Here is a 56,933-nt window from a genome sequence, read left to right on the forward strand (position 1 = left end):
AACGTAAGGAATGGCATGAACCAGGTCACGCAGGGTGATGCCGGGTTGCATTTCGCCTTTGAAGCGAACCAGAACCGATTCCGGCATGTCCAGTGGCATTACGCCAGTGGCTGCGGCGAACGCTACCAGGCCAGAACCGGCCGGGAACGAAATGCCCATCGGGAAACGGGTGTGGGAGTCACCACCGGTACCGACGGTGTCCGGCAGCAGCATACGGTTCAGCCAGCTGTGGATGATGCCGTCGCCTGGACGCAGCGATACACCGCCACGGGTCATGATGAAGTCAGGCAGGGTGTGGTGGGTGGTCACGTCGATCGGCTTTGGATAGGCCGCGGTGTGGCAGAAGGACTGCATCACCAGATCAGCGGAGAAGCCCAGGCACGCCAGGTCTTTCAGTTCGTCACGGGTCATTGGACCGGTGGTGTCCTGAGAACCTACGGTGGTCATCTTCGGTTCGCAGTAAGTGCCCGGGCGAACGCCGGTCACGCCGCACGCCTTGCCGACCATTTTCTGCGCCAGGGTGAAACCCTTGGTGCTTTCAATCGGAGCTTCAGGCTTTTTGAACAGGTCGGATGGGCCCAGGCCCAGTTCGGCGCGAGCCTTTTCAGTCAGGCCGCGGCCGATGATCAACGGAATACGGCCGCCAGCACGCACTTCGTCCAGCAGAACCGGAGTCTTCATTTCGAAGGTGGTCAGGACTTCGTCGCTGTTGTGCTTGGTGACTTTACCGGCATGAGGGTACAGGTCGATCACGTCGCCCATGTTCATGTTGGTAACGTCGAACTCGATGGGCAGTGCGCCCGCATCTTCCATGGTGTTGTAGAAGATTGGAGCGATTTTGCTGCCGAAGCAGAAACCGCCGGCGCGCTTGTTCGGCACATAAGGAACGTCGTCGCCGAAGAACCACAGTACGGAGTTGGTGGCCGATTTACGCGACGAACCGGTACCGACTACGTCGCCGACGTAGGCGATAGGGAAGCCCTGACCGCGCATTTCTTCGATTTGCTTCATCGGGCCGATGGAGCCTTGTACGTCCGGCACGATACCGTCGCGGGCCATTTTCAGCATGGCCAGGGCGTGCAGCGGGATGTCAGGGCGCGACCAGGCGTCTGGAGCCGGCGACAGGTCGTCGGTGTTGGTTTCGCCGGTGACCTTGAACACGCGCAGGCTGATCTTGTCGGCCAGGGTAGGGCGGTTCTTGAACCACTCGCCGTCAGCCCAGGACTGAATCACGGCTTTGGCGTGTTCATTGCCGTTCTTGGCTTTTTCAGCGACGTCGTGGAATGCGTCAAACATCAGCAGGGTGTGCTTGAGTTGCGCAGCGGCAACCGGTGCCAGCTCTGCGTCGTCCAGCATCTCGACCAAGGTCACGATGTTGTAGCCGCCTTGCATGGTGCCCAGCAGTTCTACAGCGCGTTTTTTGTCGATCAGCGGGGAAGTGACTTCGCCTTTGGCGATGGCGGACAGGAAGCCGGCCTTCACGTAGGCTGCTTCGTCAACACCAGGCGGAACGCGGTTGGTGATCAGGTCAACGAGGAATGCTTCTTCGCCAGCAGGCGGGTTTTTCAGCAGTTCAACCAGGCCAGCGGTTTGTTCGGCGTTAAGCGGCTGGGGAACGATACCCAGGGCTGCGCGCTCTTCGATATGTTTGCGGTAGGCTTCAAGCACAGTTATTACCCTCATCATTGGTCCCAAATGGGTGTCCGGGACGCTCATCCAGAAATGCCGGGCACTCATGCGCTTCAGGGCTTTTTGGGCCGTTTAGCCAGAGTTGCAAGGATTTCCAACAGAAGCTGTTTTCAAAGTTTTACGCCTTCCGAACGGGGAGGGTGATGCAGGTTGATGCGGGATTTGCTATGCAACCCCCCCGCACCAACACCGTTCTTCGGGATCAACTGTGCTCGTGACGCTTTGAAAACAGCTTCCAACGGACATTGGCGCCTTAAAAGGCAGGCTGATTCTACGGTAAAAACTTGTTAAAGGTAAGTTAGGCCCTGAAGGTTGAGGGGTGATCTGCGTTAGACAAAGGGCTAACATGGGCGCTTGTTTTGCTTTGCAGTGCTCTATTTCGCCATGTCCAACCACACCATCAAGACCCCCTGCATCGGCCTGTGCTCAACGGTTTACGGCGACCTCGTGTGCCGTGGCTGCAAGCGTTTTCATCATGAGGTGATCAACTGGAATGGCTACAACGATGAGCAAAAGCGCGCCGTATGGCTGCGGCTTGAGCAGTTGTTGGTGCAGGTCATGGCGGGCAAGGTCGAGGTGTTTGACCCGGCGGCGCTGCGTAGCCAGTTGCTGACCCGCAAGATCCGCTTTGTGCCGAATCAGTCTGAATATTGCTGGGCGTACCAGTTGATTGCCCGGGGGGCGCGGGTGATTAACCAGTTGGACCTGTACGGCATGGTGTTGTTGCCGGAATTTCGCGATTGGAACCTGCCTGAATTACGCGATGCCATTGATCGGGAATTTTTCCTGCTGTCGGAAGCTCACTACGAGCGGTATATCGCGCCCCGATTCCTTCAGGACGCGTTTGGCCGCTCATAGTGCCCGCGGATGGGCCGTTACGCCAGGTGCGCTAGCTGGTTTTCCAGGTGTTCGTACCTGTCGGCAGGTTTGAGCACCAAAATGTCGGATTCCAGTTCGTCCAGTACGATTTCGGCCGTATTGCCAATCAAGGCCCCGGTGATGCCAGTTCTGGCCACCGTGCCCATCACGGTAACCACCGCATCCAGTTCGCGGGCGACGCGGGTAATGATCACGTCGGCCGGGCCTTCCTCAATGTGCAGGCGACTGTCTTCAATATCGAACTGCTTTTGGAAGTCTGCGCACAATTTGCGGTAGTCAGTGTCGACATCGGTGTTGAGCACATAGACCGCTTCAGAGGCGGCGAGCATGGGCGGTGGGTGAGCGCTGACCACGTGCAGGCTGGCCTTGGCCAGGCTGGCAATGCGAAAGCCCAGGTCGATGATGCTTTCATGCAGGACCCGGTGTTCGGGGTCTCTGTTGTCCACGTCCACGGCGGCAAGCACCACGCCGTCTGTCCAGGGTTTGGTGGTTTTGGCCACGAGCACCGGGCAAGGGCAATACCGCAACAGTTTCCAGTCTTCGGGTGTTAGCAGGGCTTTTTTTAGCGGGTTGTCCGGGAAGTGCTGTTTGATAACCAGCCCGCAGTCATGCGCCTGCTGCACGCCAATGATGGTCTGGTGCTCACTGTCATGCCAGGCTTGCTCGCTGCTGACGGTAAACGCTTCGCCCTTGAGGCTCAGTTCCAGGAGGCTCAGCAGTGCGCTGTGGTCATTTTTCTTGTCGCAGACCAGCAGGTGCAAGTGCGCCTTGGTCACGCTGGCGATCTGTTTGGCGCGTTTAAGGGCAAGGCTTTCATTGTGCTTGGGGTCGATGACTACCAGCAGGCAGCGGATGTCTTGCATGACCGAATACTCCATAGAAAGAGAGGGCTTGCGGTCACTATAGTGCTTCGCGGGTTGAGTGCGCGTTGATGCATATCAAACCGTAAGGCTGGCGCTGTTGCGTGCGGCCCGTATAATTGACCGCTTTTGCCACGTCTCTATTGCGCCTGTGAGCCTCATGTCAGCGACTCTTCCAAGCCCCGTCGATCCATTGCGCCGCCTCCACTGTGTGGGAGTGCACCCATGATGCTTCCTGAAATTCATGAGTTTCTGGGGTGTCGCACCCCGGACGGCTGGATCGCCGCCGCGCTGGCCGATCAGGAAACGCTACTGATCGATCACAAGAACTGCGAATTCAAGGCCGCCAGCACGGCGTTAAGCCTGATTGCGAAGTACCACGGTCATGTTGACCTGATCAACATGATGTCGCGCCTGGCGCGTGAAGAACTGGTGCATCACGAGCAGGTCATGCGCCTGATGAAGCGCCGCAAAGTTGAGCTGCGCCAGCTGTCTGCGGGGCGCTATGCCTCCGGGCTGCGCAAGGTAGTGCGCAATCACGAGCCGGTCAAGCTGGTGGACACGCTGGTGGTGGGTGCTTTTATTGAAGCGCGCAGTTGCGAGCGTTTCGAAGCACTGGTACCCCATTTGGACGAAGAACTCGGCAAGTTTTACTTTGGCCTGTTGAAAAGTGAGGCGCGTCATTTTCAGGGGTATCTGAAATTGGCCTACCAATACGGCGACGCCAAAGACATTGCTCAAGTGATCGAGCGCGTCAGGGCGGCCGAGCAAGACCTGATCGAGTCCCCGGATATTGAATTCCGCTTTCACAGTGGCGTGCCCGCCGCCGCCTGAGTTCGCTGCACCTTCTCGCCTGTCGCTGTCGAGACGCGCCCACGCGCCGTCTTGGCCGTGCTCGCAAAGCCAGATAGATAGCTTGCTAATGTTCGCCTTGACATTAACTGCCTAAGCAGTAATATCTTGAAACATTACTGTTTCGACAGCTTTCTGGTGGCACGATGAAGCACTTCCATCCCGATACCTTTCAAAATTGCACGCTGGGATTACTGATAGGGCGTACCGCCCTGCTCAAAGATCGCATCATTGACCGGCATATGGAGCCCTACGGCATCACGGCTGCGCAGTTCAAAGTGCTGATCATCATGGCCCAGTTTGGCGTCGATACACCGGCAGAGCTCTGTCGCCACCTGTCTTTGGACAGCGGTTCAATGACCCGCATGCTCGATCGGCTGGAGCAGAAAAACCTGTTGATCCGTCAGCGCTCAGAAGCCGACCGGCGCCAAGTGCGCCTGGTGTTGACCGATGACGGGCTGGCGCTGGTCGATCAGTTGCCGACGGTGGGGGCTGCGGCCATGAATGAGCTGGCCGCGGCGATTTCCCCGCAGGAGTTGCACAGCCTGGAACAGATCCTGAAAAAAATACTGCTCGCGGCCGGTGACCCCATCAGCCTCATGCGCTTGGGTGAAAAATGAGCAATAGCACGCGATGTACAGGTTTGAGCCTGGTGTTTGTGTCCCTGGTATTGGCGGGTTGTGCCAGCTATCACGGGTTACATACGGAGGGCGCGCGCCTTGAAGCGAAAAACCTCAAGGCTGCTCAGGTGCTCAACGGTATTGAGGTGACATCGGCGGCGTGGCCCGAAAAAAACTGGTGGACGCGCTTGGGGGATACCCAGCTCGACGGCCTGATTCGGGAAGCCTTGCGCGACAGCCCGGACATGCAAATCGCTGAGGCCCGGGCGCACCAGGCCGCCGCTGCGGCCGGCGCGGCCGATGCGGCGCGCCTGCCAACGCTGGATGCCCAGGCTGATGTCACGCGCTCGCGTTTGTCTCGCGCCCAGGACCCGACGGGAGCGGGCGGGCGTTACAGCACTGAGCGTAATGCCAACCTGACGTTCGGTTACACCTTTGACCTGTGGGGCGGCCAGCGTGACGCCTGGGAAGCCGCCTTGGGCGAGGCGCGTGCGGCAGAAGTCGACAGTCAGGCCGCGCGTTTGACCCTGGCCGCCGATGTGGCGCGGGCTTACAGCAACCTGGGCCACGCCTACCGTATTCGCGACCTGGCCAATGACGACTTGCAGCGCACCCGCACCCTGCTGTCGCTGGGCAAGCGCCGCCTGCAAGCCGGTATCGACAGTCGTTATCAATATCAGCAAACCGAAAGCCTTGAGGCCGGTTCGCAGGAACAGTTGATGGAGGCCGACAAACAACTGCAAAGCGCGCGCATCGCGTTGGCCGTGTTGTTGGGCAAAGGGCCGGACCGGGGGGCTGATATCGCCCGGCCCCACGTCCTGCTACCGAGTGCGGTGGCGTTACCGAGCATATTGCCGGCGCAACTGTTGGGGCGTCGCCCGGACCTGGTGGCGGCACGCTGGCGTGTTGAGGCGGCGAGCAAGCATATTGCAGCAGCCAAGACGCGCTTTTACCCCAACCTGAACCTGACGGCTGCGGCCGGTACGCAGTCATTGCTGGGGGATGCGCTGCTGGGGTCGGCCAGTCGCTTCTTTAATATCGCACCGGCCGTTTCGTTGCCGATTTTCGATGGTGGACGCCTGCGCGCCGGGCTCGATGCTGAGGATGCCAACTATGACCTGGCTGTCGCGCAGTACAACAAAACCCTGGTGGCAGCTTTGGGGGATGTCAGCGATACCTTGGGGCAATTGAGTGCGCTGGGCCGGCAAGTGGTTGCGCAGCAACGGGCCGCCGACATTGCCCAAGCTTCTTATAACAGCGGGTTGCAGCGTTACCAGTCGGGTATCGGCAACTACCTGGATGTACTCAGCATTGAGCAGCAACTGCTTCAGGCCCAGCGTCAATTGGCCGACCTGAATGCCCGGCAGATCGATCTTTCCATTCAACTGATGCAAGCCCTGGGCGGAGGTTTTGAGCCCGCCTCGGTAGTTGCGGCCGCTTCCTCCCCAGCCTTGCAGGCAGAATAAGTCAGGTACTCGTCATGGCGACTGAACAATCACCGAATCACGTGCAACAAAGCCAGGACACTGGTAATCAGCGTAAGCGCAAGCTCTGGCTGGGCGGTCTGGCGCTGCTGGTCATTCTCGTCGGGCTGGGCGTCTGGGGCTGGCACGAGCTGTACGGGCGCTGGAGTGAAAGCACCGACGATGCGTATGTCAATGGCAATGTGGTGGCAATCACCCCGCTGGTGACCGGGACCGTGGTGAGTATCGGTGCCGATGATGGTGATTTGGTACACGAAGGCCAAGTATTGCTCAATTTTGATCCGAGTGACTCGCGGGTGGGCTTGCAAAGTGCCGAGGCCAATCTGGCGCGCACGGTGCGCCAGGTACGCGGCCTGTTCAGCAATGTGAGTGGCACTCAGGCCCAAGTGGCTGCGCAAAAAATCGAGGTGCAAAAGGCTCAGGATAACTACAACCGTCGGAAAAACCTGGCGGCGGACGGGGCGATTTCCCAAGAGGAGCTGTCTCACGCGCGGGATGATTTGGCGGCCGCACAAAGCGCTTTACGCAACAACGAGCAGCAGTTGGACATCACTCGCGCGCTGGTGGATAACACCGCAGTGGCCAGCCACCCAGAGGTAATGGCCGCCGCCGCGCAACTGCGCCAGGCCTATCTGGAGCATGCGCGTACCACCTTGATCGCCCCTGTGACGGGCTATGTTGCCAAGCGTACCGTTCAATTGGGGCAGCGCGTTCAGCCGGGCACGGCCCTGATGGCGGTCATTCCCTTGGACCAGTTGTGGATCGACGCCAACTTCAAAGAAACCCAGTTGCACAACATGCGCATCGGCCAGCCGGTGGACATTGAGTCCGACATCTATGGCAGCAGCGTGAAGTACAGCGGCACGGTCGACAGCATCGGGGCGGGCACGGGCAGCGCTTTTGCCCTGTTACCCGCGCAAAACGCGACCGGTAACTGGATCAAGATCGTTCAGCGTGTGCCGGTGCGTATTCATATCAATGCTGATCAGTTGGCCGAGTACCCGCTGCGGGTGGGCTTGTCGACCACCGTTGACGTCAACCTGCGCGACCAAAGTGGCCCGGTGCTGGCGCAGCAGCCACCGCAAAAGGCCATGTTCACCACCAAGGTGTACGAGCAGCAATTGGCTGAGGCCGAAGCGCTGATTACACGCTTGATTGACAGCAACAGCGCCGTCACCGCTCAGCGTTGATTCGCCAATCCATGAACCCTGCGCTATTGGCAGGGTTTTACACCGGGTTTTACAGGATTTGCGATGAGTACAAACGCGTCTTTTACCCCGCCCAGCCTGGTGCTTGCTACCCTTGGTCTGTCGCTGGCGACTTTTATGCAGGTGCTCGATACCACCATCGCCAACGTGGCGTTGCCCACTATTTCGGGCAACCTGGGGGTGAGTTCAGAGCAGGGCACGTGGGTTATTACTTCTTTTGCGGTGAGTAATGCGATCGCCTTACCGCTGACGGGCTGGTTGAGCCGGCGCTTTGGCGAGGTGAAGCTGTTTCTCTGGGCCACGATACTGTTCGTGCTGGCTTCATTCTTGTGCGGCATCTCCACGTCCATGCCAGAGCTGGTGGGCTTTCGGGTGGTGCAGGGGTTGGTCGCCGGCCCGTTGTATCCCATGACCCAAACCCTGTTGATTGCGGTGTACCCGCCGGCTAAACGGGGGATGGCATTGGCATTGCTGGCGATGGTCACGGTGGTGGCACCGATTGCCGGGCCGATTCTGGGTGGTTGGATCACGGACAGTTACAGTTGGCCGTGGATCTTCTTTATTAACATCCCGATTGGCATTTTTGCGGTGATGGTGGTTCGCCAGCAACTGAAAGCGCGCCCAGTGGTGATCAGCCGCCAACCCATGGATTATGTCGGGCTGATTACGCTGATTATCGGGGTGGGCGCACTGCAGATTGTGCTCGACAAGGGCAATGACCTGGACTGGTTTGAATCCAGCTTTATTCTGCTGGGCACGGCGTTGTCAGTGGTGGCGTTGGCGGCCTTTGTCATTTGGGAGATGACGGACAAACACCCGATTGTCAATTTGCGCCTGTTTGCCTATCGCAATTTCCGCATCGGCACTATCGTGCTGGTGCTGGGGTATGCCGGGTTCTTCGGCATCAATTTGATCCTGCCGCAGTGGTTGCAAACCCAGATGGGTTATACCGCAAGCTGGGCTGGGTTGGCGGTGGCACCGATTGGCATTCTGCCGGTGGTCATGTCGCCCTTTGTGGGCAAGTACGCGCATAAATTCGATCTGCGCCTGTTGGCCGGCCTGGCGTTTTTGGCCATTGGCCTGAGCTGCTTTATGCGGGCCGACTTCACCAATCAGGTGGACTTCCAGCACGTTGCGTTGGTGCAGCTGTTTATGGGGATTGGCGTGGCGCTGTTTTTTATGCCAACGCTGAGCATTTTGATGTCGGATTTGCCTCCCCACCAGATTGCCGATGGCGCGGGGCTTGCGACATTTCTTCGGACGCTGGGAGGGAGCTTTGCCGCATCTCTGACCACTTGGATCTGGATTCGCCGTGCAGACCAGCACCATGCCTACATGAGTGAAAGTATCAGCACGTACGACCCGGTGACGCGCCATGCGCTGGAGAATCTGGGCGGTGCAAGCACTCAGTCCTACGCGCAACTGGACCAAGTGTTGACCAGCCAGGCCTATATGCTCTCGACCGTGGACTACTTCACGTTGATGGGTTGGATGTTCGTCGGCTTGATTCTGCTGGTATGGCTGGCCAAGCCGCCGTTTGCAGCCAAGGCTGGGCCGGCGGCCAGCGGGCATTAACAAATAACGGGAATAGGCGGGGGAGTATAGGGGGGCGTTACGCGGTGACGAAGTCAAACGGTGCCAGATGCATGCCTTGTTCGTCCACTTGCAAGGCCCAGCCCTGTTTGTCCCAGTCACCGAGTACGATGCGCTGGGCTGCGTGATCGCCAATGCGCAGTGTGTGAGTGGCCGGGCGGTGGGTGTGGCCGTGAATCAGGGTGCGCACACCAAAGTGCGCCATGACTCGGGGGATTTCCTCGGGGGTCACGTCAACAATATCGTTGGCTTTCATGCGGGTTTGAGCGCGGCTTTCACTGCGTAATTTGCGTGCCAGCTTATGGCGTGTACGCAAGGGCAGGTGTCGCAACACCCACAATGTCACAGGGTTGCGCAGGATGCGGCGCAAGCGCATGTAGGCTTCGTCGCGGGTGCACAAGCTGTCGCCGTGCATTAGCAGCACGGGCTCGCCATAAAAATCAACAACGCTTGGGTCTTTGAGCAGGGTGCAGCCGGCCGCCTTGCAAAAGGCCTGGCCCAGCAAAAAATCACGGTTACCGTGCATCAGGAACACCTGGGTGCCGGTTTCGCTCAATGCGCGCAGCGCTTGGCAAATCGAGCGCTGGTAGGGGGTCATTGCATCATCGCCAATCCAGGCTTCAAAAAAGTCCCCCAGAATGTAAAGCGCCTGAGCTGACCGTGCGCGGCCGCTCAGAAAATCCAGAAACGCCCGGGTAATGTCCGGGCGCTCCTCTTCCAGATGCAAATCTGAAATCAGCAGTATCACTCAATGATCTCGGCTTTCTCGATGATCACGTCTTCTGCGGGTACGTCCTGGTGACCGGCTTTGGAAGTGGTCGGTACGCCTTTGATCTTGTCGACAACGTCGGTGCCTTCGGTCACTTTGCCGAATACAGCGTAGCCCCAGCCCTGCACGTTTTTGCCGCTGTGGTTCAGGAAGCTGTTGTCAGCCACGTTGATGAAGAACTGTGCAGAAGCCGAATGCGGCTCCATGGTGCGAGCCATGGCAACGGTGTACTTGTCGTTCGACAGGCCGTTGTCAGCCTCGTTCTGGATGCTAGGGCGCTTGTCTTTCTTTTCTTTCATGCCAGGCTCAAAACCACCGCCCTGGACCATGAAGTTACCGATTACGCGGTGGAACACAGTGTTTTCGTAGTGGCCGGCTTTTACGTATTCGATGAAGTTGGCCACGGTGATCGGCGCTTTTTCAGCGTTGAGTTCGATCACGATATCGCCGTGGTTAGTGCTCAATTTGACTTTGGACATGGTTGCTATCGCTCTATCAGATGAATTCGTCGGGCTTTTGGGCTCGGCCAGCAGGCTTGAGGTCAAAGGCTGGCTTTGTACAAAACAGCCGCGCGGCGCAGTTTAGCGTGCCTGCACGGCATTTCGATGGTGTTTTTGCGATATGGGCATTAAAAGCGGGCATTTCAAGCGCTTTGATTGAGCGCCTGCTCTGTCAGGGACTTGACAGCATCGGCTATGATAGGCGCTTTGATTGAGTCGGCCGCCTCAGGCCGCGTCCCTGTTACGTCCAAGGATCCTATGAGCAAGCCCACTGTCGACACCACTCTGAATCCAAAAGCTGGCCCTGCTGTCCCGGCTAACTTCCTGCGTCCCATCGTTCAGGCGGACCTGGACTCGGGTAAGTGCAAGCAGATCGTGACCCGTTTCCCGCCGGAGCCCAACGGCTACCTGCATATCGGTCACGCCAAATCCATTTGCGTGAACTTTGGGCTGGCTCAGGAGTTTGGCGGCGTAACGCACTTGCGTTTCGATGACACCAACCCGGCCAAAGAAGACCAGGAATACATCGACGCCATCGAAAGCGACGTTAAATGGTTGGGCTTCGAGTGGGCGGGCGAAGTGCGTTATGCCTCGCAATATTTCGACCAGTTGCACGCGTGGGCGATTGACCTGATCAAAGCAGGCAAGGCTTATGTCTGTGACCTGACGCCCGAGCAAGCCAAGGAATACCGTGGCAGCCTGACCGAGCCTGGCCAGAACAGCCCTTTTCGCGAGCGCTCGGTAGAAGAAAACCTGGACTGGTTTGCCCGCATGCGTGCCGGTGAGTTCCCGGACGGGGCCCGCGTACTGCGTGCCAAAATTGATATGTCGTCGCCGAACATGAACCTGCGCGACCCGATCATGTACCGCATTCGCCATGCCCATCACCACCAGACCGGCGACAAATGGTGCATTTACCCGAACTATGACTTCACTCATGGTCAGTCGGATGCGATTGAAGGCATCACGCATTCGGTGTGCACGCTGGAATTCGAAAGCCATCGCCCTCTGTATGAATGGTTCCTCGACAACCTGGCAGTGCCAGCGCGTCCGCGTCAGTACGAGTTCAGTCGCCTGAACCTGAACTACACCATCACCAGCAAGCGCAAGCTCAAGCAGTTGGTCGATGAAAAGCACGTGAGCGGCTGGGATGACCCGCGCATGTCCACGTTGTCGGGTTTCCGCCGCCGTGGCTACACGCCGAAATCGATCCGTAACTTCTGCGACATGGTCGGCACCAACCGTTCTGACGGCGTGGTGGACTTCGGCATGCTGGAATTCAGCATCCGCGACGACCTCGATCACAGCGCGCCACGCGCCATGTGTGTGCTGCGTCCGTTGAAAGTTGTGATTACCAACTACCCAGAAGGCAAAGTCGAGAACCTTGAGCTGCCTTGCCACCCGAAAGAAGACATGGGTGTGCGCGTGCTGCCGTTTGCACGTGAGATCTACATCGACCGTGACGACTTCATGGAAGAGCCGCCAAAAGGCTACAAGCGCCTTGAGCCAGCGGGCGAAGTGCGTTTGCGTGGCAGCTATGTGATCCGGGCCGATGAAGCCATCAAAGATGCCGATGGCAACATCATCGAGCTGCGTTGCTCCTACGATCCTGAAACCTTGGGTAAAAACCCGGAAGGTCGCAAGGTCAAAGGCGTGGTGCATTGGGTGCCGGCTGCGGCCAGCGTCGAGTGCGAAGTGCGTTTGTATGACCGTCTGTTCCGCTCGCCAAACCCTGAAAAGGCCGAAGACGGTGCCGGCTTCCTCGAAAACATTAACCCGGACTCACTGCAGGTGTTGACCGGTTGTCGTGCTGAACCCTCGCTGGGCAACGCACAGCCGGAAGACCGTTTCCAGTTCGAGCGCGAAGGTTACTTCTGCGCCGATATCAAAGACTCGAAACCTGGCCAGCCGGTATTCAACCGTACTGTGACCCTGCGTGATTCCTGGGGTCAGTGATCAAGTTCTGAAGGAAGCCGTTGTGCTAACGATCTACAACACGCTCACCAAGAGCAAAGAAGTTTTTAAGCCGCTGGATGGTAACAACGTGCGCATGTACGTGTGCGGCATGACCGTGTACGACTATTGCCACCTGGGCCACGGCCGCAGCATGGTTGCTTTTGATTTGGTCACCCGCTGGTTGCGTTTTAGCGGGTATGACTTGACCTATGTGCGCAACATTACGGACATTGACGACAAGATCATCAACCGGGCCAACGAGAACGGCGAGTCGTTCGAAGCGTTGACCGAGCGCATGATTGCCGCGATGCACGAAGATGAAGCCCGGTTGAACATCAAAAAGCCGGATATGGAACCGCGTGCTACGGACCACATCCCTGGCATGCACGCCATGATCCAGACCTTGATCGACAAAGGCTACGCTTACGCCCCTGGAAATGGCGACGTGTATTACCGCGTGGCCAAGTTCATGGGTTACGGCAAATTGTCACGCAAGAAAATCGAAGACTTGCGCATCGGTGCGCGTATTGAAGTTGACGAAGCCAAGGATGATCCACTGGACTTCGTACTGTGGAAGGGTGTCAAGCCGGGCGAGCCTAGCTGGCCATCGCCTTGGGGCGACGGCCGCCCGGGTTGGCACATTGAGTGCTCGGTGATGTCGACCTGCTGCTTGGGGGAGACGTTCGACATTCATGGGGGCGGCAGCGACCTTGAATTCCCGCACCATGAAAACGAAATCGCCCAAAGCGAGGCGGCAACAGGTAAAACCTACGCCAATGCCTGGATGCACTGCGGGATGATTCGCATCAATGGCGAGAAGATGTCCAAGTCCTTGAACAACTTCTTCACCATTCGCGATGTTCTGGAGAAATATCACCCGGAAGTGGTGCGCTACCTGTTGGTGTCTAGCCACTACCGGAGCGCGATCAACTACTCCGAAGACAACCTCAAGGATGCCAAAGCAGCGCTTGAGCGGTTCTATCACGCACTCAAGGGGCTGCCAAAAGTAGCTCCTGCCGGTGGTGAGGCGTTTGTTGAGCGCTTTACGCAGGTGATGAACGATGACTTCGGTACGCCGGAGGCCTGTGCCGTCCTGTTTGAGATGGTGCGTGAAATCAACCGTCTGCGTGATACCGATCTGCAAGCGGCGGCCGGGTTGGCGGCGCGCTTGAAAGAGCTGGCCGATGTGCTCGGGGTTTTGCAGCTTGAGTCGGATGACTTCCTGCAAGCGGGTGCTGAAGGCAAAGTCGATGCTGCTCAGGTTGAAGCGTTGATTGCAGCCCGTCTGGCGGCCCGTGCGGGCAAAGACTGGGCTGAGTCGGACCGGATTCGCGACCAGATCACGGCGATGGGTGTTGTGCTCGAAGACGGTAAAGGTGGAACAACCTGGCGCCTTGCTGACTAACTCGGGTAGCGAAACTCCCTACAGGAGCGAGCTTGCTCGCGATCGTTGATCGTTGATCGCATACAGAGAAAATGGGCAATAAAAAACGGCACCCTCGGGTGCCGTTTTTTATTGCGAGACACTAAGACTCAGTCGTGCAGTGTCTCGGCAGCGTACAGCGTATTCTCCAGCAGGCAGGCGCGTGTCATCGGGCCGACGCCACCGGGTACCGGGGTGATCCAGCCGGCGCGGGGCAGGGCGGTTTCATAAACTACATCGCCGACCAGTTTGCCGTCATCCTGACGGTTGATGCCGACGTCTATGACGATGGCCCCCTCTTTGATCCATTCGCCTTTGACCAGGCCCGGCTTGCCCGCTGCGACCACCACCAGGTCGGCGCGGCCAACGTGCCCTGCCAAATCCTTGGTGAAGCGGTGGGTGACGGTCACGGTGCAGCCCGCGAGCAGCAGCTCCATGGCCATGGGGCGGCCTACGATATTCGAGGCTCCTACAATGACTGCGTCCATACCGTACAGGTCCTGGCCTGTGCTTTCGAGCAAGGTCATGATGCCTTTAGGGGTGCAGGGGCGTAACAGCGGGATACGCTGAGCCAGTCGGCCAACGTTATAGGGGTGGAAACCGTCGACATCTTTATCCGGGCGAATGCGTTCCAGAAGTTTGGAGGCGTCCAGGTGTTCAGGTAATGGCAGTTGCAGCAGAATACCGTCGATGTTCGCGTCTTCGTTCAGACGATCGATCAGGTCGGTCAGTGCTTGCTGGGTAGTGTCTGAAGGCAGGTCGTAGGCTTGTGACAGAAAGCCGACCTCTTCGCAGTCTTTACGCTTGTGCGAAACATAAACCTGGGAGGCAGGGTCGCTGCCAACCAGGATCACTGCCAGGCCTGGCGTGCGCAGACCTTGCTCGCGACGCTCGGCAACACGTTTGGCAATCTGCTGGCGCAGGCTGGCGGCGATCGCTTTGCCGTCGATTAGTTGTGCAGTCATTACGCGTGGTTAACCATCGAAAAGGGTGGAAATAGGACGTGCATTCTCGCATGCCGTGGCTTGAGGGCAAAGGCGCTTGGTCTGCTTATTGCCCTAAGCCCTTTATATTTCTAAACTTTTTTTAAAAAAGTGTTGACGACTTTGCGACTCACCTATAACATTCGTCGCACTTGTCGGGCACAGCCTAGCACTGGTGAAGAAGGTGGAGCGAAGTTGAGGTCTGGCTTGGTGATACTGAAAACAGTTAGTTTGTAATCTTAACGGAATGCAGATTAATAAGGCGCCCGTAGCTCAGCTGGATAGAGCATCCGCCTTCTAAGCGGATGGTCGCAGGTTCGAGTCCTGCCGGGTGCGCCATTAGGCAACTTTGGCACAAGTGAAGCGGTACAGGCAATATGGTGGGCGTAGCTCAGTTGGTAGAGCACGGGATTGTGACTCCCGTTGTCGAGGGTTCGATCCCCTTCGTCCACCCCATATTTAGAAAGACGCCAGATTAATAGTCTGGCGTCTTTGCTTAAAAAGTTTGAAATGCGGATGTGGTGGAATTGGTAGACACACTGGATTTAGGTTCCAGCGCCGAAAGGTGTGAGAGTTCGAGTCTCTCCGTCCGCACCAAATTTAGTGTTTTGAAGCTTAAAGAAAAGCGCAGCACCTGCAAAGGGCTGCGCTTTTTTCGTTCTGGCTTGCTGGGCCTCGACCTGGCCGTAGGGGTGGTATTGTGTTGCTGGATAATGCTGCGCAGCCATCTTCGCGTCTCGGCCGGGTGTGGTCGGGCGAGTGCTTGATATGGGCTTCTATATAAAAGGTTCCGGGTTTGGAGCTTTGTGTGAAAATCGGTTTGTTTCAGGGTGGCTAAGCAAAGGGTTGTTTACCCCTGACAATCTACCTGCTGTTTCTTTGCTCGATTCCGGTAGGGTGACTTCTTGAGTTCGACCCACTAGAATGCATGCCCTTGATTATGGGGTCGGAAACGGCCGGCTAACGTCTGTGCAACGAGGAATATCCATGCAAGTTTCTGTTGAAAATACTTCCGCTCTTGAGCGTCGCATGACCATTGGCGTGCCAGCTGAGCGTATTGAGGCTGAAGTCAACAAGCGTCTGCAACAGACTGCCCAAAAGGCCAAGATCCCGGGCTTTCGTCCAGGCAAGGTGCCAATGAGCGTGATTCGTCAGCGTTATGAAGCTGATGCACGCCAAGAAGCGCTGGGCAACGTGATCCAGGCTTCTTTCTATGAAGCTGTGGTTGAGCAGAAGCTGAACCCGGCTGGCCAGCCATCGGTAGAGCCTAAAGTCTTCGAAAAAGGCAAGGATCTCGAGTACGTTGCAACCTTCGAAGTGTTCCCTGAGTTCGAAGTGACAGGTCTGGATACCATCGCTGTCGAGCGCCTGAGCGCCGAAGTGGCTGATGCTGACCTGGACAAAATGCTGGACGTGCTGCGTAAGCAGAACACCCGCTTTGAAATCGTTGAGCGCGCAGCTCAAAACGAAGACCAACTGAACATCGACTTTGTTGGCAAGGTTGATGGTGAAGTGTTTGCGGGCGGCTCCGCCACCGCGACTCAGCTGGTTCTGGGCTCGGGTCGTATGATCCCTGGCTTTGAAGAAGGTCTGGTGGGTGCAAAGGCGGGCGAAGAGCGTGTTCTGACCCTGACTTTCCCTGAGGATTACCAGAACCTGGACCTGGCCGGTAAGACTGCCGAGTTCACCGTTACCGTGAACACGGTTTCCGAGCCTAAATTGCCAGAGCTGAACGAAGAGTTCTTCGCTCAATTCGGCATTAAAGAAGCCGGTCTTGACGGTTTCCGCGTCGAAGTTCGCAAGAACATGGAGCGCGAGCTGCGCCAGGCAATCAAATCCAAGGTCAAGAATCAGGTAATGGAAGGCCTGCTGGCTGCCAACCCGATTGAAGTGCCAAAAGCACTGCTGTCCAGCGAAGTAGATCGCCTGCGCGTTCAAGCGGTTCAACAGTTCGGCGGCAACATCAAGCCTGAGCAGTTGCCGGTTGAGCTGTTTGAAGAGCAAGCCAAGCGTCGTGTTGTGCTGGGCCTGATCGTTGCCGAGGTTGTGAAGCAGTTCGATTTGAAGCCTGACGAAGACCGCGTTCGTGAGATGATTCAAGAGATGGCTTCCGCTTATCAGGAGCCTGAGCAGGTTGTGGCTTGGTACTACAAAAACGACCAGCAATTGAACGAGGTTCGTTCGGTTGTGCTGGAAGAGCAAGTTGTGGATACTGTTCTGCAGAAGGCTAAGGTGACCGATAAAGCGGTCTCTTACGAAGAAGCAGTCAAGCCGGTAGAAGCGCCACAAGCCGACTGATTTCTGACTCGTTAGAAAACACAACCATAAGCCAGCCTCGAGCTGGCTTATGCGTATTTCAGAAAAGACTATTTGGGAGTGACTGCCGGACATGTCCCGCAATTCTTATATTCAGCAGAACTCTGACATTCAGGCCGCTGGCGGCCTGGTCCCGATGGTTGTTGAGCAGTCTGCTCGTGGTGAGCGCTCCTATGACATCTACTCGCGCTTGCTCAAGGAGCGAATCATCTTCCTGGTAGGCCCTGTCGAAGACTACATGGCCAATCTGGTTGCAGCGCAACTGCTTTTCCTTGAAGCCGAGAACCCGGACAAGGATATTCATCTCTATATCAACTCGCCTGGTGGTTCTGTAACGGCAGGCATGTCGATCTACGACACCATGCAGTTCATCAAGCCGGATGTATCGACCATCTGTATCGGTCAGGCCTGCAGCATGGGTGCTTTCCTCCTGGCGGGTGGTGCAAAAGGCAAGCGTCACTGCCTGCCAAACTCGCGCATGATGATTCACCAGCCGTTGGGTGGCTTCCAGGGGCAGGCGTCGGACATCGACATCCATGCCAAGGAAATTCTCAACATTCGTCATCGTTTGAACTCGCTGTTGGCACACCATACGGGTCAAACCCTCGAGACCATCGAGCGTGATACCGAGCGTGACAACTTCATGAGCGCTGAGCGTGCAGCCGAATACGGTTTGATCGACTCGGTGTTCAGCAAGCGTCAAATGCCCGCTTAAGCAGCCAAAATACAGGCGGTTGGATTAACCGACGACCTGCGGGCTTGAAAAAGCCCGCAGTTGCCTTCATCTTGTGTTGCAAGCCTATCGGATTTGGATCGATCGAATGACTGACACCCGCAACGGCGAGGACAACGGCAAATTGCTCTATTGCTCCTTCTGTGGCAAAAGCCAGCATGAAGTGCGCAAATTGATTGCCGGCCCCTCGGTCTTTATCTGCGACGAATGCGTCGACCTGTGCAATGACATCATCCGCGAGGAGGTGCAAGAAGCCCAGGCCGAGAGCAGCGCACATAAATTACCTTCGCCAAAAGAAATCAGCGGCATCCTTGATCAATACGTCATTGGTCAGGAACGTGCCAAAAAAGTGTTGGCTGTAGCGGTGTACAACCACTACAAGCGCCTTAACCAGCGCGACAAGAAAAATGATGATGTAGAGCTTGGAAAAAGCAACATTCTGCTGATCGGTCCGACCGGTTCGGGCAAGACCCTGCTGGCAGAAACACTGGCCCGTTTGCTGAATGTGCCCTTCACCATTGCCGACGCAACCACGCTGACAGAGGCGGGTTATGTGGGTGAGGATGTCGAAAACATCATTCAGAAGCTGCTCCAGAAGTGCGATTACGATGTTGAAAAAGCCCAGATGGGTATTGTCTACATCGATGAAATCGACAAGATTTCGCGCAAGTCTGATAACCCCTCGATCACCCGTGATGTTTCCGGTGAGGGCGTGCAGCAGGCCTTGCTCAAGTTGATTGAAGGGACTGTCGCTTCCGTACCGCCTCAAGGTGGTCGCAAGCATCCGCAGCAAGAGTTTTTGCAGGTCGACACCCGCAATATTCTCTTTATCTGTGGGGGGGCATTCTCGGGTCTTGAGAAGGTTGTCCAGGCTCGTTCGACGCGCGGTGGTATTGGTTTCAGCGCTGAAGTACGCAGCAAGGAAGAGGGTAAAAAGGTTGGCGAGTCCCTGCGTGAAGTCGAGCCTGATGATTTGGTCAAGTTCGGTCTGATCCCTGAGTTCGTCGGTCGTCTCCCTGTTCTGGCGACACTGGATGAGCTGGACGAAGCTGCGCTGATGCAAATTCTGACCGAGCCCAAGAATGCGCTGACCAAGCAGTACGGCAAGCTGTTCGAGATGGAAGGTGTGGATCTCGAGTTCCGTGCTGATGCCCTCAAGGCGGTAGCCAAGCGGGCGCTGGAGCGCAAGACGGGTGCCCGTGGCTTGCGTTCCATCCTTGAAGGCGTACTGCTCGACACCATGTACGAAATTCCCTCGCAGTCTGAGGTGAGTAAAGTGGTGATCGATGAAAGCGTTATAGAAGGTAAGTCCAAGCCGTTGTTGATTTATGAAAACAACGAAGCGACAGCCAAGGTTGCACCTGACGCGTAATGGTGTGGCAGTTTTCATATTGCTGCGTGTCAAACAAGGGGCCTTCGGGCCCCTTTGTTTTTCCTGTTGCTCAACGCTTGTTTTTTTTCAGGACAGCCCCCATCTTGGCTTCAAGCATACTTCCATCTGATTACGGCCTTATGGCCGCCGTAGAGGCGAAATCATGAAGACAACCATCGAATTGCCTCTCCTGCCATTGCGCGATGTTGTGGTTTATCCGCACATGGTGATTCCACTGTTCGTGGGTCGCGAGAAATCAATCGAGGCCCTTGAGGCTGCGATGACGGGCGACAAGCAAATTCTGCTGTTGGCTCAAAAAAATCCTGCCGATGATGATCCTGCCGAAGACGCGCTCTATCGTGTGGGTACCATTGCGACTATCTTGCAATTGCTCAAGCTGCCGGACGGAACGGTTAAGGTTCTGGTCGAAGGTGAGCAGCGTGGCGTTGTAGAAAATTTTGGCCAGGCCGAAGGCTACCTCAGCGCTGAAGTCTCCCTGATTGATGAAGCAGGGGCTCCAGAGCGCGAATCTGAAGTCTTTGTGCGTAGCCTGCTGTCCCAGTTCGAGCAGTATGTACAGTTGGGCAAAAAAGTCCCGGCTGAAGTGTTGTCCTCGCTCAACAGCATTGATGAGCCGAGCCGCTTGGTCGACACCATGGCGGCCCACATGGCGCTTAAAATCGACCAGAAGCAGGAAATTCTGGAAATTATCGACCTGTCTGCTCGCGTTGAGCATGTGTTGGCGCTGCTGGATGCCGAAATTGACTTGCTGCAAGTTGAGAAGCGTATCCGGGGTCGCGTCAAAAAGCAGATGGAGCGCAGCCAGCGCGAGTACTACCTGAATGAGCAAATGAAAGCTATTCAGAAAGAGCTGGGTGATGGCGATGAAGGCCATAATGAAATCGAAGAGCTGAAAAAACGCATTGATGCTGCGGGTTTGCCCAAGGATGCCATGGCCAAGGCCCAGGCTGAGTTGAACAAACTTAAGCAGATGTCACCCATGTCGGCAGAAGCGACGGTGGTGCGCTCCTACATCGACTGGTTGGTTCAGGTGCCTTGGAAAGCGCAGAGCAAGGTGCGCCTTGACCTGAAGCGGGCAGAAGACATCCTCGACGCGGACCACTACGGTCTGGAAGAAGTCAAAGAGCGAATTCTTGAGTACCTCGCTGTTCAAAAACGGGTGAAAAAGATCCGGGGCCCTGTTCTGTGCCTGGTGGGGCCGCCCGGGGTTGGTAAAACTTCTCTTGCAGAATCGATTGCTCACGCAACAAACCGTAAATTCGTACGAATGGCCCTGGGCGGTGTTCGTGATGAGGCGGAAATCCGTGGGCATCGCCGTACCTATATCGGTTCCATGCCAGGACGATTGATTCAAAAGATGACAAAAGTGGGCGTTCGCAACCCGCTGTTCTTGCTCGATGAAATCGACAAAATGGGCAGCGACATGCGGGGTGACCCTGCTTCTGCATTGCTTGAGGTGCTTGACCCCGAACAGAATCACAATTTCAACGATCATTACCTTGAGGTTGATTACGACCTGTCCGATGTGATGTTCCTCTGCACCTCGAACTCAATGAATATTCCGCCGGCTTTGCTGGATCGGATGGAGGTGATTCGTCTGCCGGGTTACACCGAAGACGAGAAAATCAATATCGCTGTCAAGTACCTTGCGCCCAAGCAAATCGAGGCCAATGGCCTGAAGAAAGGCGAGCTGGCGTTTGATAATGAGGCCATTCGAGACATCATCCGTTACTACACCCGTGAAGCCGGTGTGCGGGGCCTCGAACGCCAAATTGCGAAGATTTGCCGCAAGGCCGTTAAAGAACATGCGATGGAAAAACGCTTTGCGGTCACGGTCACGCCAGAGCTTCTGGAACACTTTCTCGGTGTCAGAAAATTCAGCTACGGATTGGCTGAAGTTCAGGACCAGATCGGGCAAGTGACCGGCCTTGCGTGGACTCAGGTGGGCGGTGAGTTGCTGACCATTGAAGCGGCTGTTGTGCCGGGTAAGGGTCAGCTAATCAAGACCGGTTCACTGGGTGATGTGATGGTCGAGTCGATGACGGCCGCGCTGACAGTGGTTCGCAGCCGGGCCAAAAGCTTGGGTATCCCATTGGATTTCCACGAGAAACGCGATATCCACATTCACATGCCGGAAGGTGCCACTCCTAAAGATGGCCCGAGTGCGGGTATAGGGATGTGCACGGCTTTGGTCTCTGCGCTGACGCTGATCCCTGTGCGTGCGGATGTGGCCATGACCGGTGAAATTACACTGCGTGGTCAGGTGTTGGCGATTGGTGGTTTGAAGGAAAAGTTACTGGCTGCCCACCGTGGTGGGATCAAGACTGTAATTATTCCCGAAGAAAACGTTCGGGATCTGAAGGAAATTCCTGACAACATCAAACAGGATCTTCAGATTAAACCGGTTAAATGGATTGACGAGGTCCTGCAAATTGCGCTGCAATACGCGCCGGAGCCCTTGCAGGATGTGGCTCCCGAGATTGTTGCAAAGGACGACAAACGAGAGTCTGACTCTAAGGAAAGAATTAGCACGCATTAATACGGATTTGCCTGATGGGCTTTCTTGACGCTGTATAGAGCCCTTGTTATAAAGCGGCTCTATAAGTGTCCGTAAGTGCTTCAGCAATCGTTTTGCTTTTACCAAAAAACTTTAGAAACATACTCAGATAGATATAAGGGGACTTAGAGTGAACAAGTCGGAACTGATTGATGCTGTCGCTGCATCTGCTGATATCCCGAAAGCCGCTGCTGGCCGTGCGCTGGACGCAGTAATCGAATCCGTCACTGGCGCTCTTAAGGCTGGCGACTCTGTAGTACTGGTTGGTTTTGGTACTTTCTCTGTAACTGATCGTCCTGCGCGCACGGGTCGTAACCCACAGACTGGCAAGACGCTGGAAATTCCAGCGGCTAAAAAACCAGGTTTCAAAGCCGGTAAAGCGCTGAAAGAAGCGGTTAACTGAGTTTCTGTAACACCTTTTACCCAACCGGGTCAGGCGCACGCCAGACTTGGCAGCGGAGCGGCAGCGCAGTCGATGGCTACGTCGACGTGTCACGCCGGGGGGCGCGGGTTCGAGCCCGGTCCGCTCCGCCAGTTACGAGAAGGCGCATCCTCGGATGCGCCTTTCTTCTATCAGGACTCTACCCACGCTCCACGGTTGCTCATTGTGCAAGACCGTTTCTGGGGGAAGCATGCTGCAAAATATCAGGGACAATTCACAAGGCTGGATTGCCAAGACCATTATTGGTGTCATCGTCGCTTTAATGGCGTTGACGGGTTTCGATGCCATTTTTCAAGCGACTTCTACCAGCCAGGATGCGGCCAAGGTCAATGGTGAAGAAATCACTCAGACCGAGCTGAGCCAAGCTGTCGACATGCAACGTCGGCAACTGATGCAACAGCTTGGCAAGGATTTCGACGCTTCATTGCTGGACGAAAAAATGCTGCGTGATGCAGCCCTTAAAGGATTGATTGAGCGCAAGCTTTTGCTGCAAGGTGCCCATCAGGCGAAGTTTTCTTTTTCCGAAGCCGCCCTTGATCAGGTTATTTTGCTGACGCCTGAGTTTCAGGAAAACGGTCAATTCAGTGCTGAGCGTTTCGATCAGGTGATTCGCCAACTGGGTTATGGTCGCATGCAATTTCGCGACATGATGAGCCAGGAAATGTTGATTGGTCAGTTGCGCGCCGGTTTGGCGGGCAGCGGTTTTGTGACCGATGAGCAAGTGAATGCGTTTGCACGTCTTGAAAAGCAAACCCGTGACTTCGCCTCCCTGAACATCAAAGCCGATCCGGCTGCGGCCAAAGTGAGTGATGAAGCGCTCAAGGCTTACTATGACGAGCATGCCAAAGAGTTCATGACCCCTGATCAGGTCGTGATCGACTACATCGAACTGAAGAAGTCGGCTTTCTTTGATCAGGTTGCGGTAAAGGATGAAGACCTGCAGGCGCAGTATCAAAAAGAAATTGCCAACCTGGCAGAGCAGCGCCGCGCGGCTCATATTCTGATCGAAGTGAACGATAAGGTCAGCGACGAGCAAGCGAAGGCTAAAATCGCCGAGATACAGGAGCGTTTGGCCAAGGGTGAAAGCTTCGAGGCTCTGGCCAAGGAGTTTTCTCAAGACCCAGGCTCAGCTGCCAACGGCGGCGACCTTGGTTTTGCTGGCCCTGGCGTTTATGACCCGGTGTTCGAGACCGCCGAGTATGCGCTGGAGCAAGGTCAGGTATCTGAGCCCGTGCGTACCAGCTTTGGCTATCACTTGATTAAGCTGTTGGGCGTTGAAGCGCCTGAAGTGCCCAGCTTTGCCAGCTTGAAGGACAAGTTGACGCGTGACCTGAAAACCCAGCAGGTGGAGCGCCGCTTCGTGGATGCGACCAAGCAATTGGAAGACTCCGCGTTTGAAGCGTCCGATCTGGCTCAGCCTGCTCAAGACTTGAAATTGACCGTTCACACCTCTGAGCCATTTGGCCGTGAGGGGGGTGAAGGCCTTGCTGCTAACCGGGCTGTTGTTCAAGCCGCCTTCAGCACCGAAGTGATGGATGAAGGCGCGAACAGCACTGCAATAGAACTCGATCCTGAGACTGTCGTTGTGTTGCGCGTCAAGGAACACCGCAAGCCAGAACAGCTGCCTCTGGAAGCCGTTGCTTCGAGCATTCGTGCGCAACTGGTCAAAGAGCAGGCGAGTGCCACTGCCAAAGCCAAGGCGCAAGAGATCATAGCGGGCCTGCGCGACGGCAAGCTAGCGTTGAACCAGCCTGTTGATGGCCAGGCATGGTCGGTTCATGAAGCGGTTGCCCGTGCTCAGGAAGGTATTGATCCGGCCGTCTTGCAGGCGTTGTTCCGCATGCCGAAACCGGCTTCCAGTGACAAGCCGACGTTTAGCAGTGTGGCCTTGGCCGATGGCAGTGTGGTTGTGCTACGCCTCAATGGTGTGAACGATGCTGCTGCGCCGACTGACGAAGAGAAAGCGTCCTACCGCCGCTATCTCGCTTCGCGTATCGGTCAGCAGGACTTTTCAGCCTACCGTAAGCAGTTGGAAAACGAGGCTAAAATCGAGCGTTATTAACACGTGAGAGTCAGTCTTTAGCCTCCATAAAATGGCCGCTCATCCAGCGGCCATTTTTTATGGGTAATTGAAAGGCGTTAGAGGCGTGCGGAGTCCATCATAAACCTGTACTGCGGGGTTTCATTGCCTTTCGGGGCAGTTATCAAGAGTGATATCACTTGACCAGGCTTGCCACATAATCAAGCAGCGCACGGGTTTTGGCCGGGACATGGTGACGCGACGGGTAATACGCGTAGAGGGGGAAGTGCTGATCCGACCATTCCGGGAAAAGTTGTACCAATTGGTTGGTGGAGGTGTATGCCTCGATGCCCAATTCGAATAGCTGTGCAATTCCCAGCCCGGCCAGGCAGGTGCTGTACACGGTTCCGGGGTCATTAACGGTAAGTTTTCCCTGCGGTTTTACGGTCATTTTCTTGCGTCTCTGGTGAAACTCCCAGGCAAAGGGTCTTCCCGTCACTGGCTCCCTGAAAAGAATGCAACGATGTGGGCCGCTCTCCAGTTCGTGAGGGTCGGTCGGGTGGCCAAATCGCTCCAGGTACGCCGGCGAAGCCATCGCGAGCACGCGTGTATCCAAGAGCTTTCGGGCCACGAGCGATGAGGGTAGAGGATGCCCAAAGCGTAACGCCAGATCAAAACCATCGGTCACCAGATCGCCAAGATCGTCCTTACTGCGCAAGTCCAGTTCGAGTTCCGGGTGACTGTCCATGAAAGGCCCCAGGCGTGGCCCGAGCATGAAGCGAGCGAACAGTGGATCAATGTTCACCCGCAGGCGGCCCCGGACCTTTTGGACGTCGCCTGCAGCGCTGCCTGTAACTTCAGCCAGCGCACTGATCAATGGCATCACTTGCTCGTAGAAATCACGTCCTTCATCCGTCAACCGGACTGAGCGTGTAGTGCGTTCAAACACCCGGATGCCCAGTCGTGTTTCAAGCCGGGCGATCGCTCTGCTGACCCCGGATTGGGACATGTCCAACACCTCGGCGGCACCACCAAAACTGCGTGTGTCGACGACCGCTGCCATGACATCCACGCCTTCAAGAAGCTGAGAGCTCAGTTCGCGCATTGATGACTCCGAAGCATAAGTTATGTGAGTTTCATGCTATCGCACTCTTTTGCGCAAGGTCTCAAACTTCCTCTCAGGCAATACCCGGCTGTTTTGGTACCGAGGTCATCCGTTATCGCCGTGCGAAGGCCTCCAGTCATGCAGCGCATTGCGCACAATCCATTCACGCTTTTCGGGATGCAATCATGCAATCAACTGTAACAGAGCCAAACGCTGACCCCGTATCGTCCGGCACGCATTCAGCGCCGCATCATCACGAGGCCGTCATTTCCCGGGCAAGAAGCGTCAGTGCTGTGCTTGCTTTAAGCTTGGGGTGTTTTTCATTTGTCAGCACTGAGCTCATGCCTGTGGGTGTGCTCCCGGCAATGGCAGAGGGGCTGCAGGTGTCACTGGGCGTTGCCGGTTACCTGGTCACGATCTTCGCTTTCATGGTCGCTCTTACGGCGGCACCTCTCACCAGCGTGCTGGGTTCCATCAACCGCAAAGCGCTTATGGCAGGGTTACTGGCGGTGTGCTGCGCGGGCAATCTGATTACCTTTCTGGCACCCAATTACTTTGTCGTTTTTATAGGCCGTATTCTGGTTGCCGGTGCGATCGGTGTGTTCTGGTCGACTGCGGTTGTGACGGCCGTGCATCTGGTTGCGGCGCGCAATGCCGTGAGGGCCACTTCCATCGTCTTTGGTGGTGTTTCATTGGCGACCGTGTTGGGGATCCCGGCGGGCACGCTGCTGGGCGATCTGTACGGGTGGCGCTCAGTGTTTGCAGCACTTTCAGTGCTGAGCCTGGTGGTTTTTACGCTGATTGTGTGGTCTGTTCCGGCTGTACGGCTTAACAAAGCTACCCAGCGCGGTGGCATGGCTGCAGTCCTTAAAAGTGGCCCCTTGCTGATTACGTTTGGTGTGACTGCGCTGGTAGTGACAGGTAACTTCCTGGCCTACACCTACATTGCTCCGTATCTTGAGCAAGTTGCCGGGCAGGGTGCAGGCCAGATCAGCATGCTGTTGTTGGTGTATGGGGCCGCCGGTGTTTTCACCAATTTTGCAGTAGGCCCTTTTGCTTCCAAAGCACCTCTCGCCAGCCTTGGGGGGGTGACTGCCTTGCTTGCCGTGAGCTTGGCCTGTATGGACAGGGCTGCCGTGAGCCACACCGCCATCTTTGTGACATTGGCAGCCTGGGGGGCGGCTTACGGGGCGCTCCCGGTGTTACTGCAAACGTTGGTATTTAAAGAGGCCAATAAAATTGAAGGCGGAGCAGACGCCGCCACGGCCATCAATGTATCGGTATTCAACGCGGCGATTGGGCTGGGCTCTTTGCTGGGTGGCCTCTTGATCAACCTATGGGGGCCGCAGCCTATTCCGTATTTGTCGGCCTGCTTCGCGGTTGCGGGGTTGGGAGCCATCCTGGTGAGTTGCAAGCGTCACTCTCGCCGCAGCTAAAGCCGGTCAGACGGGAGCGCGCTGCGCGCCAGTAAGGGACTTAACGCAAAACGCCCGGTGCAGTAGCTGCACCGGGCGTTTTTTTTGCGGTCGCGACGAAGTAATTACTCTTCGAGGCTGCCCATAGCGGTGGTGTTGAAGCCGCCGTCTACGTACATGATTTCACCGCTGATGCCCGATGCCAGATCGGAACACAGGAAAGCACCAGCGTTGCCCACTTCTTCGATAGTCACGTTGCGACGCAGCGGGGTTTGCGCTTCGTTGGCGGCCAGCATTTTACGGAAGTTCTTGATACCGGAAGCCGCCAGCGTGCGGATCGGGCCAGCCGATACACAGTTAACGCGAGTGCCTTCCGGGCCCAAGCTACCGGCCAGGTAACGTACACCAGCTTCCAGGCTGGCTTTGGCCATGCCCATCACGTTGTAGTTAGGCATGGTGCGCTCGGCACCCAGGTAGGACAGGGTCAGCAGGCTGCCATTGCGGCCTTTCATCAACGGGCGACCCGCTTTGGCCAGTGCCACGAAGCTGTAGGCGCTGATGTCGTGAGCGATGCGGAAACCTTCACGGGTGGTGGCGTCTGTGAAGTCGCCGTCCAGTTGGTCACCCGGCGCGAAGCCTACGGAGTGCACGATGCAGTCCAGGCCGTCCCACTTCTTGCTCAGGTCCTCGAAGACCTTGGCGATTTCTTCATCGCTGGCGACGTCGCAAGGGAAGCACAGTTCAGGGCCTGAGCCCCAGCCTGCAGCGAACTCTTCAACGCGGCCTTTAAGCTTTTCGTTCTGATAAGTGAAGGCAAGTTCGGCACCTTCGCGGTGCATGGCGGCAGCTATGCCTGACGCGATGGACAATTTGCTAGCGACACCGACGATCAGGACGCGCTTACCGGCGAGAAAACCCATGTGTTGTTCCTCTATCAGGTTAATCGACAGCCACTGGTGCCAAAAAGGCGGCTTCCAATAACTGCTGTGTATATGGATGTTGCGGTGAGGCAAAGATACTTTGCGCGTCACCCTGTTCGACCACTTGACCCTGCTTGACCACCATTAGCTGGTGGCTCAGCGCTTTGACGACAGCCAGGTCATGGCTGATAAACAAATAAGTCAGGTTGTACTTGGTTTGCAGCGAGCGCAGTAGCTCGACCACTTGACGTTGAACGGTCCGGTCCAACGCAGAAGTTGGCTCGTCCAGCACAATCAACGCCGGCTTTAATACCAGTGCCCGGGCAATGGCGATACGTTGTCGTTGCCCTCCAGAAAACTCATGAGGGTAACGGTGCCGGGTTTCCGGATCCAGACCTACTTCTCGCAACGTATCAATAATTGCCTTTTCCTGCTCATCAGCAGTGCCCAGACGGTGTATGCGCAGGCCTTCGCCTACAATTTCGCTGACGCTCATGCGTGGGCTGAGGCTCCCAAACGGATCCTGAAACACCACCTGCATTTCACGTCGCAGCGGCCGGACTTCTTGCCGCGACAGACAGTCTAGCCGTTTGCCTTCAAACCGGATGAGGCCTTTGCTGGCAATCAACCGTAAAATCGCCAGCCCCAAGGTTGATTTTCCGGATCCGCTTTCTCCCACAATGCCTAAGGTTCGCCCTTGAAGCAGGCTGAAGTTGATGCCGTCGACGGCTTTTACGTAATCAACGGTCTTGCGCAACAGCCCTTTTTTGATCGCAAACCACACTTTTAGATCCGCGACGTCCAGCAAAGGCGGCCCTGCAACGGTATTCGCCGGGCTACCACTGGGCTCTGCGCTAAGCAGTTCGCGGGTGTAAGGGTGCTGCGGTGAACGAAACAATTGCTCACACGATGCCTGTTCGACGATGGAACCTCGCTGCATGACACATACACGATGCGCAATTCGTCGTACCAGGTTCAAATCGTGACTGATCAGTAGCAGTGACATTCCCATGCGGGCCTGTAATTGCTTGAGCAACTCAAGGATTTTCAGCTGTACGGTCACATCCAGCGCGGTGGTGGGTTCGTCGGCAATCAGCAGGTCGGGTTCGTTGGCCAGGGCCATGGCAATCATCACACGCTGGCGCTGACCGCCTGATAGCTCATGGGGCAGGGCTTTAAGCCGTTTATGCGGCTCAGGTATGCCTACCATGTCCAAGAGCTCCAGCGTGCGTCGTGTGGCCTCTTTGCCGATGATGCCTTTGTGGATGCCAAGCACTTCATTGATTTGCTTTTCAATGCTGTGCAAGGGGTTCAGCGAAGTCATGGGCTCCTGGAAAATCATGGCAATGCGGTTGCCGCGGATGTGTCTGAGCTTTCTCTCATCCAGTGTCAGTAAATCTTGACCCGCATAAACAATACTGCCGCTGGGATGGCGTGCCAGCGGGTAGGGCAGCAGCCGCAGTATCGAATGGGCCGTGACAGATTTACCTGAGCCGCTTTCCCCAACCAGGGCGAGGGTTTCGCCACGTTTGATATCAAAGCTGATGCCTTGGACGACACGTTGCGATTGCTCGCCCGTCACGAACTCAACAGTGAGATCGCGTACTTCGATCAGATTTTCCTGTGTCATCTCATTTCCTCGGATCGAAGGCATCGCGCGCGGACTCGCCGATAAACACCAGCAAGCTGAGCATGATGGCCAGCACGGCAAAAGCACTGATACCCAGCCAGGGCGCTTGCAGGTTGGATTTGCCTTGAGCCACCAGTTCGCCCAAGGACGGTGCCCCGGGAGGTAAGCCGAAACCCAGGAAATCCAGTGCGGTCAGGGTGCCAATGGCACCGGTGACGATAAAGGGCATGAAGGTCATGGTTGAGACCATCGCGTTGGGCAGGATGTGGCGGTACATGATGGCCATGTCCTGCATGCCCAGTGCGCGCGCGGCCCGCACATATTCAAGGTTTCGCCCACGCAGAAACTCTGCCCGCACGACATCCACCAGGCTCATCCACGAGAACAGCAACATGATCCCCAGCAGCCACCAAAAGTTCGGTTGCACGAAGCTGGCGAGAATGATCAGCAGGTACAACACGGGTAAACCCGACCAGATCTCGAGAAAACGCTGACCTGCCAGATCGACCCAGCCACCATAAAACCCTTGAAGCGCACCCGCAATAACGCCAATCACCGAGCTTAAAATGGTCAAGGTGAGCGCGAACAAGACAGAGATACGAAAGCCGTAGATAACCCGCGCCAACACATCCCGTCCTTGGTCATCGGTGCCCAGCCAGTTCTCGGCGGAAGGGGGGGCCGGGGCGGGAACCTTCAAGTCGTAGTTAATGCTCTGGTAGCTGTAAGGGATCGGAGGCCACAGCACCCACGCATCTTTTTTGGCCAGCAACTCACGGATGTACGGGCTTTTGTAGTTGGCTTCCAGCGGGAATTCACCGCCAAAGACGGTCTCTGGGTAGCGTTTGACTGCCGGAAAGTAGAGTTCGCCGTCGTAACTGATCACCAACGGTTTGTCGTTGGCAATCAGCTCTGCGCCCAGGCTCAGCCCGAACAGCACCAGAAAAATCCAGAGCGACCACCAACCCCGTTTGTTGGATTTGAAACGCTGAAAGCGCCGCTGATTGAGAGGGGATAGTTTCATCTCACTGCTCCCTGCTTTCAAAGTCGATGCGCGGATCGATCAGGGTGTATGAGAGATCACCGATTAACTTCACGAGCAGTCCGACCAGCGTGAAAATAAACAGCGTGCCGAATACCACGGGGTAGTCGCGGTTGATTGCGGCTTCGAAGCTCATCAACCCCAGCCCATCCAGCGAAAAAATGACCTCGATCAGCAATGCCCCCGTAAAGAAAATCCCGATGAATGCCGCCGGAAAACCGGCGATGACCAGCAGCATGGCATTGCGGAAAACGTGACCGTAAAGCACCCGGTGCTGGGTCAGCCCCTTGGCCTTGGCAGTGACGACATACTGCTTGTTGATTTCATCCAGAAAGCTGTTTTTGGTCAGCAGGGTCATGGTGGCAAAGTTACCGATCACCAGGGCTGTAACGGGTAAGGCCAAGTGCCAGAAGTAATCCAGGATTTTGCCGCCCACGCTCAGTTCATCGAAGTTGTTGGAGGTCAGGCCACGCAGCGGAAACCAGTCCAGGTAACTGCCACCGGCAAAAACCACGATCAACAGAATGGCAAACAGGAAGGCCGGGATCGCATACCCCACGATGATTGCGGAGCTGGTCCAGACGTCGAACTGGCTGCCGTGGCGGGTGGCTTTGGCGATCCCTAAAGGGATCGACACCAGGTACATGATCAACGTACTCCACAACCCGAGGGAGATTGAAACGGGCATTTTTTCCTTGATCAAGTCGATGACCTTGGCATCGCGGAAGAAACTTTCGCCAAAATCCAGGTGGGCGTAGTTTTTGATCATGATCCACAAGCGTTCAGGCGCGGGCTTGTCGAAACCGTACATCTTTTCAATTTCCTGAATCAGTGCCGGATCCAGGCCTTGCGCGCCGCGGTAGTTTGACCCGGCCACTGACACTTCAGAGCCTCCGCCTGCGATACGGCTGGTGGCACCGTCGAAGCCTTCCAGTTTGGCGATCATCTGTTCGACCGGGCCACCGGGAGCGGCCTGGATGATGATGAAGTTGATCAGCAATATTCCGAACAGTGTCGGAATAATCAGCAGCAGTCGCCTGAATATGTACGCCAGCATTTAAGGCTCCAGGCTTTCGCTTGTGGTTTCGGTCTTGGTTGCTGGTTTGCTACCGGGCTTCATCCACCAGGTAGAGGTTCCGATGTCATACAGCGGCGTGACTTTTGGATGACCGATATGATCCCAGTACGCCACGCGCCAGGTTTTGATGTGCCAGTTGGGTATGACGTAGTAGCCCCACTGCAGAACACGATCCAGTGCGCGCGCGTGGTTGATCAGGCTTTGCCGGGAGTCTGCGTTGATAAGCCCTTCCGTCAATTGGTCGATGGCCGGGTCTTTGAGGCCCATGAAGTTGCGACTGCCCGGTTTTTCAGCGCTCTGCGACTCCCAGTATTCGCGCTGCTCACTGCCCGGTGAACTGGATTGCGGGAAGCTGCCGACAATCATGTCGAAATCCCTTGAGCGCAGACGATTCAGGTATTGGGAGGTATCGACGCGACGGATCTGTAGTTCGATGCCCAAATCGTTGAGGTTGCGCTTGAAGGGCAGCAGGATCCGTTCGAACTCTGTTTGAGCCAACAGGAACTCGATGGTCACCGGCTTGCCCTGAGCGTCCACCATTTTGTCATCGACGATGCGCCAGCCCGCTTCTTGCAGCAGTTGATAGGCGCGACGCAGTTGGTCGCGGATCATACCGCTGGCATCGGTGACGTTGGGTTTGAACACGTCAGTGAACACTTTGTCAGGGATTTGGCCACGCAAAGGTTCCAGGATCGCCAGTTCCTCTTCAGTCGGGGGGGCTTTGGCGGCCATCTCCGAGTTTTCAAAGTAACTGCCGGTGCGGGCATAGGCTCCGCTGAAGAGCTGCTTGTTGGCCCATTCGAAGTCGAACAGTAAGCTCAGGGCTTCACGAACGCGAACATCCTGAAACATGGGTTTGCGCAAGTTGAAGACAAACCCCTGCATGCCGGTCGGGCTGCCATTGCGAATTTCTTCTTTCTTTAAACGGCCCTGGGTCACCGCAGGCACGTTATAAGCCCCGGCCCAGTTCTTGGCGCTGATCTCGAACCAGTAATCGAACTGTCCGGCTTTGAGGGCCTCAAACGCCACACTGTTGTCGCGGAAGTAATCAACAGTGATGGCGTCGAAATTGAACAGGCCCTTGTTGATCGGCAAGTCCTTGCCCCAGTAGTCCTTGTTTCGCTCGTAGCGAATCGAGCGCCCAGGCTTGATGTCGGTGATGGTGTAGGGGCCACTTCCCACAGGTATTTCAAGATTGCCTTTACCGAATTCCCGGGTTTCCCACCAATGCTTTGGCAAAACCGGCAACTGGCCCAGGATCAGCGGTAGTTCACGATTCTTGTTGTGCTTGAACACGAATTTGACTTGCAGCGGGTTCTCTTCGACAGCCTTCTCGACATCACTGTAATAACCCTTGAATAAAGGGGAGCCACTCTGCATTAACGTGTCGAAGCTGAACACCACGTCTTCTGCGCGGATCGGGTGGCCATCGTTGAATTTGGCCTCGGGGCGCAGATAAAAACGCACCCAACTGTTGTCGGGGGATTTCTCGATTTTTTCAGCAATCAGGCCATACGCCGTGAAGGGCTCATCCAGGGTCTGGCGGGTCAAGGTGTCATAAGTCAGGTCAATGTCGTCAGCCGGGACGCCTTTGTTGATAAAAGGGTTGAGGCTGTCAAAACTGCCCAGCGAGGATTTGCGAAATGTCCCGCCTTTTGGCGCGTCAGGGTTCACATAATCCACGTGTTTGAAGGTGGCGGGGTACTTGGGAGGCTCATCGTAGAGTGTCAGCGCATGTTGCGGTGCAGCCAGCGCCACACAGGTCAGACCGGCCAGCAATAGGCCCGTCAGCGGTTTCAGCCACATATGCAAAGGCATCATTGGGTTTTCTCCGTAGGCTTAAGCCACCACGCACTAAGGCCCAATGTATAGGGAGGCGTAGTCACAAAGGCGAACCGGTTGCGGTACGCCAGGCGGTGATAATTCAGATACCAGTTAGGGATGGTGTAGTACTGCCACAGCAGCACCCTGTCCAGAGCACGTCCCGCGGCCAATTGCTCTTCGCGGGTTTGGGCGGCCAACAACCGCTCGAGCAGGTAATCGACCACCGGGTCCGCGACGCCTGCATAGTTTTTGCTGCCCTTGACGTTGGCCTGGCTGGAGTGAAAGTACTGCCATTGTTCAAGGCCGGGGCTCAGGGTCTGGTCGAGTGTCATAAGAATCATGTCGAAATCGAACTGATCCAGGCGTTGTTTGTATTGCGCTCGGTCCACTGTCCGTAAGCGGGCGTCGATTCCGATACTTTTAAGGTTTTCGACGTAGGGCTGTAAAATTCGCTCAAGGTTGGGATTGACCAGCAAGATCTCGAAACGTAAAGGTTCACCGTCATGATTGAGCAGGCGCTGGCCCGACAGTTTCCATCCCGCTTCGGCCAATAAGGCCAGAGCCCGGCGCAGGGTCTCGCGGGGAATATCGCGGCCTTCAGTCTGTGGCAGGTTAAAGGCCTGACTGAATAACTCGGGCCGTAATTGGCTGCGCCAAGGCGATAACATCAACCATTCGTGCCCTTGCGCAATGGCGCTGGCCGAAAATTCGCTGTTGGGGTAGTAACTGGTGGCCCGTTTATAGGCACCGTTGAACAGGGTGCGGTTGGCCCATTCGAAGTTGAACATGTACCCCATCGCCTCACGTACCTTTGCCTGCGAGAACGTATTGCGGCGGCTGTTCATGAACAGGCCCTGGGTTTGCGTCGGAATGTGGTGGGTGATTTCAGCTTTGATAACATCCCCGCGCCTTACCGCAGGGAAGTTATAGCCATTGGCCCAGTTCTTGGCCTGGTGCTCGATATAGATGTCGAACTCACCGGCCTTGAAGGCTTCGAATGCAACATCGCTGTCGCGATAGAACTCGACATTCACGCGCTCGAAATTGTATTTCCCGCGATTGACCGGCAGGTGGGCTCCCCACCAGTCTTTCACGTGTTCGAAGACCAATTGCCTGCCGGGGGTGACGTGTGTGATGCGATAAGGGCCGCTGCCCAAGGGCGGTTCAAACGTGGTGGCTTTAAAATCGCGGGTTGCCCAGTAGTGTTGTGGCAGAACAGGCAGCTCGCCGAGCCGCAAAATCAGCAGCGGGTTGCCCGCTCGCTTGAAAACAAAACGTATACGCTTGGGCCCCAGAATATCCACGCGTTGAATTTCTTGCAGATGGGTCCGGTATTGCGGATGCCCTTCCTTGAGCAACAGGTTGTAGGAAAAGGCAACGTCGTAGGCGGTTATCGATACGCCGTCGTGAAAACGCGCTTCGGGTCGTAGGTTAAACACAACCCAACTGCGGTCTTCGTTGTACTCCACAGACTGCGCAATCAAGCCATAACTGGACGTGGGCTCATCACCGGAAGGCGCGTATTGGCCGGTGCCGGCCATCAGGGTTTCGTTGAGTTCGTTGACCCCGTACTGCAGGAAGTTGGCCGTTGAAACGGGGCTTGTACCCTTGAAGGTGTAAGGATTGAGCGTGTCGAAGGTGCCGAATGCCATGACGCGCAGGGTGCCGCCTTTCGGCGCGTCGGGGTTTACCCAATCAAAATGAGTAAAACTGGCTGGGTATTTAAGCGTCCCGAACTGTGCATAACCGTGGCTTTCGCTGAGGGTCGCGCTCGCGGGGAAGCTCAAGGCCAGGCTGATGAAAAACGGGAGGAGGGGACGCATCAAGTCAGAGATCCGATCCAGGCATTGGGCTTAAGGTTTCCGTACAGTAACAGCTTGTATCTGTAGGAAAAAGGCCACGTCTGAAAGCGCCTCTAGCAAGCTGCGTCCTAAGGATTTGTAGGAGGTTGGCGGCCCGAGCTGAATGCTTAGTGGGGTTTGTAAACCGTGAGTACCTGCCCAGGTTTCAGGGCGCGGGCGCTGTTTGGGTTCCAGCGTTTAAGGTGTTGCATCTCAACATTGAAGCGCTTGGCAACAATGTACAGCGAGTCACCTTTTTTTACTGTGTAGGTAGTGGTTTTTTTGGTGACAGGTTTACGCGTGTCCTGCATGACCAGTGTCTGCCCGGCCTTCAGGTTATTGCCGCTGAGCTTGTTCCAACGCTGCAGGTCTTGGACATTGACCTTATTGGCTTTGGCGATCAGCGTCAGGTTGTCACCTTTCTTTACACGGTACTGGCGGTTTAGCCGCTGAGGCGCTGCGCTCGCGACATTGTCGAACACGGCTTTTTTAGGACGCAAGCTCACCAGTTGTTCGGGCCTGAGGTTCGACAAGCTGGCGGTCAGTAACTGCGCCTTGGCTGTTGGAACCAACAGGTGTTGGGGCCCGTCCATGGTCGCGCGTTGTTTATAGGCCGGATTCAACTGAAACATTTCGTCTTCGTCGATTTCAACCAGGGCCGCCACGCGTGACAGGTCCATGGACTGTTTGATTTCGACCATTTCGAAGTAGGGTTCGTTGGCAATCGGGTTCAGGTTGATCCCGTAGGCTTCAGGTGCCAATACGACCTGCGACAGGGCCAGCAATTTTGGCACATAGTCTTTGGTTTCCTGCGGCAAAGGCAGGTTCCAGTAGTCGGTTGGCAGCCCGAGTTTTTCATTGCGTTCGATTGCCCGGCTGACGGTGCCTTCCCCGGCGTTGTAAGCGGCCAGGGCCAGCAGCCAGTCGCCGTTGAACATGTCGTGCAGGCGATTCAGGTAGTTCAAGGCGGCGAGGGTTGAAGCCGTAATGTCACGGCGCCCGTCATAAGCCCGGGTTTGGCGCAGGTTGAAATAGCGGCCTGTTGACGGAATAAACTGCCAGAGCCCGACTGCATTGGCGTGGGAATACGCCATCGGGTTGTAAGCGCTTTCAATGGCTGGCAAGAGTGCCAGTTCCAGTGGCATGTTGCGTTCTTCAAGGCGCTCGACGATGTAGTGGATATACAGGCTTCCGCGCTCGCCGGCATTCTCGAGAAATGACGGGTTGCTGGCAAACCACAAGCGCTGCTGTTCAATGCGCGGGTTTACGTTTTGCCCATCCTGTAGCTGAAAGCCTTGGCGCATCCGTTCCCATACGTCCTGCGGCGGTAGGGGGTCGGTTTTTTCACTGAGCCAGATCGGCTGTTGCGGGATCCGTTTGGCCACCTTCAGGGTGGGTCTTTCGGTGGTTTGCGCTGAATGATCGATGCTCTGGCAGCCCGCCAGAACGGCGGACAACGCCAGCGCGATGGCTTTGGCCATACGCGTCAATGCGTCTGAATGAATGGCGTTACGTATGGATGACGACATTGGCTGGAAGAGCGTTCCGGGCAAAAATGTCGGGGGATTCTAGAAAGCAGGTTAGATGCGGTCAACTGTTGCGCCGTTTTGTGCTGACCGCATTTGTGTTTAGAACGCATCTTTCCATCGGCGCAGACTGGCAAAGACCGCGCTGGGCGAGTCATGAGTGCACTTGCTCCACTCGTCCGCTTTTTCTTTAACGGATGTTTCATTGACCCGCAGGAAAGGGTTTGTGCGCAATTCCAGGCCGATGGTTGACGGCAGGCTGATCTGCCCAGCGGCGCGCCATTGCGTGACCTGTTTCTGGCGCTCAGCCACCTCGGCGTTGCCGGGCTCAACCGCGCAGGCAAAACGCAAGTTGCTCAAGGTGTATTCGTGAGTGCAGTAAACCAGCGTTGAGGCAGGTAACGCCGCCAGTCGGCTTAACGACTGATGCATTTGCTCGGGGGTGCCCTCGAACAGTCGGCCACAGCCGGCAGCAAACAGGGTGTCGCCGCAAAACAGCAGCGGGGTTGTCGCGTCAGGGTGAAAGTAGGCGATGTGCCCCAGGGTGTGGCCTGGAACGAGCAGTACCTCGAAGGTCAAGCCCAGTACCTGGATACGGTCATTGTCATTCAGTGCCACTTGTCGTGCCGGGATGCTCTCCAGCGCCGGACCCCAGACTTTCGCGTTAGTGTGTGCGTGAAGCTGTTGAACGCCTCCCACGTGATCAGCGTGGTGGTGGGTAATCAGAATATCGCTCAGTACCCAGCCCGGGTGTTGGGCCAGCCAGTTCAAGACAGGCTGGGCGTCACCTGGGTCGACGACGGCGCAACGTTTTTGGGCCGGGTCTTGTAATAGCCAGATGTAGTTGTCATTGAAAGCAGGCAAGGCTTCGATCTGTAGCATTGTGCAATTCCCAAGTGCGAAACAATGGCGCATCTTAGGCGGTGTGATGGGTAGATGGCGAGTTGGAGGAACAATGACCGATAAAGCATTGGGCCAGGCGGATCCTGAGTGGGTGGCACTGATCCGTTCGGCACGCGAATGGTTGTCCGGCCCTCTGGGGCAGTTGCTGCTGGAAGAAGAGCAGCGAGTATTGGAGGACGAACTGGGTCGTTATTTCGGCGGCTATCTGGTGCATTATGGGCCCGCTGCCGATTCACCGCCCAAGGCTGCGCAGGTGCAGCGTAACGTACGCCTTGGCGCGCCTCTGCCAGGGGTTGAAATCATTTGCGAAGAGCAGGCCTGGCCGCTGTGTGAGCATGCTGCCGATGTGGTGGTGTTACAGCATGGCCTGGATTTTTGCCTCTCGCCCCATGGCTTGTTGCGCGAAGCAGCCAGCAGCGTGCGCCCTGGCGGGCATTTGTTGATTGTAGGCATCAACCCGTGGAGCAGTTGGGGATTGCGGCATGTTTTTGCCAAGGACGCGTTGAAAAAAGCGCGCTGCATCTCACCTTCGCGCGTCGCGGATTGGCTGAGCCTGCTGGGCTTTGCGCTGGAGAAACGCTGCTTCGGGTGCTATCGTCCGCCGCTGGCTTCCAAGGCCTGGCAGCATCGGTTGTCCGGCTTGGAGCGCAAAGCCAGCAATTGGCAATTGGCCGGTGGTGGCTTCTATGTGCTGGTCGCGCGAAAAATGGTGGTGGGCTTGCGTCCTGTCAAGCCATTACGGCGCGAGCCGATGGGTAAGCTGATTCCCTTGCAGATGGCCAAGGTCAACCGCCGTCACACAGAGCCTTGATTTTTTAGCGGGCCGGGCCTGCCCGGCCTTGGGTGCTGTCGATCCTTGATTGACGGGCCACAGCAGTCTTTTCTGGATAGTTTGTAATGAGCGATAGCGTTGAAATGTTCACCGATGGTGCCTGCAAGGGTAACCCTGGCCCGGGTGGCTGGGGAGCTTTGCTGGTCTGCAAGGGCGTCGAAAAAGAGCTCTGGGGCGGCGAACCCGATACCACCAATAACCGCATGGAGTTGATGGCGGCCATCCGCGGCCTTGAAGAGCTCAAGCGCCCATGCGAAGTCCTGTTGGTGACGGACTCACAGTACGTGATGAAAGGCATCACCGAGTGGATGGTCAACTGGAAGAAGCGTGGCTGGAAAACGGCTGCCAAAGAGCCTGTAAAAAACGCCGATCTTTGGATGCTCCTGGATGAACAGGTCAACCGGCACACCGTCAAGTGGCAATGGGTACGTGGGCATGTTGGCCACTATGGCAACGAGCGCGCCGATCAGCTAGCCAATCGCGGGGTGGACGAGATGCGGGGCATCAAGCATGCGTAGTGTTGTACTGGATACTGAAACCACCGGTATGCCGGTCACCGATGGCCACCGGGTTATCGAGATCGGTTGCGTCGAGTTGATGGGCCGCCGTCTGACGGGCCGGCATTTTCACGTGTACCTGCAACCTGACCGCGAAAGCGATGAGGGTGCCATTGGTGTTCACGGTATTACCAATGAATTCCTGGTGGGCAAGCCGCGCTTTGGTGAGGTGGCCGACGAGTTTTTCGAGTTCATCAAGGGTGCCCAGCTCATTATTCACAACGCGGCGTTTGACGTCGGCTTTCTGAATAACGAATTTGCCTTGATCGGCCAGACGGATCGAGCGGATCTCACTCAGCACTGCACGATCCTCGACACCTTGCTGATGGCGCGGGCCCGCCACCCCGGCCAGCGCAACAGCCTGGATGCCCTGTGCAAACGCTATGGTGTCGACAACTCGGGCCGTGAACTGCACGGTGCCTTGCTCGACTCCGAGATTCTGGCCGATGTGTACCTGACCATGACCGGCGGCCAGACCAGCCTGTCACTGGCCGGCAATGCTTCCGATGGCAATGGTTCGGGGGAGGGGTCGGGTAACCAGGCCACTGAAATTCGCCGTTTGCCAGCTGATCGTCCATTGGGTCGGGTTATTCGTGCAAGTGACAGCGACCTTGCCGCGCATGCTGCGCGCCTTGAGGCCATTGCCAAATCGGCAGGTGCTCCGGCGCTTTGGACGCAACTCTTCGACGCCAAAGGGTAAGCATTGCCGCAGGCTTCGAGTGAGGCGCTGGTTGTCTGTCCAAAACAAGAAAAAAGGACTTTTCATGCGTTTAGTCATGACCCCCAATGATCCGACTGTCTCGGTTCGTTTGGCCGACGAAGGCTTCCCCCCTTATGTGTGGGGTAACGACTTCAGCTTTGAAGTGACCGCCTATGCCCGTGCTGATCGGTACAAAAAGGTCGAGCATTGGCCGTTGGATTTGATCACGCCTTATCGCAAGTGTTACGGCATTGACCCGGATGAATTTGCCAATTATCGCGGTGCAGCCGATAGCGCGATTTTTATGGCGTACCTGGATCATCAGCCGGTCGGTCACGTGGTGGTCAGTGTTCACTGGAATGGATATGCCCATGTCGATGAGCTGGCCGTCGTGGCCGCTGCGCGTCGCCATGGCGTGGCCAAGGCGTTGCTCGATGTGGTCAAGTTCTGGAGCCACAAGAAAAACTTGCCGGGTGTCATGCTCGAGACTCAAAACAATAACCTCGGCGCATGCCGTTTGTATGAGTCCTGCGGGTACCAAGTGGGTGGCATCGATCATTTGCGCTATCGCGGTATTGATCCGCAAACCAATGAGGTGGCGATATTCTGGTACCTGTTATTCGAGAAACGCTGCCAGTGAGTGGCTACAGCGTCACCACACCTTGATCGGCCAACAAGGTTTGCGCCTTTTGGCGCACGAGCTCGAGCAGTGACTCAAGCGCCGGTTCAGGTTCTGCGCCTTTTGGCAGCCACGCATACAGCGTGACGGTAATGGCGGGGGAGAGCGGGCAGGAATCGAGCCCGCTGGCTTTGGCTCCCACCGCCGTGAATGGATCGACCAGCGCCAGGCCTTCGCCTGCTTCTACCAGGCTGCGCATCATCTGATAATTCTGAACCTGGATGTGCACCACCGGCTCTGGCTGCAAGGCATGCAGTACGCTGTGCAGGTGACGGCTTAAAGGGTCGTGCTGCTGCAAGCCAATCATGGGCTGGCCCGCCAGGTCAGGTGCCGCAATGTACTTTTGTTTGGCCGATAGCCAGCCGTGGGGTGCCAGCAATTGCACTTTGCCTTGAACCAGCGTTATGCAGTCGATGCCGGCTTGCCCCGAAGGCTGCAGGGTGAAGCCCACATCACATTCGCCCATTAATACACGGCGCTCAATTTCAGCGCACGGCTGGGTAGTCAGTGTGGTGGGGGTATCGGAGAAGCGCCGTCTAAGGGCGGCCATGCAAGGTGGCAGCAACGGCTGAGCCAGCGTCTCGCTACAGGCCACGCGCAAGGCGGGTTTTTGGTGCTGGCGCAAGTCATTGCTTAGCCGGTGCAGGGGGTCAAGGTCAAGGTAAAGCTGATTGATGAGTGGCTGTAACAGCAGCGTTTCGCGAGCGGGTTGCAGTTGCCCGCGAACCGTGAAAAACAACATGAAACCCAGCGCTTGCTCGGCTTCATGCAGCATGGGCCCCAACGTATCTTCCGGCAATTTCAGTCGCTCGGCCGCCTGCTTGAGGTTGCCTGTTTGCAAAATGGCCTGAATCAGTTCGATATGACGTAAGCGCATGCATGACATCCATGTCCAGCGGATAAGCGTTCAGTGACGTGAAGCCTGATCTCGCCTGGTGCTGTGCCTGTTAGCGTAAGCAGAGAGGCGCGGGTCAGGCCGGTGTCGGCGTCGCGGTGGCAGGGTCGCGAACCAGCTTGGTGCCCGACTGGGTCAGCTCAAACTCCGAATCACTGATTTTTGTCACGCGATCACCAATAGCCAACTTATACGTGAACAGTGGCTGATCACCTGTGTCGGCAGTGGAATTCTGAAACTCATGCACAGAATAAACGCGGCCTTCCGCATCTCTTGCATGAAATTGACCAACGAGAACTGCAGCCATTTATAGAGAACCTCTGGAGATAAACACCCATTTTCGGCTCTGTAGACCGTTGTTCATTAGGGGAAGTTTAGCGATGTGGGAAAAATAGTAGGGCTACTTTACAGGCTTGTAGGCCGATAGGGTGAGCCAGGGTGTAAGAAAGGCTTCCGATCATCTATAACTATTCTTCCTACAGCCACCGATTCGGGGTATTTCATGAGCAAGGTCTTTAACGTAGCAGTGCTGGTGGGCAGCTTAAGAAAGGATTCACTGAACCGCAAAGTGGCCCTGGCGCTGGCTGAACTCGCTCCAGCGAATCTGAAACTGAACATCGTTGAGATCGGTGATCTGGCGTTGTACAACGAAGACATCGATGTGACACCGCCGCCAGCGCCCTACACGGCGTTTCGCGATCAGGTGCGCGCCGCCGATGCGGTGTTGTTCGTCACCCCTGAATACAACCGTTCAGTGCCGGCTGCGCTGAAAAACGCCATTGATGTGGGGTCGCGGCCTTACGGCCAGAGTGCGTTCAATGCCAAGCCGGGCGCGGTGATCAGTGTGTCGCCGGGTGCCATTGGCGGGTTTGGGGCCAACCACCACTTGCGCCAGTCGCTGGTCTTCCTGAATGTACCTTGCCTGCAGCAGCCCGAGGCGTATCTGGGGGGCGCGGGGGATGCGTTCGATGCATCGGGCAAGTTGTCTGAAAAGACACGGCCGTTCTTGCAGAAATTTATCGACGAATTTGCCAAGTGGGTGGAGCAGCACCACAAGGCTTGAGGCCGGGGCCTGAAACCGTATCCTGACAAACGCGGCAGATCCAAGCAGGGGCTGCCGCGTTTTTGGTTCAACTGCTTTGCGGCATTTCGCCTTTGGCCAATCGTTTGTTGATGTCGACAATCACCTCGGGTAAATCGCGCAGGGTATCGATGAGGTAGTGCGGGCGCGAACCTTCGAATAGGGTGTGGATGTGCTGGCGCTTTGAGGCCAGGGCCTGCGGGGGCATGGCCTGGAATTGTTCCCAGGTCAGGCCCAGTGCGTTGCCGGAACACACCAGCGCCACCGTCCACATGCCGGCACGGCGGCCTTCCAGGATGCCCGGCACGGTGTCATCGACCTTGACGCAGGCGGCCACATCGTCAACGCCCAGCGCGATCACGTTGGCCAGCGCTTGAGCGGGCCATGGGCGACCATTGGGGACGTCGTCGGTGGCCACGACATGGTCGGCGGTGTAACCGTTACGGGCAGCCAGTTCGACCACTTTAGCCATGACCTGGGCCGGGTAGCCCGAGCAGGAGCCTATCTTGATGCCTTGCGCACGCAGGGCAGCAATGGTGTCCAGTGCGCCCGGAATCAGCGCCGAATGCTCAGCGATTTTCTCGATTTGCAACGGCATAAAGCGCTCGTAGAGGGCCGTTACGTCGTCGTCTGTCGGTGTGCGGCCAAACACCTGACGGTAGCGTTCAGCTATCTGTGGCTGATTGCACAGGGTGCGGATGTGGTCCCACTTGCCCATGCCCATCGGCCCGCGAGCCTCTTCGATTGAAACCTGTACGTCGAACTCGGCAAAGGCCTCGACAAAAATTTGCGTCGGCGCGAACGAGCCAAAATCGACTACGGTGCCAGCCCAGTCGAGAATGGCTGCCTGAAGTTTGCTGGGGTTTACGTAGTTCATGTCGGTAAGTCCTGTGTGAGCGAACCGTGTCGCACGAAAATATAAGGAAGGTATTCAGTGTTCTTGAACCCGCAATGACAGCCTCTATGCACGTTGCACATTCATTTCGCGCAGCACTTCGCCCATGGCATTGACGGCGGCCTGCATGGCGGCGGTGTTGACATGGCCAATGCAACCCACGCGGAAGGTTTCAACGTGGGTCAATTTGCCCGGGTACAGAATGAAACCCTTGGCTTTGACGCGCTCGTAGAAGGCGTTGAACTGGTAATTCGGATCTTTTGGGGCGTGGAATGTCACGATGATCGGCGCTTGAATGGCGGTTGGCAGGAAGGGCTGGAGCCCCAGCTGGGCCATGCCGTCGAGCAATGCCTGGCAGTTATGGGCATAGCGCTGGTGGCGCGCTGGCAAGCCACCTTCTTCGTTGTACTGCTGCAACGCTTCGTGCAACGCGGCAACGACGTGGGTCGGGGGCGTGAAGCGCCATTGTCCGGTTTTGGCCATGTACGCGTGCTGGTCGTACAGGTCCAGTGCCAGCGAATGAGCGTTGCCTGCCGCCTGCGCCAGTGAGGCTTTACGGGCAAACACAAAGCCCATGCCGGGCACGCCTTCCAGGCACTTGCCCGATGCCGCGATCAGCGCATCAAACGGTAGTGTTTGAGCGTCAACGGGTAGGGCACCGAAAGAACTCATGGCGTCGATGATCAGGCGCTTGTTGTGTTGGGCAACAACGGCAGCAATGTCTGCCAAGGGGTTCAAGATGCCAGTGCTGGTTTCGCAGTGAATCACGGCCACGTGGGTAATGCTCGGATCTGCCTGCAGCAGGCGATCAACGTCGCTCGCGGTAGTCGGCTGATCTTCAGCCGTTTCAAAGGTACTGTAGCGGCGGCCCAACACTTCACAGATTTTCGCCAGACGCTTGCCATACGCCCCGTTGACCAAGACCAACACGTTGCCTTCACGCGGCACCAGTGTGCCGATAGCGGCTTCGACGGCGAACGTACCACTGCCCTGTAATGGCACGCAGTGATGGCTGTCGGCTCCGTTGATGATCGCTGTCAGTTGTTCGCAGACGTGGGCGGTCAGTTGATTGAAACGCTCATCCCACGAGCCCCAGTCGACCATCATCGCCTGACGGGTACGGGCCGAGGTGGTCAGTGGGCCGGGGGTCAGCAGGATCGGTGTGGCAGAACTCATTCGGGGGTCCTTTCAGGCGGGTGATGGCTACTGAATACACGGCCTACGTTGCAGTTTGCGTCTGCATCAATCAAATTGTTTGTTGTTATGCCAGCCATCAGTGAGGCTTATAGAGATGAACCTGTTCCAGCTCCGTGCGTTTGATGCGGTGGCGCGTGAAGGCAGTTTTACCCGGGCGGCAGCCCGGCTGTTTATTAGCCAGCCCGCCGTCACCGGGCATATCAAAGCCCTTGAGGAGCATTACCAGATCACCTTGCTGCGGCGCACGGCCCGGCGTGTTGAGTTGACCGAAGAGGGCACCAGGCTGGCCGCGATTACCCGCGCCATGTTTGGCCTGGTGGATGAGGCGCAGGTGTTGCTGGAGGCCAATCGACAGTTGTTGACCGGGCGGCTTGAGGTGGCAGCCGATGGCCCGCACCTGGTCATGCCCATGCTGGCGAAATTGCGGGCGCGCTACCCCGGCATTACCGTCAACCTGCGCTTGGGCAATGCACAGGAAACCCTGGCGGCGCTGCTTTCGGAGCACGCCGATGTGGCGGTTCTAACCGAGGTCGAACCGCGCAAGGGGCTTACGTTACGCGCCCTTGATGAATCGCGGATCTGTGCTTTGGTACCGGTCAACCACCCGTGGGCGGGGCTGGCGGAGGGGGTTGATATCGAGCGTCTGCATCAGGTGATCATGGTGTTGCGCGAGCCGTCATCTATCACTCGGCATACGTTTGATAAAGCCTGTGAGCGGGCGCAGGTCAGCCCGCGTGTGTTACTTGAGCTGGATAGCCGTGAGGCCGTCACCGAGGCGGTCGCGGCGCATCTGGGGGTAGGCATTGTGTCGTCGGTCGAAATCAGCCCGGACCCGCGTGTGCGTGCGGTGCCGATCAACGGTTTTGGGTTGATCAATCAGCACCTGTTGGGCTGCATGGATCGTCGCGCCGAACTGCGCTTGATCAAGGCCTTTATGGCGTTGGCCCTGCCGCAGGGCTGACGTGCAGAGGGGTTTGGGGGGCAAGATTGGATTTTTTGGTCGATTGACGACTTTTTGCCGTATAAACTTGCGCCCATTCGCCGGCCTACCCGCCGCGACACACCGATTGAGAGAGTAAGAAATGGGCGCACAGTGGAAGGTTAAACACAAAGCGGACGCCGCCAATAGCCGCGGCAAAATTTTCGGCAAGTTGGCCAAGGAGCTGACCGTAGCTGCACGTAACGGCGCAGACCCGGACATGAACTCGCATTTGCGCCTGGTGTATGAGCAAGCCAAAAAAGCGTCCATGCCCGCCGACACCATCAAGCGTGCCATCAACAAGGGTGCCGGCATCGGCACTGAAGCCGTTCAATACCACCGCGTGACCTACGAAGGGTTTGCCCCGCATCAGGTGCCGCTGATCATTGAATGCCTGACCGACAATATCAACCGCACCGTGGCTGAAATTCGTGTGGCGTTCCGCAAGGGGCAGTTGGGTGCATCGGGCTCGGTGGCGTGGGACTTTAACCACGTCGGCATGATCGAAGCCAAGCCGGAATCACCGCAGGCTGACCCTGAAGAAGCGGCGATTGAAGCCGGTGCCCAGGACTTTGAAGAGGGCGACGAAGACGGCACCACGCTGTTTATCACCGAAACGACGGATCTCGATGCCGTTCAAAAGGCGCTGCCCGCACACGGCTTCACGGTGCTGTCGGCCAAGTTGGGTTACCAGCCCAAAAACCCGGTGAGCGGTTTGACCGACGAACAGATGGCCGAGGTGCAAGAGTTCCTGGCCAAGCTGGAAGAACAGGACGACGTGCAGGATATGTTTGTGGCGCTGGCCTAAACCCGCGCGGCCCGGTGTACACGCAAGCGAGATAGCAACATGCTATCTCGCTTGCGTGTTGTTACAACGCTGCCATGACCTCGGTAAAACTCGGTCGCTTCAACACCTCAGGCTGAATACAGCGCTGCTGTAACGCCTCCAGCCGTGCGCGTGGTTGGTCGCTTGGCTCTGAGTCGATGCGCTCGAGCAGTTCGCCCAGCAAAATACCGAACGCGCGCACTTCAATCCGTTGCAAGGCGCGGGTTTGCGGGCTGTCGTCGGTGGCGTGGAAGCAGGCGGCACCAAAATCCCCCAGCAGGCAATCCCCTTCGCGATTGAACAAAATGTTGTGCGCGTACAGGTCGCCATGGCAGATGCCCTGTGCGTGCAAATGGCGGGCGGCCGAGGCAACACCCCGTGCAATGCGCAAGGCACTGTCGGTGGTGAAGCGGGTGGTGTCGGCGTAAACGTCGCGGCTGCACGTGTCAAAGCTGGGCAGCGCCGCGAGGTTGGTGAACGTGGGCGGGATCAGCGCCATCACCAGTGCGGCTTGCTGGGCCGGGTGGCCCACCACGCGCCCCAGCACCTTGATCAGGTTGGGATGTTGGCCTGCAACCATACAAGCGTTCATTTCATTGAGCGGTGACCCGTCACTGGTGATCTCGCCTTTGTACAGTTTGACGGCCACCGATTGGCGGGGCTGGCCGGGGGCGTGCCATTGCGCCTGGTAAATCACGCCAGAGGCACCTTCCCCCAGTTTTTGTTCGAGTGTCAGGTGCGCCCAGTCAATGCTTGGCGTGTGATCGTGTTCGAGCGCGGTGCTGGCATCGTCGTGCAGCGGGTTACCAGCGTAAGCCAGCCAACTTAAAGACGGCAGCGCCAATACAACCTCGGGCACCTCGGTGAAGCGATTGGCCGCGAGCCGAATCAGTTCCAGGCGTTTGCAGTTGATCAGGCTCGCCGGTAAGCGTTGCAGCCGGTTGCCGGCCAGCATCAGTTTTTGCAACAACGGCCGCTGGCCCAGTTCATCGGGCAGGTGCCTGATGAGGTTGTCCGTGAGGATCAACCAGCGCAACTGTGGCGGGAGCGCCGCACCTGACACCTGTTCGATCCGATTGGCCTTGAAGCCAATCATGCTCAACTGCGGACATTGCCCCAGGCAGGCCGGCAACTCGGTGAATTGATTGTCCGAGCAAAACAAAATGCGCAACCGGGTGAGGCGGTGCAGGTCGTGCGGCAGGCTGCTTAAGGCATTGCCACTCAGATTGAGAATTTCCAGCGTGTCAGCCAGCTGGAAAATTTCCTGAGGAAATTCGGTCAGCCCGCAGGACAGGTCCAGACGTTTCAGGCCTGCCAATTGGCCAGTACGCAGTTTAGCGAGGGTATCCATAAGCAGTGGTAGAGGACTCGTCAGGGTGAATGGACAATGGCGCTCATGATAGCGATTTCTGCTCAGGGATTGAGACGTTTATGCTCAGAGATGGTGTTTTAATCGGGCTTGGCTTGATTTTTTTAATTTAATGAGTATTCATTTGAAGTATGAGTATCTGAGGGGTTCTTGTTATTTGATTCGTTAATGAGTTGTTTTGGTAGTGGGAGTAGAATTTTGTCGGCTATCTAATGTTTTTGAATATATTGTCGTGTGGTTGGTATATGTGCAGTGTTGGAATTTTATTGAGCGCACTGCTAGTCTTTTTTAAGCACAATTCTGTGTTTCTCTGGGCGCTCGGGTGGAGGTCTTATAATGAAGGCATACGTTTCATGTATAGGTTTAGTGTGCATGGCGTTATCACTCGGTGCGCCCGCAGAGTCGCGAGTGGGGTATATAGAAGTTTCCATGACCCTGGAGAACAGTTGCTTGATCAATGGCACTGAAGATAACCATATAGGCAATCTCGATTTTGGCACCAGTGATACCTTCCTGACGACAAAAAATGCCATGGTACTCTCACCCGATGGTCTGAATATAACCATCCAATGTTCTGCTGGCCTTGAACCCACACTCACCATTTTGGGGGGCAGTAACGGGGCCGAAGGCGGCACCCTTGGGGAGGCCATGAAGGATGATGCTGGTCATTACATTCCTTATGGTCTGTTCACGGACTCAGGGCGCACCACCCCTCTGCCGGAGACGGGTGTCTACCCACTGGAACCCAGCGACGGCACGGCCCAATCGATTCTTCTGTACGGTCGGGCCGATGTGCCTGCGGGGCTGCCGGGAGGTATCTACACCGATAGAGTAGGCACCCGTCTGGATTTTTAGGCGGTGGCGGGCCCTTGCGTGAAGGCCGTCATTCTATGGGCTGCCCTGGGGTTGCCCGGGCTAGCACTGGCCGCTACCACAGCGGTTATGCAGGTCAGTGCGTCGATAGAAACCGGGTGTCTAATTGTCGGCGGCAGTACGCAATTCGGCACGCTGGAATTCGGCAGTGTTCCCGCCGTAGCAAGTCAAAAAATTTCTGCGCGGTCTACCAATGCGGTGCAGTTGCAGTGCACGCCCGGAGTGGCCTTGAGCATGACGGTGGACGGTGGTCAGCACCCTGACAATGGACGGCATTTACAGCTGGAAGGTTCAAGCGTGCGTGTCGCTTATGAGTTATTTAATGATGTGGGATTAACTCAGGCACTGGGGGTTGGCCAACGTGTTGCGGTGGGTACTGTTGATGACGGTATTGTAGAAGTGCCTATTTACGGGCAAGTAAGGGGTTCAGGGGGTGTGCCCGTTGGCCGGTATCGCGATGTAGTGCAGGTTGAACTTTCCTGGTAAGTACTTTGTTGTCCTGAATAAAAGGAGTCGATTCATGCGTCCACTGCTGTGTAAGTGGCGAGCACTGGCCTGCGTGATATTAATGGCGTCAGGACTAAATCACGTTGAAGCGGCCAGTTCAGTATTAATCTGGCCCCTTGACCCGGTGATTGAAGCAGATCAAAAAGCCGTCGCCCTGTGGTTGGAAAACAAAGGCCGTGAAACGGCTTATATGCAGATAAGGGTGGTGGGGTGGGAGCAGCGTAAATTTGACAATCACTATCAGACTCAGCGTGAGGTGATCGGCAGTCCTCCTTTGGCCCGGATTGAACCGGGACAGAAACAACTGATCCGCCTGACCCGTACCGAGACTGTCCCGGTAGGGGTAGAGCGTGCTTACCGGATCATTATCGATGATATTCCCGTGGTGGCTCCCAAGGATGGCAGCCACGAGGTGATGGCGGCTGGCGTCAATTTTCAGATGCGTTACACCGTGCCGCTCTTTGTGTATGGCGAGGGGCTGCGGGGCAAACCCGTGACCAAGCGCCAGCGCGATGCCGCAAGCGCGGGTGCGCCGGACTTGAGCTGGCGCAAGGTCACGGTGCAAGGTACGCCCTGGTTACAGGTGCAAAACCTTGGCCCGGTGCACGCCAGGTTGACGCAAGTGTCGATGGCTCAGGGTGGCAAGCGTTGGCCAGTCGCTCCCGGTTTGCTGGGTTATGTTTTACCGGGGGCAATCATGCGCTGGCCTTTGCCGCCCGGAACGTCGACTGCCGGTCAATTGCTGGCGCGCGTTAACAATGAGCCCGCGGCTCAGCCTGTAGCGTCTGCGCCGTGAGCCCCGGCTGCAGCGCCGTCACGACGCGCTGTGTCACAGGTCTCTGGCAGCGCGTCATTGTCGGTGTCAGCGGTTGGGCCTGTGCACTGCCACTTATGGCGGGGGGGCTGCCTCCACCCCCTGCAGGGTGGCAGATGACCAGCAATGAGCCCCTGTTTTTGGAGTTGCTGGTCAATCAAGTGTCGACCGGCAAAGTGATCGAGGTTCGACAGCAGGCCGGCAAGCTGTACATTCCGGTGGCCGACCTGAAGGCCGCCCAGGTGACATTGCCTGCCGGCCAAGCCACTGAAGTCACAGCTGATAGCGTACGGGGCCTGCGTGTGAACTACGATCAGCCCGGCCAGCGTTTATGGGTGGATGTGCCGCCCGGCTGGCTGCCCGAGCAGCAAGCCGGCCGGCCGTCGACCGAGCAACCGCCCGCGCTCAGCAGCTTCGGCGGCCTGCTTAATTACGACTTGTACCTCAACGACTCAGATGACAGTGACACCTACCTGGCTGCCTGGAACGAAGCCCGGGTGTTTGACCGTTGGGGCACGCTCTCGAACACCGGGCAGTATCGGCGCACGGTGGGGGGCGCGCGGGGCAGTGATTTCAATAACGGCTATCGCCGTTATGACACCCTGTGGCGGTACTCGGATGATGTGCAGTTGCTGACTTACGAGGCCGGCGATGTCATTACCGGTGCGTTGCCATGGTCCAGCTCCGTGCGATTGGGCGGCGTCCAACTGTCGAGAGACTTTGGGGTTCGTCCCGATCTGGTGACGTACCCGTTGCCTCAGTTTTCAGGGGAATCGGCGGTGCCGTCCTCGGTCGATGTGTTTATCAACGGTTTCAAGTCTGCCAGCGCGGACCTGCGCCCCGGCCCCTATACGCTGACCAATGTGCCGTTTATTAACGGCGCGAGTGAAGCGGTGATTGTGACGACCGATGCGCTGGGGCGGCAGGTGTCCACCCAGGTTCCGTTCTACGTCACCAGCCGCCTGTTGAGGCCGGGGCTGAGTGACTTTTCGGTTTCCGCTGGCACTTTGCGGCGGGATTACGGGCTGCGGGATTTTGTTTATGGCCCCGGTGTGACGGTGGCCAATGGACGCTATGGCCTGAACCATTCGCTGACCCTCGAAAGCCATGTCGAAGCCTCTGAGAATCTTGCGCTGGCAGGCGTGGGCGGCAACCTCAAGTTGAGTCATTACGGGGTGCTCAACAGCGCGGTCAGCCAGAGCCGTTTCAATGGCCAGCCGGGCCAGCAACTGAGCCTTGGCTATCAATACAACACGCAGCGCTGGAGCCTGGCGTATCAGCGCATTGAGCGCCGTGATCATTACGCTGACGTCACGGTGATTGACCGTGCCTATACGCGGCTCAGCACGCGCAGTGAGCAAATGATTTTGAGCCTTAACATGGGCACTTATGGCAGCCTGGGGGCGGGTTATTTCGATATCCGGGCTGGCGACGATTCACGCACGCGGTTGTTGAACCTGACCTGGAGTGCCTCGCTGTGGGCCAGCAGTGTTTACCTGTCGGCCAACCGCGAGCTGTCGACGGGGCAGTGGGTCACCCAGGCACAAGTGGTCATGCCGTTTGAACTGGGCTCCGTGGGGGTTGGCAGTGAACGCAGTAAGACTGGCGAATACCGTCAACAGGTCAGGTTCAGTCACTCGGTACCCAGCGGTGGCGGGGTGGGGTACAACTTGGGTTACAGCCAGGGCAATGGCCCGGCGTATCGCCAGGCCGATCTGACCTGGCGCCTGCAGTCGGTGCAACTACAGGCTGGCGTCTATGGCAGCAATGCTCAACAAGCACGGTGGGCTGATGCCAGCGGCTCGCTGGTGTGGATGGACAATCATGTGTTTGCGGCCAACCGGGTCAACGATGCATTTGTGGTCGTCAGCACTCCGGGTTTTGCGCAGGTTGCGGTGCGGTATGAGAACCAGTTGATGGGTACGACCGACAAAAGTGGCTACCTGCTGGTGACTGGCGCAAGTGGTTATTACTGGGGCAAATATGAAATTGACCCGCTGAACCTGCCTTCCACGGTGCAAGTCCCGTTGGTTGAGCAGCGTGTTGCAGTACGCCGGGGCAGCGGCTACCTGATGACCTTCCCGCTGAAACGGCTGGCCGCCGCCAGCCTTGCGCTGGTCGATGCGCAGGGCAAGCCTTTGGCGGTGGGCAGCCAGGTGCGCCATGTGCAGAGCGACGCGAGCGCCGTGGTGGGCTGGGATGGCCTGGTCTACCTGGAGAACGTGCTCAAACACAACACCGTGCAGGTGACATTCGCCAATGGCAGCCACTGTCAGGCGCAGTTCACCCTGCCTGAAGAGACGGCAGAGGTGCCCATGATCGGACCGTTGGTGTGCCAATGAACGGGGGGCTGAGCCTGTATCGGGTTAAGGGGTGGGTGTTCTTCTGCCTTTTTCTGCTGGCACCACAGGTGCAGGCTGCGTGTCAGGTCGAGGCCAATCGCACGGCCACCTTCGGCTCGGTGACGTCGATTCAGGTCGGTGCCAGCTCGGAAAAAACCTCAACCCTCAATGCCGGGTTGGGCTGCACCGGCGCGGTATCGACTCTGCAAGGCACCGATCATTTCTACCTGACCGTGACCTCTTCAACAGCGGGCCTGACAGGGCCCGGCGGGGACGTGATCAGCTATACCCTGTTTGCAGACAGCGGTATGGGCCAACCCATCGAGCGCGGTGCTCAGTTTGATTTCACCGCCATTGCCAGCGGGCTGGGCCTGGTTGCCAGTGCGTCGCCGCGCACTGTGCCCCTTTATCTGGCGAGCCTGAGTGCAGGCAACGTTGCGGCCGGTATTTACACTGAAAACCTGAACGTGGTCTGGCGCTGGGATTACTGCTCCAGCCAGGACGGTGCCGGTGGTTGCACGCAACGAGACACCGGCACCGGGTCGACGGTGCTGACGGTCACCATGACGGTGACGAACGATTGCCTGATCCTTGCCCCGACGATCAGTTTTGGCAGCGCTCCCGTGGCCAGTGCATTCAACCCCGTGACCCAACGCATCAGCATTGCCTGCACCAAAGACAGCCACTATTCGGTGGGGCTCGACCCGGGGCAGCATGGGATCGATGGCCGTCGTCGCATGGTTTCAGGCGACCATTTCCTGGCTTACGACCTGTACAAAGGGGCGAGTGCGATGGTCTGGGGCAGTCAGGGCGCAGATCGTCGGGAGAGTACGCAGGCGGAGATCAACCCGGGCAGCGGCCTGGGCACCGAGCTTCAAGTGTTTGACGTGACCGCCAGGGTGTATGGCGATCAACCCACGCCGCCCGCCGGGACGTATACAGACAGCGTGGTGGTGGATATCGGGTTTTAGCGCAGTTCGCGCACCATGCTCGACAGCGTGGTCAGCACATCCTTGCCCAATTGCATCGAACGCTTGCCGGACCAGCCCGTGACAGGGTCGGGGGCATGGTTGTTGTCCTTGAAAGGCATCTCCAGGGTCAGAGACAGGCAATCAAACCGCTGCCCGACGCTGTTGCAGGCCAAGGTCATGTTGGCTTGGCCGGGCGCGTCGAGCGCGTAGCCGTGTTCGGTCTGGAAGTCACGCGTCAGGTGGCTGAGGTGGCTGCGAAACCGTTCTTCGAGTGCTGCCAGGCGCGGGGTGTAGCCCGGATTGCCTTCGCAACCCGCAGTGAAAATGTAGGGAATCTCTTCATCACCATGAATGTCCAGGAACAGATCGACGCCATATTGCTGCATCTGCTCAAGGGCGAAGAATACCTCCGGGCTGACATTCGGGTCCGTGTTCTGCCAGGCGCGGTTCAAGTCCTGGCCGTTGGCATTGGTACGCAAATGCCCGTGAAAGGCACCGTCCGGGTTCATGTTGGGAATCAGGTACAGATCAGCGTAATCCAGTAATTTGCGTAATTGTGGGTCGCTGCCTTGTTCAAGGCGCTTGAAAATACCCTCCATAAACCATTCGGCCATGTGCTCGCCGGGGTGTTGCTGGGCAATGATCCAAATATTGTGTTTGTGCGCAGCCCCCGTGCCTTTGCGCAGCAATTCAATGTCGCGGCCTTCAGCGCTTTTGCCTGTGGCCAGGCGCTCACACCCTGACCATTGCAGCGCGTCCTGAATCAACGTGTCGTGGCGCGCGCGGCTGTACGGTTCGAAGTAGGCAAACCACACGTGTGGGTGTTCGGCTTCCAGGCTGAAGGTCAGCGCCGTGCCGTCGAAGTGCGTCGGCACCCGTAACCAGTGTTCGTGATCGTAAGACGCCACCGCCTGATAACCGTCCCAGGCCTTGTTGTAGGCGGACTGGCTGGCGTTGTTCAACTGGAAGCGGTGCGTTTGGCCGCGTGTCAGGCCGTCCACTTTGAAGTGAAACCATTGAAAGTGCGGGCTGCGGGTGTCGGGTTTGATCGCAAGCTGGACGTGCAAGGGGTTGCTGGCATCCAGCACCTGGATATTACCGCTGTCGAAATCACTGCTGATATGGAGCGAAGAGGGCGCGTCAGTCATTGTCCAAACCCGGTGTCAAAAAGGATAGGCGCTACTGTACATCGTGAAATGGGCAGACCGTGTGCGCTGGGGGGTGAAAAGGTGGGATGCAAGGGGAAGAAATAGTGAAGGGGGCGTCATCCGTGACGCTGCATTAGCGTAGGACGTTTGAGAGTGATTCTCAAGTGCTAAATCGCCATTATGCTCATAGCCGGGAGCTTCAGGCTTCCGTTGGCCGATATTCTTTTGCTATCATCGCTCGCATCGTAGCGGTCACCGTAACATCCGGCCGCACAACAGACTTCATTAGCCTGAAGCACGCTGAGCCAGATAACTGGCCGCAAAAAAAAAGACCCGTCTAGAAGACGGGTCAAATAACCGTGATTAGCCTGATGAGGAGGTAATCCAAAAGACCGACCTAAGGTCTCTTGAATTATCGACTGATCTCGCGACCAGCTGAGTGCAATAATAATCATTCCCATTTGCTGGTCAAGCTTTTTCCTTCGCTTTCCGGAATTATTTTTCCAGTCCTCGCTCAACCCCTCTATTGCGCTAGTCCAGTAACAGCTCTGTGGTGCGCTTGACCTCGCTCATGGCGATGTTGGAGTGGGCTTCCTGTACATGGGGTTTCTGCAGCAAGTGATCGCGTAAAAAACGCTCGTAACTGTCGATATCGTGGGTCACGACCTTAAGCAAATAATCCATGTCGCCGGCCATCGTGTAGCACTCGATGACTTCGGGGTAGTCGGTGATCGTTTCTTCAAACTCCGTCAGGTGTCGGCGCCCGTGACCGGAGAGCCGCACGTTGACGAACACCACGACATTGAGCCCGAGCTTTTTCGGGTTGAGCAGGGCGACTTTACGCTCAATCAGGCCTTCTTCTTCGAGCCTGTGAATACGTCGCCAGCACGGCGATTGCGACAGTTCCACGTGCTCGGCCACCTCGGCGGCAGAGAGATCAGCATTGTGCTGTAACAGACGAAGGATCTTGCGATCGATAGCGCTTAATTTGATCTGCATGAAGTGAGCTGACTTCTTATTATTTTTGGATGTGTCATGCAGATTAGCAGGATATTTCCCAGTAATTAGAATGATAAATCCTGCATTTAACCTTCACTCTTGTGTTGCGCGCGCCCCACTCGCGCGCCGGGTCGAACCATGACCGTTCGGTCTGATTTATCCAGGCTAATAACAAGAGAGAACCTGAATGCCGATTTTTACTCATCCGGAATTTGACCAGCACGAACAGGTCATGTTTTGCCATGATAAAGCCAGCGGCCTCAAGGCCATCATCGCCGTGCATAACACTCGGTTGGGGCCCTCCTTGGGGGGCTGTCGCATGTGGCCTTATGCTGACGAACAGCAAGCGCTCAACGATGTGCTGCGCTTGTCCCGTGGCATGACCTACAAGTCGGCGCTGGCGGGGTTGCCACTCGGGGGGGGTAAGGCGGTCATCATTGCGGACCCGCGCAAAGACAAGAGTGAGGCGCTGTTCCAGGCAATGGGCCGTTTTGTAGACAGCCTGGGTGGGCGCTACATCACGGCAGCAGATTCCGGCACGGGTGTTGCCGAGATGGCCCTGATGGGCCAGTGCACGCGTCATGTCGTCGGGGCCGGCGTACGTGATGACATTGGCGGCGGCACGCGCAGTGGCGACCCGTCCCCTGCAACCGCCCTGGGTGTGTTTATCGGCTTGCGCGAGGCGGTGCTGCAGCGCTTGGGCCGTGCCGACCTGACGGGCCTGCGCGTTGCCGTTCAGGGCCTGGGGCAAGTCGGCTATAACCTTGCACAGCAGTTGAAGGCTGCCGGGGCCGAGTTGTGGGTACACGATATTCAGGAAGCCAATGTGCGGCGTGCCGTGGATGAACTGGGGGCTCATGCGGTGAGTGCCCAGGACATTTACGGGCTGGATGTCGATGTATTCGCGCCCTGTGCGATGGGAGCCATCATCAATGACCAGACCTTGCAGTTACTACGGGCACCGGTGATTGCCGGCGCGGCCAATAACCAGTTGGCCGCGCCCGCTCATGCCGACGAACTATGGCGTCGGGGCTGCCTCCATGCGCCGGACTACGCCATTAACGCGGGCGGCATTATTGATGTGTCTTACGAGTACAACGGTGGTACGCCAGAGCAAGTGCGCCAACACGTAGAGGGCATTGGCGAAACACTGCGTCAGATCTTTCTGAGAGCCAAGGCGCAGAACCTGAATACCACGCGTATTGCGGACAGCCTCGCTCAGGAACGACTGAACGGCTGACGACCTGGCGCGGGCGGGCTGTTTCAGAAGCTCGCCCGCGCGGGTTGGCGATCAATGCGCGGGCAGTTCCTGCACATCCAAGGCTCGGTCAACCAAGCTCTTGGCCATCTCCATGATGTACACCACGCTGAAGGCCAGGTCGCGCTGCTTGCCCTGCAAGCTTTCGGCAGACTCCTGCCCGCTGGCAATGGCACATCGCAGCAGGTCGGAGGCATGCACCATGGCTTCTTCCTGGCTCAGGCCATTACGAACGACGAATAACTGATCTTCCAGTGCGCGTGAAGTAACAGAAGGTTTCAAATAATAATCAAGCGCACGTTGGGTTGCGAGGTTGTCTTTAAGGGCTTCAAGATCGGTGTCGCTGATGATATCGGTAGGGATTGGGGGGATGGGCGTCATGATTTACCTGCGATTCAAAGATTAATCGGATCAGCTCGCCAAAGATTAGTACTGTTTGTATTGTTGGTTGTT

Annotated in this window: 50 protein-coding genes and 3 tRNA genes; 31 read left to right on the forward strand and 22 right to left on the reverse strand. The window is 56.9% G+C overall.

From position 1 onward, the window contains the following. A partial coding sequence (locus Q1W15_RS08235) for a bifunctional aconitate hydratase 2/2-methylisocitrate dehydratase (RefSeq protein WP_300726394.1) occupies window positions 1–1,668 on the reverse strand: 1,668 nt, incomplete at its 3' end. A 405-nt stretch (window positions 1,669–2,073) separates the two neighbouring features. On the opposite strand from Q1W15_RS08235, the gene Q1W15_RS08240 reads away from it, so the two are divergent. After that, complete coding sequence (locus Q1W15_RS08240; RefSeq protein ID WP_300726134.1) at window positions 2,074–2,547, forward strand: DUF1289 domain-containing protein; 474 nt, start codon at window positions 2,074–2,076, stop codon at window positions 2,545–2,547. A gap of 17 nt (window positions 2,548–2,564) precedes the next feature. Here the strand turns inward: Q1W15_RS08240 and Q1W15_RS08245 are convergent, their stop codons facing one another. Next, window positions 2,565–3,431: a universal stress protein gene (locus tag Q1W15_RS08245; protein ID WP_300726137.1), complete on the reverse strand. Its 867-nt coding sequence runs from the start codon at window positions 3,429–3,431 to the stop codon at window positions 2,565–2,567. Window positions 3,432–3,653: 222 nt separating this feature from the next. Between Q1W15_RS08245 and Q1W15_RS08250 the strand changes: the two genes are divergently transcribed. The 5 genes from Q1W15_RS08250 to Q1W15_RS08270 all read left to right on the forward strand — a co-directional run bounded on the left by Q1W15_RS08250 (window position 3,654) and on the right by Q1W15_RS08270 (window position 9,167). Continuing rightward, the gene (locus tag Q1W15_RS08250; protein ID WP_300726140.1) at window positions 3,654–4,262 is read left to right on the forward strand and encodes a tRNA isopentenyl-2-thiomethyl-A-37 hydroxylase MiaE; all 609 of its coding nucleotides are present in this window, start codon (window positions 3,654–3,656) and stop codon (window positions 4,260–4,262) included. A gap of 164 nt (window positions 4,263–4,426) precedes the next feature. Further along, window positions 4,427–4,900 (forward strand): MarR family winged helix-turn-helix transcriptional regulator, encoded by a 474-nt coding sequence (locus Q1W15_RS08255; RefSeq protein WP_300726143.1) that lies wholly within the window; start codon window positions 4,427–4,429, stop codon window positions 4,898–4,900. Beyond that, complete coding sequence (locus tag Q1W15_RS08260) at window positions 4,897–6,366, forward strand: efflux transporter outer membrane subunit (protein ID WP_300726146.1); 1,470 nt, start codon at window positions 4,897–4,899, stop codon at window positions 6,364–6,366. Before Q1W15_RS08255 ends, Q1W15_RS08260 begins: the two co-directional genes overlap by 4 nt. Window positions 6,367–6,380: 14 nt before the next feature. Beyond that, window positions 6,381–7,574: an HlyD family efflux transporter periplasmic adaptor subunit gene (locus Q1W15_RS08265; protein WP_300726149.1), complete on the forward strand. Its 1,194-nt coding sequence runs from the start codon at window positions 6,381–6,383 to the stop codon at window positions 7,572–7,574. 63 nt (window positions 7,575–7,637) lie between these two features. Further along, window positions 7,638–9,167, forward strand: coding sequence for a DHA2 family efflux MFS transporter permease subunit (locus Q1W15_RS08270; protein ID WP_300726152.1), 1,530 nt, complete (start codon window positions 7,638–7,640; stop codon window positions 9,165–9,167). A gap of 37 nt (window positions 9,168–9,204) precedes the next feature. Here Q1W15_RS08270 and lpxH read toward each other — a convergent pair whose 3' ends face one another. Next, entirely contained in the window at window positions 9,205–9,933 is a 729-nt protein-coding gene (gene lpxH / locus Q1W15_RS08275; RefSeq protein WP_300726155.1) for a UDP-2,3-diacylglucosamine diphosphatase, read from the reverse strand. After that, on the reverse strand, window positions 9,930–10,433 hold the full coding sequence (locus tag Q1W15_RS08280) for a peptidylprolyl isomerase (RefSeq protein ID WP_300726158.1): 504 nt from the start codon (window positions 10,431–10,433) through the stop codon (window positions 9,930–9,932). The genes lpxH and Q1W15_RS08280 overlap by 4 nt, the downstream gene beginning before the upstream one ends. A 279-nt stretch (window positions 10,434–10,712) precedes the next feature. Between Q1W15_RS08280 and Q1W15_RS08285 the strand changes: the two genes are divergently transcribed. Beyond that, window positions 10,713–12,410, forward strand: a complete 1,698-nt coding sequence (locus Q1W15_RS08285) for a glutamine--tRNA ligase/YqeY domain fusion protein (RefSeq protein ID WP_300726161.1) — start codon at window positions 10,713–10,715, stop codon at window positions 12,408–12,410. A gap of 22 nt (window positions 12,411–12,432) precedes the next feature. After that, the gene (gene cysS, locus Q1W15_RS08290; RefSeq protein WP_300726164.1) at window positions 12,433–13,815 is read left to right on the forward strand and encodes a cysteine--tRNA ligase; all 1,383 of its coding nucleotides are present in this window, start codon (window positions 12,433–12,435) and stop codon (window positions 13,813–13,815) included. Window positions 13,816–13,943: 128 nt separating this feature from the next. Here cysS and folD read toward each other — a convergent pair whose 3' ends face one another. Further along, on the reverse strand, window positions 13,944–14,798 hold the full coding sequence (gene folD / locus Q1W15_RS08295) for a bifunctional methylenetetrahydrofolate dehydrogenase/methenyltetrahydrofolate cyclohydrolase FolD (protein ID WP_300726167.1): 855 nt from the start codon (window positions 14,796–14,798) through the stop codon (window positions 13,944–13,946). 280 nt (window positions 14,799–15,078) lie between these two features. On the opposite strand from folD, the gene Q1W15_RS08300 reads away from it, so the two are divergent. The 9 genes from Q1W15_RS08300 (at window position 15,079) to Q1W15_RS08340 (ending at window position 24,319) form a co-directional block, all read left to right on the forward strand. Then, window positions 15,079–15,155: transfer RNA gene (locus tag Q1W15_RS08300), tRNA-Arg, on the forward strand. Window positions 15,156–15,196: 41 nt separating this feature from the next. Then, a tRNA-His gene (locus Q1W15_RS08305) sits at window positions 15,197–15,272 on the forward strand. A gap of 56 nt (window positions 15,273–15,328) precedes the next feature. Then, a tRNA-Leu gene (locus Q1W15_RS08310) sits at window positions 15,329–15,413 on the forward strand. A 390-nt stretch (window positions 15,414–15,803) separates the two neighbouring features. Further along, window positions 15,804–17,114, forward strand: coding sequence for a trigger factor (gene tig, locus Q1W15_RS08315; RefSeq protein WP_300726171.1), 1,311 nt, complete (start codon window positions 15,804–15,806; stop codon window positions 17,112–17,114). 91 nt (window positions 17,115–17,205) lie between these two features. Continuing rightward, window positions 17,206–17,847 (forward strand): ATP-dependent Clp endopeptidase proteolytic subunit ClpP, encoded by a 642-nt coding sequence (clpP, locus tag Q1W15_RS08320; protein ID WP_300726174.1) that lies wholly within the window; start codon window positions 17,206–17,208, stop codon window positions 17,845–17,847. Between the two features lie 106 nt (window positions 17,848–17,953). After that, window positions 17,954–19,237, forward strand: coding sequence for an ATP-dependent Clp protease ATP-binding subunit ClpX (gene clpX / locus Q1W15_RS08325; protein ID WP_016782313.1), 1,284 nt, complete (start codon window positions 17,954–17,956; stop codon window positions 19,235–19,237). A gap of 163 nt (window positions 19,238–19,400) precedes the next feature. Further along, on the forward strand, window positions 19,401–21,797 hold the full coding sequence (gene lon, locus Q1W15_RS08330) for an endopeptidase La (RefSeq protein ID WP_300726179.1): 2,397 nt from the start codon (window positions 19,401–19,403) through the stop codon (window positions 21,795–21,797). 148 nt (window positions 21,798–21,945) lie between these two features. Continuing rightward, complete coding sequence (locus Q1W15_RS08335) at window positions 21,946–22,218, forward strand: HU family DNA-binding protein (protein ID WP_300726182.1); 273 nt, start codon at window positions 21,946–21,948, stop codon at window positions 22,216–22,218. Between the two features lie 229 nt (window positions 22,219–22,447). Further along, window positions 22,448–24,319, forward strand: a complete 1,872-nt coding sequence (locus Q1W15_RS08340) for a SurA N-terminal domain-containing protein (RefSeq protein ID WP_300726185.1) — start codon at window positions 22,448–22,450, stop codon at window positions 24,317–24,319. Window positions 24,320–24,473: 154 nt separating this feature from the next. On the opposite strand, the gene Q1W15_RS08345 is transcribed toward Q1W15_RS08340, so the two are convergent. Beyond that, on the reverse strand, window positions 24,474–25,382 hold the full coding sequence (locus tag Q1W15_RS08345; protein ID WP_300726188.1) for a LysR family transcriptional regulator: 909 nt from the start codon (window positions 25,380–25,382) through the stop codon (window positions 24,474–24,476). A gap of 185 nt (window positions 25,383–25,567) precedes the next feature. Between Q1W15_RS08345 and Q1W15_RS08350 the strand changes: the two genes are divergently transcribed. Continuing rightward, complete coding sequence (locus tag Q1W15_RS08350) at window positions 25,568–26,818, forward strand: MFS transporter (RefSeq protein ID WP_300726191.1); 1,251 nt, start codon at window positions 25,568–25,570, stop codon at window positions 26,816–26,818. Between the two features lie 104 nt (window positions 26,819–26,922). On the opposite strand, the gene fabI is transcribed toward Q1W15_RS08350, so the two are convergent. The 8 genes from fabI to gloB form a co-directional block, all read right to left on the reverse strand. Beyond that, window positions 26,923–27,717, reverse strand: a complete 795-nt coding sequence (gene fabI / locus Q1W15_RS08355) for an enoyl-ACP reductase FabI (protein ID WP_153333571.1) — start codon at window positions 27,715–27,717, stop codon at window positions 26,923–26,925. A gap of 19 nt (window positions 27,718–27,736) precedes the next feature. Further along, window positions 27,737–29,347, reverse strand: coding sequence for an ABC transporter ATP-binding protein (locus Q1W15_RS08360; RefSeq protein WP_300726206.1), 1,611 nt, complete (start codon window positions 29,345–29,347; stop codon window positions 27,737–27,739). Window position 29,348: 1 nt separating this feature from the next. After that, on the reverse strand, window positions 29,349–30,368 hold the full coding sequence (locus tag Q1W15_RS08365) for an ABC transporter permease (protein WP_300726209.1): 1,020 nt from the start codon (window positions 30,366–30,368) through the stop codon (window positions 29,349–29,351). A gap of 1 nt (window position 30,369) precedes the next feature. Continuing rightward, on the reverse strand, window positions 30,370–31,443 hold the full coding sequence (locus Q1W15_RS08370) for a microcin C ABC transporter permease YejB (protein ID WP_300726212.1): 1,074 nt from the start codon (window positions 31,441–31,443) through the stop codon (window positions 30,370–30,372). Next, window positions 31,444–33,285 (reverse strand): extracellular solute-binding protein, encoded by a 1,842-nt coding sequence (locus Q1W15_RS08375; RefSeq protein WP_300726215.1) that lies wholly within the window; start codon window positions 33,283–33,285, stop codon window positions 31,444–31,446. Continuing rightward, on the reverse strand, window positions 33,282–35,111 hold the full coding sequence (locus tag Q1W15_RS08380; protein WP_300726218.1) for an extracellular solute-binding protein: 1,830 nt from the start codon (window positions 35,109–35,111) through the stop codon (window positions 33,282–33,284). Before Q1W15_RS08380 ends, Q1W15_RS08375 begins: the two co-directional genes overlap by 4 nt. A 146-nt stretch (window positions 35,112–35,257) precedes the next feature. After that, window positions 35,258–36,658 (reverse strand): LysM peptidoglycan-binding domain-containing protein, encoded by a 1,401-nt coding sequence (locus Q1W15_RS08385; RefSeq protein WP_300726220.1) that lies wholly within the window; start codon window positions 36,656–36,658, stop codon window positions 35,258–35,260. Window positions 36,659–36,757: 99 nt separating this feature from the next. Beyond that, window positions 36,758–37,537: a hydroxyacylglutathione hydrolase gene (gene gloB / locus Q1W15_RS08390; protein WP_300726222.1), complete on the reverse strand. Its 780-nt coding sequence runs from the start codon at window positions 37,535–37,537 to the stop codon at window positions 36,758–36,760. A gap of 73 nt (window positions 37,538–37,610) precedes the next feature. Here gloB and Q1W15_RS08395 point away from each other — a divergent pair, with 73 nt between their 5' ends. From Q1W15_RS08395 to Q1W15_RS08410, 4 genes are all read left to right on the forward strand, one after another. Further along, window positions 37,611–38,369, forward strand: a complete 759-nt coding sequence (locus Q1W15_RS08395) for a methyltransferase domain-containing protein (protein WP_300726224.1) — start codon at window positions 37,611–37,613, stop codon at window positions 38,367–38,369. An 86-nt stretch (window positions 38,370–38,455) separates the two neighbouring features. Beyond that, a complete protein-coding gene (rnhA, locus tag Q1W15_RS08400) occupies window positions 38,456–38,908 on the forward strand; it encodes a ribonuclease HI (protein WP_300726226.1) in 453 nt (150 codons plus the stop codon). Further along, entirely contained in the window at window positions 38,901–39,647 is a 747-nt protein-coding gene (gene dnaQ, locus Q1W15_RS08405; RefSeq protein WP_300726230.1) for a DNA polymerase III subunit epsilon, read from the forward strand. The genes rnhA and dnaQ overlap by 8 nt, the downstream gene beginning before the upstream one ends. A 64-nt stretch (window positions 39,648–39,711) precedes the next feature. Continuing rightward, complete coding sequence (locus Q1W15_RS08410) at window positions 39,712–40,287, forward strand: GNAT family N-acetyltransferase (RefSeq protein WP_300726233.1); 576 nt, start codon at window positions 39,712–39,714, stop codon at window positions 40,285–40,287. 4 nt (window positions 40,288–40,291) lie between these two features. Here Q1W15_RS08410 and Q1W15_RS08415 read toward each other — a convergent pair whose 3' ends face one another. Both Q1W15_RS08415 and Q1W15_RS08420 read right to left on the reverse strand, forming a co-directional pair. Further along, window positions 40,292–41,203, reverse strand: a complete 912-nt coding sequence (locus tag Q1W15_RS08415) for a LysR substrate-binding domain-containing protein (protein WP_300726235.1) — start codon at window positions 41,201–41,203, stop codon at window positions 40,292–40,294. Window positions 41,204–41,297: 94 nt separating this feature from the next. Next, a complete protein-coding gene (locus tag Q1W15_RS08420; protein ID WP_300726238.1) occupies window positions 41,298–41,528 on the reverse strand; it encodes a hypothetical protein in 231 nt (76 codons plus the stop codon). Between the two features lie 195 nt (window positions 41,529–41,723). Between Q1W15_RS08420 and Q1W15_RS08425 the strand changes: the two genes are divergently transcribed. Further along, window positions 41,724–42,284 carry an NADPH-dependent FMN reductase gene (locus Q1W15_RS08425; protein WP_300726241.1) on the forward strand — a complete coding sequence of 187 codons (561 nt, stop codon included), beginning with the start codon at window positions 41,724–41,726 and terminating at the stop codon, window positions 42,282–42,284. Between the two features lie 67 nt (window positions 42,285–42,351). On the opposite strand, the gene phnX is transcribed toward Q1W15_RS08425, so the two are convergent. After that, window positions 42,352–43,179: a phosphonoacetaldehyde hydrolase gene (phnX, locus tag Q1W15_RS08430; RefSeq protein ID WP_300726244.1), complete on the reverse strand. Its 828-nt coding sequence runs from the start codon at window positions 43,177–43,179 to the stop codon at window positions 42,352–42,354. 84 nt (window positions 43,180–43,263) lie between these two features. Continuing rightward, window positions 43,264–44,373, reverse strand: coding sequence for a 2-aminoethylphosphonate--pyruvate transaminase (locus Q1W15_RS08435; protein ID WP_300726247.1), 1,110 nt, complete (start codon window positions 44,371–44,373; stop codon window positions 43,264–43,266). Window positions 44,374–44,488: 115 nt separating this feature from the next. Between Q1W15_RS08435 and Q1W15_RS08440 the strand changes: the two genes are divergently transcribed. After that, window positions 44,489–45,355, forward strand: coding sequence for a LysR substrate-binding domain-containing protein (locus Q1W15_RS08440; protein WP_300726250.1), 867 nt, complete (start codon window positions 44,489–44,491; stop codon window positions 45,353–45,355). A 121-nt stretch (window positions 45,356–45,476) separates the two neighbouring features. Next, window positions 45,477–46,181, forward strand: coding sequence for a YebC/PmpR family DNA-binding transcriptional regulator (locus tag Q1W15_RS08445; RefSeq protein WP_300726253.1), 705 nt, complete (start codon window positions 45,477–45,479; stop codon window positions 46,179–46,181). 61 nt (window positions 46,182–46,242) lie between these two features. On the opposite strand, the gene Q1W15_RS08450 is transcribed toward Q1W15_RS08445, so the two are convergent. After that, complete coding sequence (locus Q1W15_RS08450; protein ID WP_300726256.1) at window positions 46,243–47,550, reverse strand: protein kinase; 1,308 nt, start codon at window positions 47,548–47,550, stop codon at window positions 46,243–46,245. Window positions 47,551–47,940: 390 nt separating this feature from the next. Here Q1W15_RS08450 and Q1W15_RS08455 point away from each other — a divergent pair, with 390 nt between their 5' ends. The 5 genes from Q1W15_RS08455 (at window position 47,941) to Q1W15_RS08475 (ending at window position 53,075) form a co-directional block, all read left to right on the forward strand. Continuing rightward, window positions 47,941–48,423 carry a spore coat U domain-containing protein gene (locus Q1W15_RS08455; RefSeq protein ID WP_300726259.1) on the forward strand — a complete coding sequence of 161 codons (483 nt, stop codon included), beginning with the start codon at window positions 47,941–47,943 and terminating at the stop codon, window positions 48,421–48,423. 18 nt (window positions 48,424–48,441) lie between these two features. Beyond that, window positions 48,442–48,927: a spore coat U domain-containing protein gene (locus Q1W15_RS08460; RefSeq protein ID WP_300726262.1), complete on the forward strand. Its 486-nt coding sequence runs from the start codon at window positions 48,442–48,444 to the stop codon at window positions 48,925–48,927. A gap of 82 nt (window positions 48,928–49,009) precedes the next feature. Then, window positions 49,010–49,744 (forward strand): molecular chaperone, encoded by a 735-nt coding sequence (locus Q1W15_RS08465; RefSeq protein ID WP_300726397.1) that lies wholly within the window; start codon window positions 49,010–49,012, stop codon window positions 49,742–49,744. 95 nt (window positions 49,745–49,839) lie between these two features. After that, the gene (locus tag Q1W15_RS08470) at window positions 49,840–52,104 is read left to right on the forward strand and encodes a fimbria/pilus outer membrane usher protein (RefSeq protein ID WP_300726401.1); all 2,265 of its coding nucleotides are present in this window, start codon (window positions 49,840–49,842) and stop codon (window positions 52,102–52,104) included. Beyond that, a complete protein-coding gene (locus Q1W15_RS08475) occupies window positions 52,101–53,075 on the forward strand; it encodes a spore coat U domain-containing protein (RefSeq protein ID WP_300726265.1) in 975 nt (324 codons plus the stop codon). The genes Q1W15_RS08470 and Q1W15_RS08475 overlap by 4 nt, the downstream gene beginning before the upstream one ends. On the opposite strand, the gene Q1W15_RS08480 is transcribed toward Q1W15_RS08475, so the two are convergent. Both Q1W15_RS08480 and Q1W15_RS08485 read right to left on the reverse strand, forming a co-directional pair. Beyond that, a complete protein-coding gene (locus Q1W15_RS08480) occupies window positions 53,072–54,223 on the reverse strand; it encodes a M14-type cytosolic carboxypeptidase (RefSeq protein ID WP_300726268.1) in 1,152 nt (383 codons plus the stop codon). The two genes, Q1W15_RS08475 and Q1W15_RS08480, sit on opposite strands and share 4 nt — an antisense overlap. Window positions 54,224–54,754: 531 nt before the next feature. Continuing rightward, on the reverse strand, window positions 54,755–55,222 hold the full coding sequence (locus Q1W15_RS08485) for an Lrp/AsnC family transcriptional regulator (RefSeq protein WP_300726271.1): 468 nt from the start codon (window positions 55,220–55,222) through the stop codon (window positions 54,755–54,757). A gap of 187 nt (window positions 55,223–55,409) precedes the next feature. On the opposite strand from Q1W15_RS08485, the gene Q1W15_RS08490 reads away from it, so the two are divergent. Next, window positions 55,410–56,462: a Glu/Leu/Phe/Val dehydrogenase dimerization domain-containing protein gene (locus tag Q1W15_RS08490; RefSeq protein WP_300726274.1), complete on the forward strand. Its 1,053-nt coding sequence runs from the start codon at window positions 55,410–55,412 to the stop codon at window positions 56,460–56,462. Between the two features lie 51 nt (window positions 56,463–56,513). On the opposite strand, the gene Q1W15_RS08495 is transcribed toward Q1W15_RS08490, so the two are convergent. Next, a complete protein-coding gene (locus Q1W15_RS08495; RefSeq protein WP_300726278.1) occupies window positions 56,514–56,861 on the reverse strand; it encodes a DUF3077 domain-containing protein in 348 nt (115 codons plus the stop codon). Window positions 56,862–56,933: the final 72 nt, after the last annotated feature.

The organism is Pseudomonas sp., assembly GCF_030150285.1.
Lineage (GTDB): Bacteria > Pseudomonadota > Gammaproteobacteria > Pseudomonadales > Pseudomonadaceae > Aquipseudomonas.

Coding starts and splice junctions, on each gene's coding strand:
- Q1W15_RS08455 (WP_300726259.1), top strand. CDS start 47,941: ATGGCGTTATCACTCGGTGCGCCCGCAGAGTCGCGAGTGGGGTATATA.
- clpX (WP_016782313.1), top strand. CDS start 17,954: ATGACTGACACCCGCAACGGCGAGGACAACGGCAAATTGCTCTATTGC.
- Q1W15_RS08280 (WP_300726158.1), bottom strand. CDS start 10,433: ATGTCCAAAGTCAAATTGAGCACTAACCACGGCGATATCGTGATCGAA.
- Q1W15_RS08490 (WP_300726274.1), top strand. CDS start 55,410: ATGCCGATTTTTACTCATCCGGAATTTGACCAGCACGAACAGGTCATG.
- Q1W15_RS08265 (WP_300726149.1), top strand. CDS start 6,381: ATGGCGACTGAACAATCACCGAATCACGTGCAACAAAGCCAGGACACT.
- Q1W15_RS08435 (WP_300726247.1), bottom strand. CDS start 44,373: ATGAGTTCTGCCACACCGATCCTGCTGACCCCCGGCCCACTGACCACC.
- rnhA (WP_300726226.1), top strand. CDS start 38,456: ATGAGCGATAGCGTTGAAATGTTCACCGATGGTGCCTGCAAGGGTAAC.
- Q1W15_RS08395 (WP_300726224.1), top strand. CDS start 37,611: ATGACCGATAAAGCATTGGGCCAGGCGGATCCTGAGTGGGTGGCACTG.
- Q1W15_RS08410 (WP_300726233.1), top strand. CDS start 39,712: ATGCGTTTAGTCATGACCCCCAATGATCCGACTGTCTCGGTTCGTTTG.
- lon (WP_300726179.1), top strand. CDS start 19,401: ATGAAGACAACCATCGAATTGCCTCTCCTGCCATTGCGCGATGTTGTG.
- Q1W15_RS08360 (WP_300726206.1), bottom strand. CDS start 29,347: ATGACACAGGAAAATCTGATCGAAGTACGCGATCTCACTGTTGAGTTC.
- gloB (WP_300726222.1), bottom strand. CDS start 37,537: ATGCTACAGATCGAAGCCTTGCCTGCTTTCAATGACAACTACATCTGG.
- Q1W15_RS08465 (WP_300726397.1), top strand. CDS start 49,010: ATGGCGTCAGGACTAAATCACGTTGAAGCGGCCAGTTCAGTATTAATC.
- Q1W15_RS08260 (WP_300726146.1), top strand. CDS start 4,897: ATGAGCAATAGCACGCGATGTACAGGTTTGAGCCTGGTGTTTGTGTCC.
- Q1W15_RS08380 (WP_300726218.1), bottom strand. CDS start 35,111: ATGCGTCCCCTCCTCCCGTTTTTCATCAGCCTGGCCTTGAGCTTCCCC.
- Q1W15_RS08385 (WP_300726220.1), bottom strand. CDS start 36,658: ATGTCGTCATCCATACGTAACGCCATTCATTCAGACGCATTGACGCGT.
- Q1W15_RS08445 (WP_300726253.1), top strand. CDS start 45,477: ATGGGCGCACAGTGGAAGGTTAAACACAAAGCGGACGCCGCCAATAGC.
- Q1W15_RS08495 (WP_300726278.1), bottom strand. CDS start 56,861: ATGACGCCCATCCCCCCAATCCCTACCGATATCATCAGCGACACCGAT.
- Q1W15_RS08250 (WP_300726140.1), top strand. CDS start 3,654: ATGATGCTTCCTGAAATTCATGAGTTTCTGGGGTGTCGCACCCCGGAC.
- dnaQ (WP_300726230.1), top strand. CDS start 38,901: ATGCGTAGTGTTGTACTGGATACTGAAACCACCGGTATGCCGGTCACC.
- Q1W15_RS08370 (WP_300726212.1), bottom strand. CDS start 31,443: ATGCTGGCGTACATATTCAGGCGACTGCTGCTGATTATTCCGACACTG.
- Q1W15_RS08450 (WP_300726256.1), bottom strand. CDS start 47,550: ATGGATACCCTCGCTAAACTGCGTACTGGCCAATTGGCAGGCCTGAAA.
- Q1W15_RS08270 (WP_300726152.1), top strand. CDS start 7,638: ATGAGTACAAACGCGTCTTTTACCCCGCCCAGCCTGGTGCTTGCTACC.
- Q1W15_RS08245 (WP_300726137.1), bottom strand. CDS start 3,431: ATGCAAGACATCCGCTGCCTGCTGGTAGTCATCGACCCCAAGCACAAT.
- Q1W15_RS08285 (WP_300726161.1), top strand. CDS start 10,713: ATGAGCAAGCCCACTGTCGACACCACTCTGAATCCAAAAGCTGGCCCT.
- Q1W15_RS08440 (WP_300726250.1), top strand. CDS start 44,489: ATGAACCTGTTCCAGCTCCGTGCGTTTGATGCGGTGGCGCGTGAAGGC.
- tig (WP_300726171.1), top strand. CDS start 15,804: ATGCAAGTTTCTGTTGAAAATACTTCCGCTCTTGAGCGTCGCATGACC.
- clpP (WP_300726174.1), top strand. CDS start 17,206: ATGTCCCGCAATTCTTATATTCAGCAGAACTCTGACATTCAGGCCGCT.
- fabI (WP_153333571.1), bottom strand. CDS start 27,717: ATGGGTTTTCTCGCCGGTAAGCGCGTCCTGATCGTCGGTGTCGCTAGC.
- Q1W15_RS08470 (WP_300726401.1), top strand. CDS start 49,840: ATGGCGGGGGGGCTGCCTCCACCCCCTGCAGGGTGGCAGATGACCAGC.
- Q1W15_RS08415 (WP_300726235.1), bottom strand. CDS start 41,203: ATGCGCTTACGTCATATCGAACTGATTCAGGCCATTTTGCAAACAGGC.
- Q1W15_RS08485 (WP_300726271.1), bottom strand. CDS start 55,222: ATGCAGATCAAATTAAGCGCTATCGATCGCAAGATCCTTCGTCTGTTA.
- Q1W15_RS08425 (WP_300726241.1), top strand. CDS start 41,724: ATGAGCAAGGTCTTTAACGTAGCAGTGCTGGTGGGCAGCTTAAGAAAG.
- Q1W15_RS08420 (WP_300726238.1), bottom strand. CDS start 41,528: ATGGCTGCAGTTCTCGTTGGTCAATTTCATGCAAGAGATGCGGAAGGC.
- folD (WP_300726167.1), bottom strand. CDS start 14,798: ATGACTGCACAACTAATCGACGGCAAAGCGATCGCCGCCAGCCTGCGC.
- Q1W15_RS08345 (WP_300726188.1), bottom strand. CDS start 25,382: ATGCGCGAACTGAGCTCTCAGCTTCTTGAAGGCGTGGATGTCATGGCA.
- Q1W15_RS08350 (WP_300726191.1), top strand. CDS start 25,568: ATGCAATCAACTGTAACAGAGCCAAACGCTGACCCCGTATCGTCCGGC.
- Q1W15_RS08375 (WP_300726215.1), bottom strand. CDS start 33,285: ATGATGCCTTTGCATATGTGGCTGAAACCGCTGACGGGCCTATTGCTG.
- Q1W15_RS08340 (WP_300726185.1), top strand. CDS start 22,448: ATGCTGCAAAATATCAGGGACAATTCACAAGGCTGGATTGCCAAGACC.
- Q1W15_RS08240 (WP_300726134.1), top strand. CDS start 2,074: ATGTCCAACCACACCATCAAGACCCCCTGCATCGGCCTGTGCTCAACG.
- Q1W15_RS08475 (WP_300726265.1), top strand. CDS start 52,101: ATGAACGGGGGGCTGAGCCTGTATCGGGTTAAGGGGTGGGTGTTCTTC.
- Q1W15_RS08255 (WP_300726143.1), top strand. CDS start 4,427: ATGAAGCACTTCCATCCCGATACCTTTCAAAATTGCACGCTGGGATTA.
- Q1W15_RS08480 (WP_300726268.1), bottom strand. CDS start 54,223: ATGACTGACGCGCCCTCTTCGCTCCATATCAGCAGTGATTTCGACAGC.
- phnX (WP_300726244.1), bottom strand. CDS start 43,179: ATGAACTACGTAAACCCCAGCAAACTTCAGGCAGCCATTCTCGACTGG.
- Q1W15_RS08365 (WP_300726209.1), bottom strand. CDS start 30,368: ATGAAACTATCCCCTCTCAATCAGCGGCGCTTTCAGCGTTTCAAATCC.